Annotated in this window: 59 protein-coding genes, 1 tRNA gene and 1 pseudogene (1 of these 61 running past the window's edge); 12 read left to right on the forward strand and 49 right to left on the reverse strand. The window is 64.3% G+C overall.

What is annotated here, in order from left to right; genetic code table 11:
- The 12 genes from J1C49_RS09010 to J1C49_RS09060 all read right to left on the reverse strand — a co-directional run.
- Window positions 1-500 carry the 5' portion of a D-Ala-D-Ala carboxypeptidase family metallohydrolase gene (locus J1C49_RS09010; RefSeq protein WP_227445490.1) on the reverse strand. It extends 175 nt beyond the left edge of the window, so the window shows 500 of its 675 coding nt (coding positions 1-500); the start codon lies at window positions 498-500; its stop codon lies off the left edge, out of view.
- Window positions 501-574: 74 nt separating this feature from the next.
- Window positions 575-865 (reverse strand): DUF6127 family protein, encoded by a 291-nt coding sequence (locus J1C49_RS09015; RefSeq protein WP_227445491.1) that lies wholly within the window; start codon window positions 863-865, stop codon window positions 575-577.
- Between the two features lie 19 nt (window positions 866-884).
- The gene (locus tag J1C49_RS09020) at window positions 885-1,961 is read right to left on the reverse strand and encodes a DUF2793 domain-containing protein (protein ID WP_227445492.1); all 1,077 of its coding nucleotides are present in this window, start codon (window positions 1,959-1,961) and stop codon (window positions 885-887) included.
- A gap of 8 nt (window positions 1,962-1,969) precedes the next feature.
- The gene (locus tag J1C49_RS09025) at window positions 1,970-5,938 is read right to left on the reverse strand and encodes a glycoside hydrolase TIM-barrel-like domain-containing protein (protein WP_227445493.1); all 3,969 of its coding nucleotides are present in this window, start codon (window positions 5,936-5,938) and stop codon (window positions 1,970-1,972) included.
- Between the two features lie 9 nt (window positions 5,939-5,947).
- Complete coding sequence (locus tag J1C49_RS09030) at window positions 5,948-6,382, reverse strand: NlpC/P60 family protein (RefSeq protein ID WP_227445494.1); 435 nt, start codon at window positions 6,380-6,382, stop codon at window positions 5,948-5,950.
- Window positions 6,379-7,263, reverse strand: coding sequence for a DUF2163 domain-containing protein (locus J1C49_RS09035; RefSeq protein ID WP_227445495.1), 885 nt, complete (start codon window positions 7,261-7,263; stop codon window positions 6,379-6,381). Before J1C49_RS09035 ends, J1C49_RS09030 begins: the two co-directional genes overlap by 4 nt.
- On the reverse strand, window positions 7,260-7,886 hold the full coding sequence (locus J1C49_RS09040) for a DUF2460 domain-containing protein (RefSeq protein WP_227445496.1): 627 nt from the start codon (window positions 7,884-7,886) through the stop codon (window positions 7,260-7,262). The genes J1C49_RS09035 and J1C49_RS09040 overlap by 4 nt, the downstream gene beginning before the upstream one ends.
- Window positions 7,886-10,303, reverse strand: a complete 2,418-nt coding sequence (locus J1C49_RS09045) for a phage tail tape measure C-terminal domain-containing protein (protein WP_227445497.1) — start codon at window positions 10,301-10,303, stop codon at window positions 7,886-7,888. Before J1C49_RS09045 ends, J1C49_RS09040 begins: the two co-directional genes overlap by 1 nt.
- Window positions 10,296-10,424 carry a hypothetical protein gene (locus tag J1C49_RS21710; RefSeq protein ID WP_255670639.1) on the reverse strand — a complete coding sequence of 43 codons (129 nt, stop codon included), beginning with the start codon at window positions 10,422-10,424 and terminating at the stop codon, window positions 10,296-10,298. The genes J1C49_RS09045 and J1C49_RS21710 overlap by 8 nt, the downstream gene beginning before the upstream one ends.
- Before the next feature lie 98 nt (window positions 10,425-10,522).
- Window positions 10,523-10,960 carry a hypothetical protein gene (locus J1C49_RS09050; protein WP_227445498.1) on the reverse strand — a complete coding sequence of 146 codons (438 nt, stop codon included), beginning with the start codon at window positions 10,958-10,960 and terminating at the stop codon, window positions 10,523-10,525.
- A complete protein-coding gene (locus J1C49_RS09055) occupies window positions 10,960-11,898 on the reverse strand; it encodes a phage tail tube protein (protein WP_227445499.1) in 939 nt (312 codons plus the stop codon). Before J1C49_RS09055 ends, J1C49_RS09050 begins: the two co-directional genes overlap by 1 nt.
- Before the next feature lie 24 nt (window positions 11,899-11,922).
- On the reverse strand, window positions 11,923-12,342 hold the full coding sequence (locus J1C49_RS09060; RefSeq protein WP_227445500.1) for an acyl-CoA transferase: 420 nt from the start codon (window positions 12,340-12,342) through the stop codon (window positions 11,923-11,925).
- 254 nt (window positions 12,343-12,596) lie between these two features.
- On the opposite strand from J1C49_RS09060, the gene J1C49_RS09065 reads away from it, so the two are divergent.
- Window positions 12,597-13,298 carry a hypothetical protein gene (locus J1C49_RS09065; RefSeq protein ID WP_227445501.1) on the forward strand — a complete coding sequence of 234 codons (702 nt, stop codon included), beginning with the start codon at window positions 12,597-12,599 and terminating at the stop codon, window positions 13,296-13,298.
- A gap of 57 nt (window positions 13,299-13,355) precedes the next feature.
- Here J1C49_RS09065 and J1C49_RS09070 read toward each other — a convergent pair whose 3' ends face one another.
- The 8 genes from J1C49_RS09070 to J1C49_RS09105 form a co-directional block, all read right to left on the reverse strand.
- Entirely contained in the window at window positions 13,356-13,985 is a 630-nt protein-coding gene (locus J1C49_RS09070) for a DUF6441 family protein (RefSeq protein WP_227445502.1), read from the reverse strand.
- Entirely contained in the window at window positions 13,982-14,293 is a 312-nt protein-coding gene (locus tag J1C49_RS09075; RefSeq protein ID WP_227445503.1) for a hypothetical protein, read from the reverse strand. The genes J1C49_RS09070 and J1C49_RS09075 overlap by 4 nt, the downstream gene beginning before the upstream one ends.
- Window positions 14,293-14,628: a DUF2190 family protein gene (locus J1C49_RS09080; RefSeq protein ID WP_227445504.1), complete on the reverse strand. Its 336-nt coding sequence runs from the start codon at window positions 14,626-14,628 to the stop codon at window positions 14,293-14,295. Before J1C49_RS09080 ends, J1C49_RS09075 begins: the two co-directional genes overlap by 1 nt.
- Before the next feature lie 78 nt (window positions 14,629-14,706).
- A complete protein-coding gene (locus J1C49_RS09085; protein ID WP_227445505.1) occupies window positions 14,707-16,734 on the reverse strand; it encodes a prohead protease/major capsid protein fusion protein in 2,028 nt (675 codons plus the stop codon).
- Between the two features lie 41 nt (window positions 16,735-16,775).
- The gene (locus J1C49_RS09090) at window positions 16,776-18,332 is read right to left on the reverse strand and encodes a phage portal protein (protein WP_227445506.1); all 1,557 of its coding nucleotides are present in this window, start codon (window positions 18,330-18,332) and stop codon (window positions 16,776-16,778) included.
- Window positions 18,332-18,541, reverse strand: coding sequence for a phage head-tail joining protein (locus tag J1C49_RS09095; protein ID WP_035036272.1), 210 nt, complete (start codon window positions 18,539-18,541; stop codon window positions 18,332-18,334). The genes J1C49_RS09090 and J1C49_RS09095 overlap by 1 nt, the downstream gene beginning before the upstream one ends.
- A gap of 1 nt (window position 18,542) precedes the next feature.
- Window positions 18,543-20,546, reverse strand: a complete 2,004-nt coding sequence (locus J1C49_RS09100; RefSeq protein WP_227445507.1) for a phage terminase large subunit family protein — start codon at window positions 20,544-20,546, stop codon at window positions 18,543-18,545.
- A complete protein-coding gene (locus J1C49_RS09105) occupies window positions 20,494-21,054 on the reverse strand; it encodes a hypothetical protein (RefSeq protein WP_227445508.1) in 561 nt (186 codons plus the stop codon). The genes J1C49_RS09100 and J1C49_RS09105 overlap by 53 nt, the downstream gene beginning before the upstream one ends.
- A gap of 111 nt (window positions 21,055-21,165) precedes the next feature.
- Here J1C49_RS09105 and J1C49_RS09110 point away from each other — a divergent pair, with 111 nt between their 5' ends.
- From J1C49_RS09110 to J1C49_RS09120, 3 genes are all read left to right on the forward strand, one after another.
- A complete protein-coding gene (locus tag J1C49_RS09110; RefSeq protein WP_227445509.1) occupies window positions 21,166-21,435 on the forward strand; it encodes a hypothetical protein in 270 nt (89 codons plus the stop codon).
- A 5-nt stretch (window positions 21,436-21,440) separates the two neighbouring features.
- The gene (locus tag J1C49_RS09115) at window positions 21,441-21,659 is read left to right on the forward strand and encodes a hypothetical protein (protein ID WP_227445510.1); all 219 of its coding nucleotides are present in this window, start codon (window positions 21,441-21,443) and stop codon (window positions 21,657-21,659) included.
- 95 nt (window positions 21,660-21,754) lie between these two features.
- The gene (locus J1C49_RS09120) at window positions 21,755-22,276 is read left to right on the forward strand and encodes a DUF3489 domain-containing protein (RefSeq protein ID WP_227445511.1); all 522 of its coding nucleotides are present in this window, start codon (window positions 21,755-21,757) and stop codon (window positions 22,274-22,276) included.
- Between the two features lie 53 nt (window positions 22,277-22,329).
- On the opposite strand, the gene J1C49_RS09125 is transcribed toward J1C49_RS09120, so the two are convergent.
- From J1C49_RS09125 to J1C49_RS09210, 18 genes and pseudogenes are all read right to left on the reverse strand, one after another.
- Entirely contained in the window at window positions 22,330-22,554 is a 225-nt protein-coding gene (locus J1C49_RS09125; protein ID WP_227445512.1) for a hypothetical protein, read from the reverse strand.
- On the reverse strand, window positions 22,551-23,033 hold the full coding sequence (locus tag J1C49_RS09130) for a hypothetical protein (protein ID WP_227445547.1): 483 nt from the start codon (window positions 23,031-23,033) through the stop codon (window positions 22,551-22,553). The genes J1C49_RS09125 and J1C49_RS09130 overlap by 4 nt, the downstream gene beginning before the upstream one ends.
- 208 nt (window positions 23,034-23,241) lie before the next feature.
- Window positions 23,242-23,745: pseudogene (locus J1C49_RS09135) on the reverse strand (DNA cytosine methyltransferase); the annotation flags it as partial.
- 4 nt (window positions 23,746-23,749) lie between these two features.
- Complete coding sequence (locus tag J1C49_RS09140) at window positions 23,750-25,003, reverse strand: site-specific DNA-methyltransferase (protein ID WP_227445513.1); 1,254 nt, start codon at window positions 25,001-25,003, stop codon at window positions 23,750-23,752.
- A 411-nt stretch (window positions 25,004-25,414) separates the two neighbouring features.
- Window positions 25,415-25,843 (reverse strand): DUF6362 family protein, encoded by a 429-nt coding sequence (locus tag J1C49_RS09145; RefSeq protein WP_227445514.1) that lies wholly within the window; start codon window positions 25,841-25,843, stop codon window positions 25,415-25,417.
- A complete protein-coding gene (locus J1C49_RS09150) occupies window positions 25,840-26,037 on the reverse strand; it encodes a hypothetical protein (RefSeq protein ID WP_227445543.1) in 198 nt (65 codons plus the stop codon). The genes J1C49_RS09145 and J1C49_RS09150 overlap by 4 nt, the downstream gene beginning before the upstream one ends.
- 5 nt (window positions 26,038-26,042) lie before the next feature.
- On the reverse strand, window positions 26,043-26,552 hold the full coding sequence (locus J1C49_RS09155; RefSeq protein ID WP_227445544.1) for a crossover junction endodeoxyribonuclease RuvC: 510 nt from the start codon (window positions 26,550-26,552) through the stop codon (window positions 26,043-26,045).
- Window positions 26,553-26,964: 412 nt separating this feature from the next.
- A complete protein-coding gene (locus tag J1C49_RS09160; protein ID WP_227445515.1) occupies window positions 26,965-29,283 on the reverse strand; it encodes an AAA family ATPase in 2,319 nt (772 codons plus the stop codon).
- Between the two features lie 44 nt (window positions 29,284-29,327).
- Window positions 29,328-30,089 carry a hypothetical protein gene (locus J1C49_RS09165; protein ID WP_227445516.1) on the reverse strand — a complete coding sequence of 254 codons (762 nt, stop codon included), beginning with the start codon at window positions 30,087-30,089 and terminating at the stop codon, window positions 29,328-29,330.
- Window positions 30,086-30,292 carry a DUF6511 domain-containing protein gene (locus tag J1C49_RS09170; RefSeq protein WP_227445517.1) on the reverse strand — a complete coding sequence of 69 codons (207 nt, stop codon included), beginning with the start codon at window positions 30,290-30,292 and terminating at the stop codon, window positions 30,086-30,088. Before J1C49_RS09170 ends, J1C49_RS09165 begins: the two co-directional genes overlap by 4 nt.
- Complete coding sequence (locus tag J1C49_RS09175) at window positions 30,285-30,503, reverse strand: hypothetical protein (RefSeq protein WP_227445518.1); 219 nt, start codon at window positions 30,501-30,503, stop codon at window positions 30,285-30,287. The genes J1C49_RS09170 and J1C49_RS09175 overlap by 8 nt, the downstream gene beginning before the upstream one ends.
- Window positions 30,500-32,182, reverse strand: coding sequence for a DEAD/DEAH box helicase (locus tag J1C49_RS09180; RefSeq protein WP_227445519.1), 1,683 nt, complete (start codon window positions 32,180-32,182; stop codon window positions 30,500-30,502). The genes J1C49_RS09175 and J1C49_RS09180 overlap by 4 nt, the downstream gene beginning before the upstream one ends.
- 12 nt (window positions 32,183-32,194) lie before the next feature.
- Entirely contained in the window at window positions 32,195-32,821 is a 627-nt protein-coding gene (locus tag J1C49_RS09185) for a hypothetical protein (protein WP_227445520.1), read from the reverse strand.
- Between the two features lie 19 nt (window positions 32,822-32,840).
- Window positions 32,841-33,716: an ATP-binding protein gene (locus J1C49_RS09190; protein WP_227445521.1), complete on the reverse strand. Its 876-nt coding sequence runs from the start codon at window positions 33,714-33,716 to the stop codon at window positions 32,841-32,843.
- Window positions 33,713-34,201 carry a hypothetical protein gene (locus tag J1C49_RS09195; protein ID WP_227445522.1) on the reverse strand — a complete coding sequence of 163 codons (489 nt, stop codon included), beginning with the start codon at window positions 34,199-34,201 and terminating at the stop codon, window positions 33,713-33,715. Before J1C49_RS09195 ends, J1C49_RS09190 begins: the two co-directional genes overlap by 4 nt.
- 44 nt (window positions 34,202-34,245) lie before the next feature.
- A complete protein-coding gene (locus tag J1C49_RS09200) occupies window positions 34,246-34,602 on the reverse strand; it encodes a hypothetical protein (protein WP_227445523.1) in 357 nt (118 codons plus the stop codon).
- Entirely contained in the window at window positions 34,602-34,811 is a 210-nt protein-coding gene (locus tag J1C49_RS09205; protein WP_227445524.1) for an AlpA family transcriptional regulator, read from the reverse strand. The genes J1C49_RS09200 and J1C49_RS09205 overlap by 1 nt, the downstream gene beginning before the upstream one ends.
- Before the next feature lie 215 nt (window positions 34,812-35,026).
- A complete protein-coding gene (locus J1C49_RS09210) occupies window positions 35,027-35,710 on the reverse strand; it encodes a hypothetical protein (RefSeq protein ID WP_227445525.1) in 684 nt (227 codons plus the stop codon).
- A gap of 108 nt (window positions 35,711-35,818) precedes the next feature.
- Here J1C49_RS09210 and J1C49_RS09215 point away from each other — a divergent pair, with 108 nt between their 5' ends.
- Window positions 35,819-36,496 carry a S24 family peptidase gene (locus tag J1C49_RS09215; protein WP_227445526.1) on the forward strand — a complete coding sequence of 226 codons (678 nt, stop codon included), beginning with the start codon at window positions 35,819-35,821 and terminating at the stop codon, window positions 36,494-36,496.
- A gap of 1 nt (window position 36,497) precedes the next feature.
- Entirely contained in the window at window positions 36,498-37,226 is a 729-nt protein-coding gene (locus tag J1C49_RS09220; RefSeq protein ID WP_227445527.1) for a hypothetical protein, read from the forward strand.
- A gap of 67 nt (window positions 37,227-37,293) precedes the next feature.
- On the opposite strand, the gene J1C49_RS09225 is transcribed toward J1C49_RS09220, so the two are convergent.
- Together J1C49_RS09225 and J1C49_RS09230 are read right to left on the reverse strand one after the other, a co-directional pair.
- Entirely contained in the window at window positions 37,294-38,973 is a 1,680-nt protein-coding gene (locus J1C49_RS09225; RefSeq protein WP_227445528.1) for a CHAT domain-containing protein, read from the reverse strand.
- Entirely contained in the window at window positions 38,924-39,919 is a 996-nt protein-coding gene (locus J1C49_RS09230) for an HTH domain-containing protein (protein ID WP_227445529.1), read from the reverse strand. Before J1C49_RS09230 ends, J1C49_RS09225 begins: the two co-directional genes overlap by 50 nt.
- A 255-nt stretch (window positions 39,920-40,174) precedes the next feature.
- Between J1C49_RS09230 and J1C49_RS09235 the strand changes: the two genes are divergently transcribed.
- The 4 genes from J1C49_RS09235 to J1C49_RS09250 are packed head-to-tail and all read left to right on the forward strand — an operon-like array spanning window position 40,175 to window position 42,595.
- The gene (locus J1C49_RS09235; protein ID WP_227445530.1) at window positions 40,175-40,396 is read left to right on the forward strand and encodes a hypothetical protein; all 222 of its coding nucleotides are present in this window, start codon (window positions 40,175-40,177) and stop codon (window positions 40,394-40,396) included.
- Window positions 40,393-40,893 (forward strand): DUF2924 domain-containing protein, encoded by a 501-nt coding sequence (locus J1C49_RS09240; RefSeq protein WP_370639388.1) that lies wholly within the window; start codon window positions 40,393-40,395, stop codon window positions 40,891-40,893. Before J1C49_RS09235 ends, J1C49_RS09240 begins: the two co-directional genes overlap by 4 nt.
- On the forward strand, window positions 40,890-42,215 hold the full coding sequence (locus J1C49_RS09245; RefSeq protein ID WP_227445531.1) for a recombinase family protein: 1,326 nt from the start codon (window positions 40,890-40,892) through the stop codon (window positions 42,213-42,215). Before J1C49_RS09240 ends, J1C49_RS09245 begins: the two co-directional genes overlap by 4 nt.
- Window positions 42,215-42,595 (forward strand): hypothetical protein, encoded by a 381-nt coding sequence (locus tag J1C49_RS09250; protein WP_227445532.1) that lies wholly within the window; start codon window positions 42,215-42,217, stop codon window positions 42,593-42,595. The genes J1C49_RS09245 and J1C49_RS09250 overlap by 1 nt, the downstream gene beginning before the upstream one ends.
- A 3-nt stretch (window positions 42,596-42,598) precedes the next feature.
- On the opposite strand, the gene J1C49_RS09255 is transcribed toward J1C49_RS09250, so the two are convergent.
- The 4 genes from J1C49_RS09255 to J1C49_RS09270 form a co-directional block, all read right to left on the reverse strand.
- Window positions 42,599-43,429 (reverse strand): DUF3883 domain-containing protein, encoded by an 831-nt coding sequence (locus J1C49_RS09255; protein WP_227445533.1) that lies wholly within the window; start codon window positions 43,427-43,429, stop codon window positions 42,599-42,601.
- Window positions 43,430-43,819: 390 nt separating this feature from the next.
- Window positions 43,820-43,909: transfer RNA gene (locus J1C49_RS09260), tRNA-Ser, on the reverse strand.
- Between the two features lie 85 nt (window positions 43,910-43,994).
- On the reverse strand, window positions 43,995-45,788 hold the full coding sequence (locus tag J1C49_RS09265) for a capsule biosynthesis protein (protein ID WP_227445534.1): 1,794 nt from the start codon (window positions 45,786-45,788) through the stop codon (window positions 43,995-43,997).
- Window positions 45,766-46,425, reverse strand: a complete 660-nt coding sequence (locus tag J1C49_RS09270) for an ABC transporter ATP-binding protein (RefSeq protein ID WP_227445535.1) — start codon at window positions 46,423-46,425, stop codon at window positions 45,766-45,768. Before J1C49_RS09270 ends, J1C49_RS09265 begins: the two co-directional genes overlap by 23 nt.
- A gap of 363 nt (window positions 46,426-46,788) precedes the next feature.
- On the opposite strand from J1C49_RS09270, the gene J1C49_RS09275 reads away from it, so the two are divergent.
- Window positions 46,789-47,376 carry a uracil-DNA glycosylase family protein gene (locus J1C49_RS09275; RefSeq protein WP_227445536.1) on the forward strand — a complete coding sequence of 196 codons (588 nt, stop codon included), beginning with the start codon at window positions 46,789-46,791 and terminating at the stop codon, window positions 47,374-47,376.
- The gene (locus tag J1C49_RS09280; RefSeq protein WP_227445537.1) at window positions 47,369-48,157 is read left to right on the forward strand and encodes an SseB family protein; all 789 of its coding nucleotides are present in this window, start codon (window positions 47,369-47,371) and stop codon (window positions 48,155-48,157) included. Before J1C49_RS09275 ends, J1C49_RS09280 begins: the two co-directional genes overlap by 8 nt.
- A gap of 14 nt (window positions 48,158-48,171) precedes the next feature.
- Here J1C49_RS09280 and J1C49_RS09285 read toward each other — a convergent pair whose 3' ends face one another.
- From J1C49_RS09285 to J1C49_RS09305, 5 genes are all read right to left on the reverse strand, one after another.
- The gene (locus J1C49_RS09285; RefSeq protein WP_227445538.1) at window positions 48,172-49,182 is read right to left on the reverse strand and encodes a P1 family peptidase; all 1,011 of its coding nucleotides are present in this window, start codon (window positions 49,180-49,182) and stop codon (window positions 48,172-48,174) included.
- Between the two features lie 482 nt (window positions 49,183-49,664).
- Entirely contained in the window at window positions 49,665-50,405 is a 741-nt protein-coding gene (locus J1C49_RS09290) for an SDR family oxidoreductase (RefSeq protein ID WP_227445539.1), read from the reverse strand.
- Between the two features lie 9 nt (window positions 50,406-50,414).
- Window positions 50,415-51,074, reverse strand: coding sequence for a hypothetical protein (locus J1C49_RS09295; protein ID WP_227445540.1), 660 nt, complete (start codon window positions 51,072-51,074; stop codon window positions 50,415-50,417).
- Window positions 51,067-52,548 carry an aldehyde dehydrogenase family protein gene (locus J1C49_RS09300; protein ID WP_370639389.1) on the reverse strand — a complete coding sequence of 494 codons (1,482 nt, stop codon included), beginning with the start codon at window positions 52,546-52,548 and terminating at the stop codon, window positions 51,067-51,069. Before J1C49_RS09300 ends, J1C49_RS09295 begins: the two co-directional genes overlap by 8 nt.
- 19 nt (window positions 52,549-52,567) lie before the next feature.
- Window positions 52,568-54,280, reverse strand: a 1,713-nt coding sequence (locus tag J1C49_RS09305) for an ABC transporter ATP-binding protein (RefSeq protein ID WP_227445541.1), incomplete at its 5' end; no start/stop codon positions are given.

A 54,280-nucleotide genomic window follows, 5' to 3' on the forward strand; every position in this document is an offset into this window, starting at 1 on the left:
AGCGTCGCCACCCCGGCCGCCCCGCCACCCTTCATGGTGCGGCTGTCGGCCAGCACTTCGCGCGCAGGCGGGGTTTCAGCCGCGAAGGCCGTCGCTCGGACCGGGAAGCGCTCGCCCCATTGGCGCGGCGGGCCAAGATCGACATGGATGAAGCCCGAGCGCGGATAAAAGCCGAAACCAAGGAACCCGATCGCGCGTGCCGCGGCCTCGAATGCCACAGGATCGTGGTTCGTCATGGCGATGTCGAAGGCCGCGCCGTCCATGTGCTTCGACCGGGTTGCGCCACCGACGGCACGATTGTGCTCTGGGCTTCGATACGCCGAGCGGACGATCAGCGACTTGCCCAGCCGGTCCCGCAACGCCTGCAGCTTGTCCAGTGCAGGTTCGTTGATCAGCAGCTTGCCGGTGCCGCGGCAGGCGATTTCGGCGGGTGAGAAGTTGGGCCAGCGCCAGGTGCCTTCCGGCAGGTCGCGCCAATGGTTGTAAAAGGTCGTGGTCATGATGTCCTCCAGAAACGAAAAAACCCGCCACGTGGGCGGGTTCAGGTTGGTTCGTGAATTGTTGCGATGGGCAGCTACGGGCCGCCGCCGAAGATCTTGAGCTTGATCGCGATCCCGGCCAGCAGCGCCAACATCACACCGGTGGTGATCATGCGGACAGCGGTCTGCATTGCAGTGCGGCGCACTAGCCGGATACAATCGAGCAGCGACCGCAGATCGCGGATATCCAGTGCGGCCTCATCGCCGTCGAGGCCGACATCGGCGAGCGCCCGCTTGGCGCCTTTTTCGGCGGCCCGCGCCAGCATGGCCTCGAACTCGGCGTCGGGCATGCGCACAAAGCCCTGATCAGATCGGGGTGGCGTCATGGGATCCTCCTTCCGCCGCTCAGCCGACCTTGCAGCCCCAGAAGGACGTGTGGTCGGCCGCGAAATACCCGTCCTGCGCGCGGAAATACCCCTGCAGCTCAACGGTATCTCCCGCCGTCAGCGGCACCATGGTCTGCAGCCAGATCGCGGTGGCCAGCGAGACATGGGTGGCCGAGATCTCGCCGAAGGAGCCACGAATTTCCGCTGTCCCGTTTAGGACCAGCCGCCCGCGCATCCGCGCCGAGTTGCTGGAATTGATCTTGTAGAGCAGCGTTGCGCCGAACAAATATGTCCCATCGACCGGCGCGGTGAAGAGGCTGGTCCCAGCATCGAACGCGCCCTGATCATTGTAGTCGGTGTTGTTGAGGCCGATCTTCGTCCAGGTCCCGACGCCAACGTAGTTGTCGTAGTTCGTGTATGCCTTGAACCGCGGCAGCTGCGGCTGATCGACGATGCCGTTGGCATTGTCGACGATGAGCCCATCAAAGAAGGTGCTGCCGCCGGCGGAAACAGCGACGCGGAATTGATCGGAGCCAAAGAGGCCGACCAGCGCTTTGGTCACGAAACCGCTCTGCAGGGTCAGGCCGAGATCGTCGCCCGCAGCCTCCTTGTTCATGGTGTAGAACAGATCGCCGGTGCCGCCTTCGGCCATGGTCTTCGCCGTCCAGAGCGCGGCGTTGAGCTTGGCCGAGAACGGATTGGCGGCATCGGCGGTGGTCCCCAGCCCCAGTAGTGAGAGATTCTGCAGAGCGTCCGGGGTCGTGCCGACCCAGCCGAAACCGTCATAAACCAACAACAGAGCTTCGTCCTCGACCCATGCACGCCAGCCGGTCCGAGGCGGCAAGCGCAGCCATGCACCATCGGTGAACAACGCCACATTCAGGTCCCACCCCGCCCAGTCACCGGTGCCCCCGCTGGCCACGATGTAGCGGTCGCCATCGGCGGGACTGCCGGGTGGCGCGGTCAGGTCCTGGTCCCGGACCGAGAGTTGCACGAGCCCGTCAAGCAGTCGCAGCGCCTCATTGTGGGTGATATGCTTCTGAGCCTGCGCCGCCAAAATGTATGGGAGCAGCAGGTTGGTCGTAGTGTCGGACATAGCGGTCCTCAGAGTTGGAGCGTGACGGTTTTGGCCGCACCCCGCCCGATCAGGGCGGAGAGCTGGTAGATACGGATTGTCAGCGTGTCGCCGGGCGCGAGCAGCGCCCCCCAATCGGCCGTTTGCTGGGCGGCCGTGTAGATCGCGCTGGTCGTGGAGGCGGTCAGCACGCGCTTCACCGTGGCGCCGTCGAGGATCTCGACCTCATAGGCTTCGACCTCTTCGATCAGCGGCGCATCGACTGCGCCCCAGTTGTCTGCCGCGAGAGCCCGGGATCGCCGCGTCCAGCGGATGGTCAGATCGCCCGGCGTGCGCGGCTTGCGCCATGGCTGCTCCACATGGGCGACCGAGAATGGCCGCAAGCCCACGCCAACCGGTGTGAAGGAGGCCGCAACATAGGTCTCATCGCTGACAGACCGGCTTGCCGGGCCGATGCGCCAGTTCCACGGCAGCCCGAGATCCGCCTCTGCGATTGGCAATGAGGCCAGAGCGTCGTCCAGCACCACAACCCGCGCGCCTACCGGAGCCGGATTGGCCATGGCACCTTCGGTTCCGCGTTGTCCTCGCAGCAGACGCGTCATGCGGTACCGGCCTGGCGCGATCAGGTCTGCTGTGCCTGCCTGGACGATTTCCCAGGCACCTGACGCGCCCTCGATGGCGAGAGCGTTGGCACCTCCGAACAGCATCAGGTCCGTGACGCTTTCCAGTGTGCCAGTCAGCAGATCGACCACCAGCGCATTGCCGAGATCAAAGCGCGAGGTCGGGCCTGAATAGAAATCCGAGACCAGCGTCCCGCTCCGGGCACGGCCGCCAAATGTCGTTAGCAGCTCGAAGCCATCGGTAGAGGGACTGCGGAACACCGCCATTTCGCCCGGCCAGGGAACGGCGTGCGCTGCGGCGAAGGGCCGATGCGCGGGTTGATCCTCGGTCAGTTGTGGCAGATCCAGCAACACTGCCTCGGGTGCGCCAAACACTACGGCCTTCGAGAGCGAGGACGGTCGTGGCGATCCGGGCGGAAGGTCGTGGGCTTCCCGATCCTGGCGGACCGCTTCGATCCCGCGTGCCTCTGCGTCGGCGATGGAGACCAGCCGCAGCGGAATGTGCCTCCCGTCATGTGCCAGCTTCACGACGTCTGCTGGATCCAATGCCAGCCGCGATGGCGGCAGGCGGAATGCAGCTGTCTCCCGCCCGGTCCAGGCTTCCATCAGCGCGCGGCGGCAGCGGCGTTCGGCTTCCTCGGGCGGAACTGCCATGGGGAAGCTCTCGGAGGCAATCCGCGAGGTGTCCACGGTGATGCGGCGCGCCTCGACAAGGGCGGCGTCGTAATCCTCGTCGGCGCGCGCGACCTGCCATTTCAGGGCCTGCGGCAGTTCCGTCTCCTGGCCGCGCGTCAGCTCCAGCACGTCGCCTTCGCGGGCGGCGACCAGATCTTCGGGCGCGAGGGTGGCGACGGACGCCCGCCCGCGCATGATGAAGCGGATCACGCCCTCGGTCTCCACCGCGTCGAAGCCGAAGTGTCGCGACAACGTGGTGATCGAAGCACGCGGGCTTTCCAGCGCGCCGATCGCGTAGCCCTCGACCGCGCCCCACAGTCCGGAGACATCAATACGGTCCTCGGTCAGCCCGGCCCGCAGGCAGAGGTGCCGCACGAGCGCTGCCAGCGACACTGCGCCAAGCCGACCCGTCAGCCAGTGGCCGAGCCGCCAGTTCGCCCCGTCCGTCCAGACGTCGGTCAGCGCCGGGAAGAACGGATAGGGCCGTGCGTCCCAGGTCCAGGCCGCGCATTCGGGGACATGCACCATCCGGCCGCCGTAGACCGACGACAGCGGGTTGTTCGCGGCCTCACGCCACCACAGGTATGTCGCCTCGAGATAGGCCCGCTGGATCGCGTCGTCCCGCCAGCCCCGCGAGAAATGCGGCGTGAAGCTCTCGGACGACTTAGGGTCGAAGAACACGTTCGGCTGGTTGGTGCCGCGGTCGATGGCCGGGCAACCGAGCTCGGTGAACCAGATCGGCTTAGACTGCGGCACCCATCCCGTTGGGCTTCCGCTCTCCACTCCCCCCGGTCGATTGTAATGCGCATTCGACCACCAGGCGCGCAGATCCTTGTAACGGAACACCCACGGCTTGCTGGCGGCCCCGTCCGTGACAGGGGTGCGCACCTGAGCCGACCGGTCAGCGGCGCTGCCGTAGAACCAATCAAAACCTTCGCCACCCGCGATGTTCCCCTGCAGGTAGGCTCGGTCGTAGATCGCGGGCCAACCCTTGGCCGCGTCGGCGTGCTCGAACCCGTCCCGCCAATCCGACAACGGCATGTAGTTGTCGACCCCGACGAAATCGATCTCTGGATCGGCCCAGAGCGGATCGAGATGGAAGAACACGTCGCCGCTGCCGTCGACCGGCTGATGCCCGAAATACTCGCTCCAGTCGGCGGCATAGCCGATCTTCGTCCCCGACCCGAGGATCGAGCGTACATCTGCGAGCAGATCCCGATAGGCCTGCACCGCGGGATAAGTGGATGCGCCCGAGCGAATGGTGGTGAGCCCGGGCATCTCGGTGCCGATCAGGAAGGCATCGACCCCGCCCGCCGCCGCGCAGAGATGGGCGTAGTGCAGCACCATGCGCCGCAAACCCCAGTCGCCGGGCGATCCGGTCCAACTGACACTCTCGCCCGAGACGCTGAAATTGGCGGGTGTCGCGGCACCAAATAACGCCGTGACCTGCGTGGCGGCAGTGACGGACTTGTCCACGGTCCCGGCGAACCCCGCCGCCGGGGAACAGGTGATCCGCCCCCGCCACGGGAACGCGGGCTGGCCGGTCTCGGCGGCATTATCAGAATACGGGTTCGGCAGGGTGTTCCCGGGCGGAACATCCATCAGGATGAACGGATAGAAGGTGACCCTCAGCCCGCGCGCCTTCATCTCCTGGATCGCCTGAACGACGGCGAAGTCGGATGGCGTGCCGCCATAGACCGGGCGATCCTGATCGTCACGGCTGACGAGGAAGGCGCTGGCGCGGCTCACGCCGTTCACCGACCAGCTGGAGGGCGTGGTCGATTTCGCGGACACCTCGACGCCCGGCCGGACCTTGCAGGATCCCGCACGCAGATCGTCGCCGAACCATGCCACGACCAGTGACACGCTCTCGACCTTCGGGGCCATGGCCTGCAGCCGGTCCAGCGCCACAAACATATCGGCGGTGTCAGTCAGCGCATTGAGGTTCTCAGGCTCAGACGATCCGCTGCCGCCCTTCCGGATGCCCTGCGTGGCATAGGCGAACTCGCCCGAGGCCGGGATCATGGTGACAGCCTGAGTCAGCCCCTCTGCCGTGTCCGGATCAGCGAGCGGGCGGAACACCTCGAAACTCAGCTGTGGGATGCGGTTGCCGTAATTCCCGAGCGGCATGTCCTCGAAAACCACATAGGCGGTGCCGCGATACGCGGGCGTATTTGCCGCACCCATCTTGGCTGTGATGAACGGATCGGCCGCCTGGCTCTCATCGCCCGGATACCAGCGCCATTTAATCCCGGCGGTGTCCAGAAGCTTGCCGTCGGCCCAGATGCGGCCAATGCCGGTGATCGGCCCCTCACAGAGCGCGACCGCGAAGCTCGCGTAATAGAAATACTCGGTGGTCTTGACCTTGCCGCCACCGCCGCCGCCCTTGCCGCCACCCTGCGTGGTGGTCTTGGTCTCCTCACGGAAATCCGTCGCCCAGACGATGTTGCCACCGATCCGCATCCGGCCATAGAGGCGCGGGATCACCGCCCCTTCGGTGGCCGAGGTGATGCGCAGATTGTCCATCCGCGCGCCTTCGATCCGCTGTGTCGGTGCCAGCGACGAGATGATCCAGCTGTCGACGACCGAGCCAAGGGTGGAGCCAATGAAGCCACCGATGGTGGCGGCGCTGACGCCGAGGATCGCGCCGCCGATGCTGCCGCCAATGGCAGCACCTGCGGCACCAAGAACGAGGGTGGCCATGGGGGGATCTCAGCGTTGTGGAAATAGGAAGGCGAAGGCGATGCGCCGCCGCCAGGATGCAGTGAGCGGTTCCTCGATTACGCCGAGACGCTCGTAAGCGTGGAGGAAGGTGTCGGGACCGGTGAGGATCCCAACATGCTTGGCAATGGCGCGCGGCTTCATGCGGAACAGGACCAGCGCGCCCGGTGCGACGTCAGAGGGTGCGATTTCCGGCATCATGCGCCGAGCTCCCTCGGCCAGAACTTCGTGCGGGCCGGTCTCGCCCCAATCCCGGCTGTAGGGCGGGATCGGGAACGGCTCTGGCCCAACGACTTCGCGCCAGACGCCCCGGGCGAGACCGAGGCAGTCGCAGCCGACGCCATTGAGGCTGGCCTGGTCGTGGTATGGCGTGCCGAGCCATGACCGCGCGATGGTGATGACGCGTGCGGGATCAGCAGAGGTCAAAGCACGGACCCCTCGTGCCCGCCATCCTTGGTGGCATAGCGGAGAACCGCATCTTGGCCGGGGATGTGCGGGAAACCCCGGAAATTGGCGGTATTGGCGAACTTGGCGCTGCAGGTCTCGATACGCTTGTCGCAGCCTGCGCGAATGGTGAAAGCATCACCGCCCGCGATAGATCGCACTGGTGCTTCGAGCAGCGTCAGCACTGCGATGCCGTCAGTTAGGTCATGTGCGATGATCTCTGCCTGCCGCCCCACATTTGCGCCACCGGTCCATTCGACCGTGCCGAAGGTGAACCAGCCGGAGGTAAAACTGCCGAGCCCAGATGCGGTGAAGGCCCGGTCGCGCAGGAGATCAATGACGCCACCTATGCCCCTGAACGCGGAGTTCTCCAGATCGATGCCGCAACGGGCGTCGCCGAGTGCGGCATCGCAGGTCGCCTGGAAGGTCAGTCCCACCGTCTGCCCAAGTACGTGAGCCAATGACCGAACCTCGGCCACGAAGGCCAGTCGCCCGCGCCGGATCTGGCCGATGGCCCCGCGCCGCATCAGGACGCGCTGGCTGGTCTCGGCCCAGTTTACCCGCCAGACCTCGACCTCGGCGTTGTCCCAGCGGCCGTCGAGGATATCGGTCTCGGTGATCCGGTCGGAGGTCAGTACGCCCTCTCCGTCCTGTGCATCGACCGACAGGTCGGAGCCAGAGCGCACCTCTGACGCCGTCAACCCGCTTTCCGGCTCGAAGTTCGTGCCGTCGAACGTCAGCGTCCGGTCGTGGTCAGTGAAGCCGAAGGTGACGCCGTCGGCACGGATGATCCGCCAGCACCAGGCGAGCGTTGTTGTCCCGTCGTCCAGATGCGCTTGCAGATCGGGGTTGATGCTTTTCATCTTCGGAGTTCCATAAGTGGGATGGATGTGATCGAGCCCAGCCGCTCAAGATCGAGCGTCACGTCGAGCGCGTCGGTGTCGAAGCGGACCGGCACGTCGAACTCGAAGCCTGCGGTAATCGCGACGCTGGAACCCGGCGCGGTGTTGAAGATGATAACGCCGGTCGTAGCATCGACCGACCAGCCGGAGAGCTGCTCCACCCCACCAAGCGCGATCCGCACGGTTCCTGCCACCGGCTTCGCGATGGCGCGCGTCCAGGATTGCACGCCGGAAATGTAGCGCTTCACGAGCTGGAAGGCGGTCATCGTGCCGTCGCCAGTGCCAATCGCCTGATCGGTGGGAGATGGTGTGCCCGAGGGCAGGCAGGATTTGTGGTCGCCCCAATCCTTGAAGCGGAAACCATGCAGGCGGCCATTCCGCGCCTCGAAGAAAGCGACGACAGCTGCCAGATCGTCTGCGCGGCGGATGCCATAGGCGACGTCGTAGCGGCGGCGCGAGTTGGCCCAGCTGGCGTTGCGCTCCTCGTCGCCCGAGGCGAGCTCGACGATCTCGGTGCGGCGTTCCGGCCCGCCGCGTGCGCCCCGGCTGATATTGTCGGGAAACCGGACCTCATGAAACGCCATCACATGCCCCTTCGCCCGAGCGACACCGCGCGAGCGATGTCGGCCGCGACCTGCGTGCGGGACTGCCTGAAGCTCTCGGCGTCGCGCGCCATGATGGTGACATTCACGCCACCGGCTGCGCCGTAGCTCTGAGCTTCGCGGCGAGACAGCACGCGCTCGCCGCGTTGCAAGATGGCCGGGACTTCATCGTGGCGCAGCCCCGCCACACCGCCGGAATGCATCCGGGGCGCAGCCGCAAAGGCCATCGCCGGAACCATCCGCGAGGGGCCCGCCGAGCCGACCATGCCGCCCGCATGCAGGATGTTCGCGAAGATACCGCCCGCGCCGCCAAGCGCGCCGGAAAGCGCATTGGCGATCGGTCCCAGAATGAACCGCCGCGCAGCCAGCTTGGCGAGATCGGCGATGAGCGAGGTGACGAGATCGCGAAAGTTCAGCTTCCCAGTCTTTACGAACTCGCCCACGGCGTTTTCGGCCGACTGGAATGCGCCGACGAGGCTCTGGCCGATATCACCGCCGATGTCGCGGGCCTTTCTGGCGTAGTCAGACAGCGCGGCGGTGACCGCCTGCCAGCCGGTAACGGCCGTCTCGACGTTGGGCCCGGCCGCAGCAGTCGCAGCCCCCACGGCATCGCCGGCATCGGTCGCCGCCTGTCCGGCGCCATCGAGCGCGGTCTCGAACCGTTCCGCCGCGGTGGTGGCCTCGGTCAGCGCGTCTGCGCCACCCTCCGCGCTGCCCTGCACCGCGTCACGCAGGGCCTGCCAACTCGCGAGTGGCGCACGCGCACCTTCGGCCAAATCCCGCGTTGCACCGCGATAGGTATTTGCGGTGGCAAGCGCAGTATTGGCCGCTTGGGTGAGCCCGAGATCGGGTGCGGCGAGCGGGTTGTCCTCGAAAGCCCGGTCAAAGGCAGTCTGAGCAGCGGTCGTCGCAGCCGTCGCGGCACCCTCGAAGCGGTTCTCGATCTGGCCCAGCTCGAGATCGGGAATGATCGAGATGCGCCGCTCGGACCCGAGCGCTTCCAGCCCCTGGTTGATGCCGCCTATGAAGCCGTTGATGCGCGAGACCACGCCGTTCAGCATTGCCTCGACGCCGTCGACCAGGCTGTTGGCCGCCTGGAACGTCAGATCGCCAATCGCGGCGGGCAGCAGCCCCCAGATCGCCTTGATCGCCTCGTAGGCGCCTTCGAAGGTGTTCGCGGCGGTGTTGCCGAAACCCAAGACGCTCTCGATGGCGCTCTGCATTCCGGAGGCGGCATCGGCCTTGAGATCGAAGAACATCGCCGTGGCGGCAGCGCCCGCCGCCGCAGCTCCCATCTTGATGCGGTCCCAGACCTCGACAGCAAGGTCCTTCAGGAGCGACATCGCCTCACCAAAGCCCCCCGCGCCCGACACGAGGCGGGTGAACTGATAGACGAGCTCGCCCGCGCCAACGATCAATGCCCCGATGCCGGTGCGGATCAGCGCCCCGCGGAGGAGGACAAGCGCGGTGGCGAGACCGCGCACGGAGAGCGCTGCGACAGCCATCCCGGCGACCCAACGCCCTGCAAGAAAGGCCACAAATGTTGCGGCAAAGGTGGTCAGTCGGCCGATATTGTCGAAGAGGCCCCGGATCGCGATGCCGAGCGGCCCGGTGCGACTGGCCACGGCCGCCATGGCGTTGGCGACTGCTTCCAGCGCGGGTGCGGCGGCCACGGCCAGCTGGTTCGACAGCCCCCGCCAGATCAGGCCGAGCCGAGAGATCGCATCGTTCGTCCGCTCGATCTGCTCGGCATCCTGCTCGGAAACGACCACCCCGAACGCGAGGACGTCCTCGGTCGCCTGGCGAAGCGTCGCGGTGTCGATCCGCGACATGGCGATGGAGCCTTCCTCGCCGAAAAGTTGACCGGCGACGGCCGCGCGTTCGGCGGCGGGCACAAATTCCTCGATGGCCGCGTTGATCGCACCCACACGCTGGTCCAGCGGCAGCGCGATCAGATCATTGGCCGATAGCCCCAGCCGGTCCAGTGCATCGGCAGCGGGACCAGTCCCGGCGGCTGCCTGGCTGAGACGGCGCGTGAGGTCCTTCGTCGCCTGCTCGATGCCCGACATCGACACGCCCGCCAGCTCGCCCGCGCGCTCCAGCGTCTGGATCGAGGCGACCGTGGTGCCGAGGGACTGTGCCAGCTTGGCCTGCGCATCCACCGTCTGCAGGCCGGAGCGCACCATGGCGACGCCAGCAGCAGCGGCGGCGGCCACTGCAGCGGCAGCGGCAATCCGAACCCGTCGCGAGAACGCCGCAAGCCGGGTGTTGGCTGCTTCCATTTCCCGGCTGAGCCGTCCGAAGCCGCGTGCTCCAGCCTCGCCGACACCTTCCAGTTCGGCGCGCACCTGTCGACCGCCCACCGCAGCAAGGCGGACAGAAACGCGCTTTTCAGCCATTGGAGTGTTCCATCTGTTCGTTGAGTTTGGCGACCATCACCGCCTCGACGACGGGCAGCAGTTCGGCCATGGCCAGCGGCGGCACGCCGAGCGCGTCACCGAGCGCCAGCGCGGCGGACATGTCCCAGCCGATCACCGCGCCCGGCAGAACGCGGAGCTGGCCGCCGAGACGGCCGACCAGGTCCCAGACCTGCCAACCCTCATGCGTAAGGGGCCGGTTCAGCCGCGCCGGGCAGTCTTTGCACGCTTCCGCGCAGGCTTGGCAGTATCGGTCGCCCCCGCCGAAGGACCACTCGGCAAGGACGCGGAGACGTTTTTTTCCTGTTCCAGCAGCAGGCCTTTGGAGACGTAGGTCAGCTGGAAGGCCTCGAAGATTGGCCAAACATCGAGCAGCGCGTCGATGGACTCGGGGCTCGGCTCGATTGGTTTCCCGTCGGCGTCCCCGATGCCATCCCAAGCGAGCACAGCCCGTCGCGCCAGCGCTTTGGCGAAGGCGACCGCGCGCTCCTCGTCCGAGGCCTCCTCGGGCACCGCTTCAACGGCGGGATCGCTGCGCGTCGCTACCATCAGGGCGGTCGTCAGCGGGCGGAGTTGCACCCGCACACCGGGCACCAGGTCATGCCAGCGGGGCGCGTTCGTCAGATCGAGAGTGAGCATCAATAGGTCTCCACATCGTTCAATAGGGTCGCGGTGCACATCCGGCCGACCGTACTGTCGCGCGCGGCTTGCCAGTCGAACGTGGCCTGCACGCCCTCCGGCCCGGAAATCTCGATGCGCGGACGCGGTAGATAGACGGCATGCACGGTGAAGGTGAAGCTCTCGCCAGAGGGCAGCACATAGGCGAACTCAAGCTCGCAGGGATCGCCGTTGATCGCCTGCGTCACCAGCGTCTGGTCCGCGAAACGCACTTCGATGGAGCCAGTCAGCGCGGCGATGGACGGGTCAGCACCATCGATGCGGCCGTCCGAGCGGATGGTCTCGATCCGGTCGAGGTTGTTGGCGTAGGTGATGTCGGCTGAAACCACATTGCCGAGGGCGGAGCCATTCCGCGCGATCGCCCCGTTGAAATGGCCGAAGCGCTTCAACTCGAGCGCGGCGGGTGTCCCGGCGCTAGTCGTCGTGCCGACAGTCTCGCCCTGCGCCACCAGTCGGGCCGTTGCGGTCAGCAGACCAGATCGCTGCATCTGCCAATTGATCTGGTCGAGCACGCATCCGGAATACATCGCGTAGCGCGGCACCTCGGGCATGCCTGTCTCGATGGACATGCTGGGCAGCGTCCAAGAACCCGACTGAAATTCATGGGTCCATGGACCGGTGCCGGTCGTGGTCGGGTCACCAAAGGCCGCCTTCAACCAGAACCCGAAGGCCTCGGCGTCCAGTGGCAAGACAACATCGCCGTCCGCCGTAACCGCGTCCTTGATTGGTGCTAGCGGATCACGGCCGTAACCCAGCAGTTCCGAATTGAGCAACGGCTGCTCTGCACCGAGCGAGGTGCTGGCAAAGGGCATTTTTGTGAAGCCACCCACCGGCGGCGTTCCATAGGTCGTTTCGAACGCAAGCGCCATCTGCGCCCGCGCCCCTTGGGCTCGTGCCATTGTGTTCTCCTCGGGTTGTCGGGGTCAGCTGAGTGGATCGGCCGTTGAGTAATGCAGCACCACCGGAATGACGGCGGCCTTCAGGCTGGCCGCGCCCTCGACGGGTAGATCGACCGGGCGCGGCGCTTCCGCCTCGACCCAGTCGCAGAGCCCGCCCAGAGTCCGGTCGGCGGCGAGCGCCGTGCCGATGGTGGCGCAGAGCGTGTCGAAGGCGTCGTCACGGTCAGTGCCCTGCACGACAGCCTCGATCTCGGCGCTATGCTGATAGTGGTAGCGCAACGGCGACAGCGTTACCTCGGGCTCGCCCGGTTCGCCGTCGCGCAGGATCAACAGCCCCTCGGCCGGGATGCGCTCGGGCAAAACCTCGCCGCGCAAAGCGGTGGCGGGCAGCGCCGAAAGCCGCACGTGCAGCGCGGCGAGGATGGTTTCGCGAGGGGTGGGCATACTTCACGCCGTTGTGCAGTTAGAAAAGTGTGGGCCTAAAGCCATCGGATAGTGGGCCTGACAGGATGCACCGGTTTATCGCGTTGCGCAGAACGTGGACCATGCCCAGTATGCTATAAGAGCATGCCAAAGTGCCACCAAGTGCAATGAGAAGGAATTGAGAAGTGCGTCGATCTATTCAGATCAATAAGTCTATTCATCCACGAAGCTCGTCGCGCTGCGCAATCGCTCCACATCGGAATGGGTGGTGAGCTATGGCGACCGAAGCGCTCCAACCCTTAACCGAATTTTTCCAAGACCTAAGCCCCCTCAGTTCCGCAATTGCATCCAATGTTGTTGTGATCGGCATTTTTGGGTGGCTTGCGCAACGCTGGGCAGCAAAACGCCTAGAAGCCATGAGGCTTCAGAATTCGCAGCAACTTGAAAAGACCAAGTCGGAATTGGCTGCGATGAGAGAGGAACTCAAATCAAATATCGACAAGAGAATGATGGTTTTTCAGACTCATTTTGAGCTTGAGTTCAGCCATTTCAAACGCCTCTGGGAGATGTGTGACGAAGCGTTGGATTACGCCGCATCGGTTCCGCATCTATACGAGGTTACTTGGTTAGATGAAGAAACAAAGCAGTCAGAGAAGGAACGATCCGTTACCATGTATGATTGTTGCAGGGTTCATCTCAATGATGCACGAAAAATGCGGCCGTTCGTTCCATCGGAAGTATCGGACGCTTCGAAGGAGATGCTGCGAATCTGCGTGGAGATCACTCAAGAATACATGAGTGTATACAAGTTCATGCATGAGGATCGCAAGGATGGCGGATACTGGGACCGGAAGCCAGCACGAGAGAAGGCCCAAGAGGATTTCAGAAACGCCCAGCGGAAATATGACGAAGTAGCATCGCTCATTTCGAATAGGATCTCATCTTTATACGCGCTCAATCCCGATGAAGGTCGTTAGCGGGTCGGCCACACCTGAGTGCGAAGCAATCGTCGTAGCAAAGCGGCAAGCTCTTCGTCAGAGCATTTTCTCCACCCAGTTCGCCACGATGAGCCCCGGCACGCTGTCCAACGCCCGGTCTGCATCCCGCGCCAGGTCCAGCCGCTTCGGCAGTTTCACCTGCGGCACCAGCAGGAAAACCGGCGCGGTGACCTTTCCTCGCCCGGTCTTCGAGCGCGACACCACCGCCTGACCCTTGGTGTTCAACCGCCCCTCCGCAACCAGCAGGCTCGGTCCGTTCCGGAGATAGACGAAGCGCAGACGCAGCCCGCGCCGTCGCTCCCATTCGCCGGGGGTGATCCGGCCGCCGCGTGTCGATCTGCCTGCGGCGGGCAGCGGGATTGCCAGCCAGAAGCCGTCCTTCGAGCGGATCAATGGACCAGTGTCATGCGCGCCGACGATAACCGGAGCCTTGGACCAAACCAATGCTGCCGCGTCCAGGCTCTCGCCCGACCTCGGGAAGTTCTGCTTGCGAATCGAGTTCGCAAGCCGTCGCCCGAGACCTGCGCCAGTAATCTGCATGCGCCACGAGGACTTCAACCCGGTCCCGGCCTCGCGCATGGCGGCTGTCACCGCGCGCTCTCCGGCCGCGACCTCTGCTGCCATCATAGCCACGATGTCCGGATCGATGTCGAGTTTGAGCTTCACGCGGGCCTCAGATCCACGGTCCAGACGAGCCGCTCACGGTCGCGGACGGGTTCGCTCTGGATAAGGAAGGCGTCGCCGTCGATCTCGATGCGGTCGCCGGGTCGTGGGGACGGAACCTCCGCGACGCGCAGGTCGATCCGGGTCGTTTCCGACCAGAGCCGGGCATCGCCAAAGTCGGTGATCGCATCAGCCTGCCGCGAGACGATGCGCACTAGCACAGGCGCGCCGCCCTCGGAGGTGTAGATCGCCTCTCGCCCGATATTGGGATCCGCGAACAGCGCATCCAGAATGGCGGCAAAGGCCGTCATCAGAAACTCGCGTTCAGGCGCACCCGGCCGATGGTGTCACCAGCCCCGCCCGCCACGGCTTCGGTGGCCACGCCGATCAGCGTGTTCGCCGTGGCGGTCTTGGTAGCTTCCTTGTTGGTGTTGTCCCAATAGACCTTGTCACCTGCGGACCAGGCCTGACTTGCGACCTTTTTCAGATCGAAGATGCCGACGAGTGCTGCCTCAACGGTTTCGGCATTGGCGGCATCCCCGGCGGCCACGCCGAAGATGGAGCCGACAAGCAGGCCGTTGCCTGAGGTCACGGCGTAGGGCGCGGTCAGGGTGATGGTGTTGCCGGGTTGGACGTAGTTTTTCATTGCGGGATCCTTTGCAAACAGGAACGGGCGGCCCGATTGGACCGCCCGTCAGAGGTGAGATTTCAGCGATGGCCCGGTTTATGCGCCCGGGTTCTTGTAGAGGCCGCGCCAATCGATGGCCTTGGCGCCAAAGTCGAGGCGGCACTTGATTTCGACGCCGTCGACGTCGAAGCCATTGCGGGTTTCGATGTAGGCGCCCTGCTGGCCTTCGAGATAGGCGTATTCGATGGTGTCGATCTGGTTCGGGCTGGCCGCCAGATACCAGGCGGTTTCGCTGGCGGCATCGAGCCGTGGCTCGCTGATCGGCGCGAGCGTGCGGATCGATTGCGGTACGACGTTGGAGGTCGCGGCGGGCACGAGGTTCTGCGCGACCATCTGCTCGGCCTTCAGTTCCAGCGATGCAGGCACGATCAGGAAGGCAGGCCGCACGTTGAGCACCGTCTTCTTGTCGAGGCCGGTCTGCTTGGCCATCGCCGCCCGCGCCGCGCCCACGGCATCGACCGCCAACGCCGCACCGGTGCCCGCGAGGTTCTTGTGGCTGGTGTGGAACAGCGCATTGCCGTCGGCCATCGCCGGGTTGGCGGTGATGATGCCCCAGACCACGTCCGACTCCAGCTGGGCGATGGAGTTGCCGTACATCGCCGGGATCCGGGTGAAGGCGTCGAGGTCGTCGTTGATCAGCGTCTGGCGGGTGATCGCGACCACCCGGCCATAGGTCTTGACCTTGTAGCTCTCCTTGCTCTCTCCGAGCGTGCCACGCTTGAACTCGCCGCTCTCGCCTACTTCCAGCAGCTGCGGGGCCTCGCCGAGCTGCACCCGGTGCATCGCCTTGAAGTCGGTGGCGAGCACTTGGCGGCAGAACAGCATGAATGTGCGGGGATAGGCGTCGTAGGCCTGCCGCAGGGTCTTGTTGGTCACCGCCGACAGGATCTCGGGGAAGTCGGAGGTCGAATGCAGGGCCCGCGTTGCCACCTCGTCGCGCGACAGGCCGCGGGTATTGACCCCGGCATTGCCGAGGCTCTCGCGGGCCAGTTCCATGAGCGTCATGCCGCGATACTGGCGGGCGGCATCTTCCAGCTGGAACAGTGTCGGGCTGTAGCGGTGCAGCAGCGCATTCGCCACGGCGTCGCGGCGGGTGATCTGCTCGTCGCGGCCGCCCAGCGGGATCGAAACCTGGCTGAAGGTGCGGGTTTCTTCGGATTTGGCGGCGACCTGATCGAGGATCAGACGGCGGGCTTCGCCGATATCGGTCCCGCGCTTGACTAAATCCTCGGCAAAGCTGCGTTCGAGGTTCAGACGTCCTGCCAGATCATAGATCGTGGAGACGCGGTCGCGTTCGGTCTCGCGGGCCCGGGTCGCGACAGCTTCGGTATCGGGTGCGGCGGCAGTATTGGCCTTCTGCGGTTTCGGCTGCGCGCGGGTCTGGGCGGCAGCGTCCTTCGGCTCGCTCACAGGTGTCTTCGGTTCGGTCACGGTGGTGTCCTCGGTTTTGACCGGTTCGGTCGGCTGGGTGGCTTGGGTTTCGGCGTCGCTCGCCGGATCGTTGGATTTGTCCGTCATCGGGATGGCTCCTGTGTTGGTGGGTGGGACGTCCCGGCGATGAAGGACGCAATCGTGAAGGGGGGATTGGGCGCGGAAGCCCGCAGCGGGATCCGCGCCAACGGGCACGGCGGACACCTCGAAGGGCGTCCAGTCCACCGCGCGCCAAAGCTCGCGGGCGGCTTCGGGTTTGGAGACCTCAAAGCGGTGGACCTGGTAGCCGATGGAGACGGCGCGGATATGGCCCGCCTGGATGTCGCGCCAGATCGGCTCAACATCGGCGCGCTCAGAAATCCTGACCTGAGCAATGCCACGACCGTTTTCGATACGGGCGGACCCCGGGACGACAGAACCGATCACGGCATCCAGCGTGTCGATCTCGTGCACCTTCAGAAACGGCGCGCCGGCGTTCAGACGATCCAGCCGCACATGGGCCGGATCGAGGCTCAGCTCTTCCTCATAGGGCTCGCCGAACAGGGTGGACCGGCGGACCCGGGCCCCAGCCGACCAGATCACCTCGACGGTGCGGGCGTCGGTGTCCGCTGAGTTCGGCGCAAGCTCCGCCATCCGGCGCAAGGCCGGGATTTCGATCATTGTGTCCATGTTGGTTAGTCCTGTTGGTCGGCCTGCGCCGGATCGGTTTCCGCGTCAGCGGTGGGCTCGTCGTCGGCCGGTTCGTCGGCATCCGGATCGGTGGCCGGGTCGCTGGTCTGCGCGATGCCGGTCTTGGTGACGCGGCGCGGGTCGCTGTCGAGCACGAGCCCCAGCGCGTCTAGCTTGGCGTTGGTCGCGGCGATCTCGGAAAGCACCGCATCGGGGTTGCGGCCCTGTCGGGCGATCACCTCGGCCAGCGTCATGGTGCCCGAGCGGATCGACAGCAGGTTGGCCATCGCGTCCTTTTGCGGATCGACCGCCTCGAACTTCGGCGGCGACCATTCGACCGGCACGTCCGGTGTCGGGATCTGCCCCGCCGCCCAAGCAGCCTCGGTGAACCAGCGCCAGACCGGCGCGCAGAACATCGGGATGAACAATTGCCACTGCACCGCGTCGATCTGGCGGCGAAACTCCACCAGCCCCGCCCGGATCGAGGAATAGTTGACCTGGCTGAGATCGCCGGTCAGCAATTCATAGGGCACCCGGAACCCGGCCGAGATGGTATGGAGGCTGGCCCGCTTGTATTCGCCGTAGCCGCCGGTGGCCGAGGGCTGGTTGAAGCGGATGTCCTTTCCGCCGCGCGCATAGGCGATGAGCCCCGGTTCGAACTGCTCGACCCGGTTGCCATCCGCGTCGACGACGGAGGGCGCGATGCCCTGCTGCGCTTCGTCGTCGCCAAAGACGATAGCGGTGACGCAGGCCTCCGTCTTCTTGCGGACGAGTTCGGCGACCTCGTAATCATCGAGATCGCGCAAGCTGCGGATCACAGGCGCGCCCCAGGGAACGCCGCGGGCCTGCGTGCGCTGCTTCTCGTACACATGGGCGATCTCGCTGGCCGGCACCGGGCGGCTCTGCAACCCGTTCTGCAATGCGCCATAGGCATCGCCCGGATGCTCGGCATGCAGCCAATATGCCCGGCGCTTGCCGACCGGGTCGAACTCGATCCCTTGCACTATACGTCCTGTGCCGAGCGCGCTGGATTTCGTCGCGTCGAGAAAGTCGGCCTCGAGCACCTGTACTTGCAGCGGCACTGCAAGGCCGTCTGAAGATCGGCGAAGACGCCGGCGTACGAGTACCTCGCCTGCCTCGACCATCTCACGGCAGATCAGTGTCTGCAGGCCATAGAAGTCGAGCTGGCCATCGGCGTCGGCCGTGTCAGACCATAGCGCGAAGAGCGCATCTACCTTGCGGTCCAGCTTGTCATTGCCGCTGGCGGCGCGCGGCATGATGCCCGCGCCCACGATGTTGTTCACCAGAACCGCCACGGCCTTTGCCGCGTGCGGATTGTTGCGGACCAGATCGCGCATCCGGTCCCGCAAGAGCGCCCCCGCCACGGCAACCTCGGTATCAGCGGAAGTTCCTGGCGCCCGCCAACCTTCGGTGCGCCGCCCCTTGGCTGCGCCATCATAGCCACGCGTCAGGGTTTCGAACGCCTGCCTGGCGAGGACACGGCGCGCTGCCGTTCTCGGAGCTACCGAGGCAATCGCATGATCAAACCAGTTCACGGACATCAGCGATCACCGCGCGAGAAGCTCGCGAGCCCGGCGACAGGCAATGGCCGGGTTGTCCCCGCGATGGCCCGCTCAATCGTGCGAATACGCGCCAGCAGATCCTCGGCCGAGCCGTAGTCGACTGATTTACCGTCGTAGCTGACCCGGGTCGTGCCGCTGGCATAGGCCCGGCGTAGCGCCGAAAGCTCGGTTTCCGTCCAGTCGGTCATGTCAAAACCATCCTCCACGCCGACCGAGCCAGTCGGATCTGCGTTTCCCCTGCGTTGCCTGCGCCTGTCGATTGATCTGTCCCGCGGGATCCGCAGAGGTATCGGCAACTCCAAGCTGATCCTCGAGATCGCGCCATTTCTCGTCCGTCCAGCGATCCGCGCCCGCAATCCAGGCGGCCGCCCGGGCATAGATCCGACAATCCAGCGCCTCGTTACGTTCCCGAAGCTTTTGCCATTCCAGCCGGGCGAAGCCGCGCTTCGTGCGGACCGTCACCAGTTGCTCGGCCACGAACTGCTTCAGCCATTCGTTCTCGACCCAATGCGGCAGATGCACCGTGCCGGGTGGGAACACTGCGCCGTCAGCACGTTCTTCGTCGGTTGGCCGTTCCAGCCGCAGAAACCGATAGGTATCGGCCTTGAAGGTCGATACCGCCACGGTCCAGAGCCGCGCCCCGCGCCGCAGCCGCTTGCCGCCTTCAGTCGCGTCCACATAGGTTGGGCCCGACACCGGGCTTGCCCGGTTGAACCCTTCGACGCCCTTGACTGGTGCGACTTGCGCGAACCCTTGCGCCCGTGACCAACCATAGACCGCGGGGGCCTCATACCCTGTATCGATGGCAAGCCGCGCGATCTTCAGATGCGCACCACGCTCATGCGACCACGTCCGGCCAAGCAATTCGGTCAGGTCGCCCCAGGCCTCATGCCGGTTGGGCCCGCCTTCGATCACGATGTGATCGACCAGCCAACTCTCGAGGCCACGGCCCCAAGCCCAGACATCCACCTCGATCCGGTCTTTCTGAACGTCGGCTCCAGCGGTCAGGAACAGCCCGCCCGCAGGGACGATGCCCGGTTTCCAGCGTTCCCGCCGGTCGTAGAGCCGCTGCCAATCCGGCGCTTCGCCGGTTTCGACCCAGGTCTCGCCGAGGATCGTGTTGCGGAAGGCCTTGATCGCTTCGTCCGATCCTTGGGCCGCATCCCACGCTCGCACAATCCGCTCCCAGCTCAGCCAGCCAATCGGCGAATAGAGCGCCGAGAGGTGATATCCGACCGTGGTCGGATCGGCGGTTGTGGCGGTCGCCCGCCATTCGCCGCCCTCCAGCATCGCGGTCTTGTGGTGTTCGGCGATTGCCGCGTCGCAGCCCTCGCAGTGATATTCTGCCGTCTCCGGCTTGCCCTTCTGCCAGCGCAGCCGTTCGAACTTCAGCCATTGCATTTGCTGACAATGCGGGCACGGCACGAAGAACCGGCGCTGGTCGCTGGCCTCGTATTCCCGCTCGATCCGGCTCAGCCCCCGGATTGTCGGCGTCGAGACCAGGAACACCTTGCGCCGATGGGCGAAGGTCAGCGACCGCGCCTCGGCCAGCGTGACCGGGTCGCCTTCCTCGTCGGCCGAGGCGGGATAAGCGTCAACCTCGTCGAGGAAGATGTACCGCGCCGGTGTGGACCGCAGCCCGACGGCCGAGTTGGCCCCGGTCATGATCAGAATGCCGCCCGCGAATTCCTTCGACAGCATGGTGTTTCCCGCGTCGCGAGAGCGCGCCGGTTTGACCCGCTCCCGCAGTTCCGGGCTTTCATCGATCAGCGGGTCGATCCGCTGCCGCGAGTTGCGTTTCGCCAGTTCCACCGTCGGCTGGACGGCGAGCATCGGACCCGGTGCCTGGTGGATCGCAAAGCCGATCCAGTTGTTGCCCGCTTCGGTTGCGCCGACCTGTGCGGCCTTCATGAAGACGATCCGCTGTGTCGGATCGCCGGGTGAGAGCCGATCCATAATTTCGCCCATGTAAGGCGTGCGCGCGGTGCGGTACCGCCCGGGTTCGGCCGATGCGCGGCCGGAAAGCATTCGGTGCCGATCTGCCCATTCCGATACCGTCAGGTCCGGGTCAGGCGTGAGGCCCGCACCCCAGGCGCGCAGGATCTCTGCCGCGCCGTCGAAATCCGGCATATCGTCGGCATCACCGGAGATCGGGTTTGACCTCGGCGAGATCGTCGAGCTGGGCACGGACATGTTTCTCCAGAACCTTTTGCATCGCGGCGGGCTCAACGCCCAGATCGGCCGCCATCAGCGCCGCCGCTCGCGACGGCCAGTTGACCCATACGTCGCGCTCCTGCCGCGCCAGCCGGAAAACCAGCGACAGAGCGCGGGCGCGGTCGATCAGCTCACCTTTGAGCTTCTGCAGTCGTAGGCGGCGCTCTTGTGCTTTCAAAACTTCGTTGGCCGTCTTGGCCTGCAGGAACGTGGTGCCGCTGCCCACCGACGGTGTCGCCATTCCCTGTTCGCGCAGGGTCTCGCCCACAGCGGACACCGCAGCCTCGGGTACGGGCTTGAGTTTCGGCTGGGGCGCTTTGCGGGTCTTCGACGGATCGGTCGCCTGCGCGCGCAAAGCATCGCTGGCCTCTGCGTCAATGCTGCCATCCCCGTGCAGCACGAGCCGTCCCGTCGCCTTGGCCTTCTGGATTGCCCCGCGCGAGAGGCAAACGCGGGCAGCGTATTGGCGCTCGCTCAGACCCTCCATTGCGCGCTCCGATTATCATTCAAAATCATGTGCTTATGTAGTTGATAAGCCTCCGCACCAGAGCGAACGTGATCCTACGAAAACGATGCAACTCACCAAGGAGCCGCCACGATGACCTGCCTGAACCCGCAGACAACGCCCCGCCACCAGCTTCGTGCCGAGAAGGCCCGGCGCAACAAAGAGGCGGCTTTGAACGCTTTCATCGGCAAGAAGGCCGAGATCGACGAAATGCTGGCGCGCTTAACAAGCCTCAGCGACGACCACTTCAACGCTCACCCCGACGAGATCAATTGGGGCCATGTCGGCACCCTTGAGCATTACGCCAGCCTCCTGAAGCGCATCACCGACAGCGCTTTCAGCGAACGCGAGCACGCGGAGTGAGCCCCATGGAAACCAGCACCATCCGCATCGCCATACGGGGCCTCAACGAGCCTTGGGATACCAGCCGCATCCCGGCCGTTCTCGACGAAATCGAAGCATCGCTCAGAGAGGAAGCCAACGTTTCGGCGCGCCTTACCGCCGACAGCATGACAATCGCAATCGACGTCGCCACCGACCGACTGCCCGACGCCGCAGCGCTCCTGCGAGACCTTGGCCTGATCTGACCTCGGGCAGACGCCCGAACTCCGGCCGCGCGCCCTGCGCGGCTTGGGGTCGTAGAAGACCGCGACGGTCGCGGTCCGAGAACGGAGACGACCCCATGACCAAGCTTTCCGACACCCAGACAATCATCCTGTCCCGCGCGGCCCAAAACGGGGACCGCGTTGCCATGCCGCTGCCCGACAGCCTGCGCGGTGGAGCCGCCAACAAGGTGGTCAGCGCGATGCTCGCCAAGGGCTTCCTCAAAGAAGTCGACGCCGACTTGCGCAACGGCGAGCCTGTTTGGCGCGAAACCGGCGACGGCCACGGCGTCACGCTGATAGCAACCGACGCTGGCCTCGCCGCCATTGGCATTGAGACTGACAGCGCGGAAACCAAGCCGACCGAGGATGCAGCCCCCAAGACCCGCACGCCGCGCGAGGGCACCAAGCAGGCCACCCTCATCGCCATGTTGCGCGCGCCAGACGGCGCGACCATCGCGGAAATCATGACCGCGACCGGCTGGCAGTCGCATACGGTGCGCGGCGCGATGTCGGGCGCGCTCAAGAAAAAGCTCGGGCTCGAAGTGACCTCGGTGAAGATCGAGGATCGGGGGCGCGTGTACAAACTCCCTGCCGCCTGACGCACCGGACACCAACAATTTGCTGGCCGCCGTCCCTCTGGGGCGGCGGTTGCTCATTTGGCGCTTCGCATTCGGATCGCTTCGAACACCCGCCGCAGGGCGAAGGATCGCGCGATGCTCACCACAGTGAAGATCGCCCCCATTTTCAGGTTCTGCGCCAGCGTCGTATGCAGGCCGAAGATCGGAAAGATCAGGATCTGCGTGACGACCGCTACACCGTAGCCGATGAGCACATTGGCGACGGCCTCGATCAGCGACATGAAGCGCGACTGCTTCATGCCACCACCTCATCCATCGGCCAACAATTGAGCAGCGAGAGTTCGTAGCGCATGCGCGGCAACCAGTGGGACCACGCCGTTGCCGCAGAGCCGAAGGCGGTCCACCCGGTGGGCCAGCCCATCAGCGCCTCGACGAATGCTGGGTTCAACGTCCGGCGCGGCTCGCAGGTATCGCTCCCAGCCGTCGGCGTCGCCAGGACCTGGCGGCCAAGCAGGCCGTTCACCGGCGTGTTCGCCAATGTCGTCGCCCCATCCTTGTGATCCCGCGCGGTCGGCGTCATCCACATGCGGCTGGCGCTGGTCAGGTCGGCCGATTTGCGGTTGCCCGCGCTCGGTTTGTTCCCGTCCGTCGCCATCGGCGTCGGCCAGTCCCGGGCCATCCCGTCCAGCCCCTTCTCGTGCTTTCGGTCTCCGCCCCGGCTCCGGAAGCTGTCGGTCTGCGGCGTCGGCCACATCGCGGCACTCGTTGCAAGGTTCATCCCATGCTTGCCTGCTTCTTGCGAGGGCGTCGGTTTCGTCTGCCGGTTCTCGTTCGCACTTGCCCGTGGCGTTGGCCAGAGGCGCAGCATCTCTGTCCGGTTCCCGCCCATCGACCGGGTTCCAGAGCAGGCGCGCGGGGTCGGCCAGTTGGTCGTGCTCGCGGATGGCGAGGATGAAGAGCCGCTCGCGCTTGTGCGGCGCGCCGACTTCCGCCGCTGTAAAGAGGCCCGCCGCAAGGCGGTAGCCCATGCCGACCAATCCGCTGGCGACTTCGGGGAATCCGAGGCGGAGATGATGGGCGACATTCTCGAGGAAGACGAAGGGCGGCTCGATCTCGCCGATGATGCGGGCAACGTGCGGCCAGATATGCCGTGGGTCATCCGCGCCCTGTCGCTTGCCCGCCACGGAGAACGGCTGGCACGGATATCCCGCAGTAACGATGTCCACTGCGCCGCGCCATGGGCGGCCGTCGAAGCTGGCAACATCGTCCCAGACAGGTGCCGGATCCAGGGCCGGCTCTTCCATCCGTGCCACGAGAATGGCCGCGGCGTAGGTTTCCCGTTCGACATGGCCCACAGTTCGATATCCGGGCATAGCGATGGTGAGCCCGAGGTCGAGCCCGCCCGCGCCGGAGCAGAGGGAGAGGCCGAAGAGGCACGCGTCTGTGGCTCCGGAAGCGTGTCCGGAGGGATGTAAAGCCAGGTCATGCATCGCCTCAGCGCGGGTTGGCCGTCAGATCGGCGAAGCTTTGTTCGGTCCCGTCCAGCACGGCCTCCTGGCCGGTGAACTGCTGCCACCGCTCCACGGCGACATCGACGTAAGCCGGATTGAGTTCGATCCCGAGGCACACGCGGCCTGTCGTTTCGGCCGCGATCAAAGTCGTCCCAGATCCCATGAATGGCTCGTAGACAGCTTGGCCTGGGCTGGAATTGTTCAGGATCGGACGGCGCATGCATTCGACGGGCTTCTGGGTCCCGTGAACCGTCTCCGCGTCCTGATCCTTGTTGGCGATCTGCCAGAGCGTGGTTTGCTTGCGGTCACCCGCCCAATGGCCCTTGCCGGATTTCTTTACGGCATAGAGGCAGGGTTCGTGCTGCCAGTGATAGTCGCCGCGGCTCAGCACCAGACGATCCTTGGCCCAGATGATCTGAGACCGGATGTTGAAGCCGGAGGCCTCGAGGCTGTCGGCAACCGTGGTCGCATGCAGCGCACCGTGCCAGACATAGGCTACATCGCCCGGGAATAGCGCCCAGGCCTCACGCCAGTCGGCACGGTCATCATTCAGCACCTTGCCGGTGCGCTTGGTGGCGGCAGCCCCTGCCTTGTTGCGCCAGCCGGGATCGTATTCGACGCCATAGGGCGGATCGGTCACCATCAGCCGCGGCTTCACGTCACCCAGCAGGCGTTTCACGTCGGTGGCCACTGTCGCATCACCGCAGAGCAACCTATGCTTGCCGAGCACCCAGAGATCGCCGGGACGGCTGATCGGGGTCTCGGGAGCCTCCGGAACGTCGTCCTCGCCCTCGCGGGATGCGGTTTCAGGGTCGACATCTCCGGCCAACAGCGCTTCGAGTTCAGCGTCATCGAACCCGACCAAGGACAGGTCGTAGTCCTCGGCCAGCAGATCGTTCAGCTCGGCCGACAGCAACGCTTCATCCCAGGTCCCGAGTTCCGTCAGCTTGTTGTCCGCGATCCGGTAGGCCCGGCGCTGCGCCTCGGTCAGATGACCCAGCACGATCACCGGTGCGTCGGTTAGCCCGAGCTGCGTGGCGGCCAGGACCCGGCCATGGCCCGCGATCAGCTCGCCGTCGTCAGCAACGAGGCACGGCACCGTCCAACCGAACTCGGCCATGCTGGCGGCGATCTTCGCAACCTGGTCCGCGCCATGCGCCTTTGCGTTCTTGGCATAAGGCTGGAGCTTAGCCAGCGGCCAGGTCTCAATCGCGTCCGGGGCAAAGCTCAGGGTCATGCGGATCGGTTCGCCTCAATCGGGTGGACTCCGGACACCGGCAGCCAGCGTGGACTCCACGAGGGATCCAGCGGCCACCAGGCGTGTCCGGGGCCAAAGGTTTGTTTTGTTGTGGTTTTCAGCAGATCGCGGGTGGATGCCCGCGCGGGTGGCTTCCCAAAAAACCGGCCCTGTCGCTAGCGATATTGCGCGCTTCGCCCGCCCGTATACGTTTGCGGCCAGGAAGGACCCGTAAAGTCAGTTGGTTAGCCTCTTGGACCCCGGCTGGATCCCTTTCTGGACCCCGGGGTCCAGCGGCGCGGGCCGTCCCGCGCGCGCCTCTCCCGAGTATATCCCTTTTCTAACCCCCAGCCGGGCTTTCTGTCTCATCGAAAACTGTCCGCCGGACACTTTCCTAGTGGTTGCGGGCGCTTACGCGCCAGCGGCCAGTTCGATCACGCGGCGCTTCGACATGTTGCGGTTGAACCGACGCCTGTTGAGGGTGAGCGCTATAACGGAAATCCCGAATTGCCAGTGCTGGTGGGCGGCAGAGCGCTGCAAACCGACCGCCCAGCAGATCTCCTTCCAGCGTTCGCCATGCGCCTTCATCCAGACGATCTTGCCGTCGATGGGCTCGAGGCAGGCGGTCCAGGTAAGCGTCTCCTCCATCCGGCTGATCGCCTGCGGCGAGGGCAGCACGCGCATGGGCTTGGGCTCCTGGCCCACCTTGTCGGCAAAGCTGTAGACCATCTCGGGCCACGTGCTGAAATATCCCTGCCTGCGCGGCTCAGGCAGGCGCTTCAAGACGAAGGCGGCCTCGGCCAGCCGCTCTTCGACCAACTCGGGTGTCCAGTCTGTCATTGCGACACCTCCCGATCTCGCGGGCATTGCCCGTACAGCTTCTCGCCGAGTTGCCGGACCAACTCTCGTTCCGGCCAGGTCAGGCGGTGATCGTCGATGGCCACGGCCAGCAGGCCTTGCTCCTGCCAGCCATCGCGCTTCACATCGTCAGGGCTGCGGCGGTGCCCGCCATAGCCCTTGGGCACGAACCTCATTCCGGTCATTGCATGCCCCCCTTGGTCTCCAGCGCCCAGAACAGGATCGCGATGGCGTCGGCCTCGTTGTCGTCAGCCGGACTGAACCCACGCGCCCGGGCGGATGCGATCATGGCCTCCTTGTTGGCATTGCCCTTGCCGGTGGCGAAGCGTTTGATGGTGCCGACGGGAACGCCCTCGTATGGCACGCCGCGCATCTCGGCCCATGCGGTCAGGGTGGCCATCAGGCCCCCGTAGACGTGGGCTGCGTCGGTGCCCGCGTGGCGGCGGACTTCCTCGAACCAGATGGCGGCGATGGGTCCGGAAAGCCGGTCCAACTCGCCTAGCCAATTGCTGAAGCGCAGGTAGCGCATGCCGCCACCGTCAAAGCGGCTGGGACGGAAGGACACGGTGCCGCTGGTGATCAGCCCGTCTGCGCCATGCAGGGCCCAACCTGTGGTCGTGCCGAGATCGAGCGCGAGCAAGGTGCGGTCAGCGCGGAAGGCAGGCGGCAGATCGGGGATTGCCTCCTGCATCCTGGTGGTCAGAGTCGCTTCAGCCATCGTGGTCTCCTTTTCGGGTTGGCTGCGGGGGTGGAAGACGACGGCGGTCATGTGCTTGGCGGTACGGGCCGCCGTCGTCGGATCGGAATGTGCAGGGAGCGTCGGAGCCCGCGCGCGCGGATACCCCTCGACGTATGGGAGGAGAGGCCAAACCTGCCGGTTGGCCTCCCCATACGTAGTATGGGGGCTTTCATTGTTCGTCCTCCAATCAACGTAAGATGCTGAATTCATTTGGGTTTCGAGGACGTACAGAGGACGTACAAGAGGACGAACATGTTCGACCTCCTCTTGCTCCAAGTGATTGATTTCGTTGGATTGAGGTCGAACAGCGGCCGAGGTCGAACATATTTGTCCTGGGGTCGAACAGAGGACGTACAAGCCAAAATCAGGCATTTTCATCCTCCCGGATCGACCAATCGGAAGGGTTCGCGAGGTCCATGCACTGTCCGTTGGAGGGCGATTTGTAGTGGCTCGGGACGACCGGAATGACGCTGTCCAGGACCTCTCCGGTCTCGGGATCGATCCGGCCCTTGTGGCCGAACACCATGCCTTCGGCGCAGAGGTAGCCGAAGCGCGACCGGACCACGGAGTGGCCGAATGTCGTGCCGTCGCGCAGGAAGCGGATGTCGCCTTTGGTAGCCAGCACGTTGATGCGGTCGCGGATGGTGAACTGGCTGCCAAGACCGCGCTGGTTCTCGAACGCCTCGCGAAACTGGGTCGAGGTGTAGAGTTTGCCCTCCGCTGCCTCGTCGATCAGGATCGATAGGATGACATCGCGCTTGCGGTCTCGCTCGGCATCATGCTTCGCACCCACCTCCTGGCGGACGAGGCGTTCGTTCATTGGGTTGATCTCGACCCATTGGCCATCGACCTTGTCGATCACCTTGGGCGGCAGCGCGGGTCCATTGCGCAGCTCGATCTCCAGCTTTCGTTGCGAGCAATCCTCGTCGGGCCGATGCAGGATCAGGCCGGAGGTGTAGAACCCGCGAAGTGCGCTGGCGCCCGAAAGCGCGAGGAACGGATCCTCCTTCACCTGATGCTTGCTGAGCTTCTTGGTGTGATGGATCAGGATAACCCCGCAGTCGCGGTCGATATGATCACGCAGCACCTCCACCCGTTCCTTGAGGAAGAACATCATGGCGGTGTTGTCGTTCTCGCCGCCGCCATCGGGCCCGCCGTCAAAGAGGTTCCGGATCGGGTCGACGCAGAGGATGTCGGGCGGCGCATCCGGGAACGCTGTTTGAACGGCGCGAGCCACCCGCACGCTGCCCTCGTTGTCGAGCAGCATCTTGAGTTTCGGCGTGGCGACAAATGTGTCGCGCGCAGCGGCCAACACTTCTGGTGGCAGAGCGATCTGCTTCAGGCGTTCGCGCAGATAGTGATACTGGATCTCGGCCTGCAGATAGAAGATCCGCAGCGGCCGCGGCGGGGTGAAGCCGAGGAACGGCACGCCTGCCGCCATGTGCACGAGCCAGGAAATCAGCAGGTCGCTTTTGCCAACCTTGGGCGCGCCACCCAGCACCAGCAGCCCGCCCGGCGTCAGAACGCGCGGTGCGATGATGTCCTCTGGCATGGGGCTCTGGTCGTCCAGCAGCGCGCCGAGCGTGAAGGCAGGCATCTCCAGCGGCCCCGGTGCGCCGGAGTCCAACCGGATCAACGGCGGCCCGTACTTCTCGACATGCCGGTCCCAGAGCCGCTCGGACTCGCGCTTGAGCCGTTCGACTGGCCACTGGGGTCGAAGCATTGCAGCGTTGTAGCCGCAGATCCCTTCCCAGCCTTCGTCTTTTGTCATCCGGCCCTCGTGGACCATACGGATGAAGTGCCCGATCGCGGCCGACGCACCCTCGAATCGGGACCAATCGTCCTGCGCCCCCTCGCGCACCGGGGTCACCAGGACCTCGTCCATGGCGGGCTTGTCGGGATGGGTGAACTCGGGTTGCAGCGACACCCCCGGGGCGGGCGGCATGTCGGTCACGGCCTCGATGAACTCGGCCAGATCACGCTCGCGGTCGACGTTCAGCTCGACGATCCGAACCTGCGTTTTCAGGCTGTTCTTGTAATAGACCGAACCCGCCACACGGATCGGTTGATGCGCTGAGCGGAAGTGCATGTCGCCGTCTACCTTGGCGGCAATGTCGCCGCGCAGACGGCATACACGTCGAATGTCATCCCCCTCGGCGGGCTCGGTCAGCGCCCACCAGACGTGGCACTTCCGCTGGCCCTCCGGCGTCACACCACCGCTTTCCACCACCATCGTCGGCGCGCCGAGATGGCGCTCCAGATGGGCGCGCTTGGCAGCGATATCGCCGGTGTCGAGATCGACCACGACGGTCTGCATCTGCAGGATTTCTGCTGCCTTGGCCTGGCCGGGCGCGGCCACAGTGCCGGGGATCACATAGACGGCTGCGCCCTCGCGTGAGGCCCATGTTGCGAAGGTCGCCATCTTTTCGGGCGCGGCCTGATCCGCCTCGAGCCAGATGTTGTGCGGGCGGCCATCGATGCCCTGACCCTTGTCGATGAAACTGCGGACCGGGATCAGCCCGTCGCAATAGCCGAAGACGACTTGCATGAACTGCGCGATCTGCTCGGGATCGGGCTCATCGCCGAACACGTCGATTTGCGGGGCGGCATCGTTGAAATCGCGCCACGGGTTGAAATGGACGATGTTTTCTTTGGGGGTGGCTGGCGTCGTGTCGTCGCGCATGCCTGTGTCCTGGTCGGGATCTGATGGATCGGTGGGGTCGTCGGTCACGCAGCCAGCCCCCAACACCGCTCGGCATGGGCGCAGAACCGGCATTCGAAGAAATCCCGGTTGGCGGCGATACGGGGCAGCAACTCGCCCGCGTCAGTGGCCTGCAGGATCCGCACGGCGCGATCGGACATGCGCTGCGCCAGGTCGGCATCGAAGGGCACCAGCTCGTGGTACAGCTCGGCCGTGTCCTTGTTGATCGCCGTGAACAGCGCCGGTGCCGTCGATATCCCCGGCACCGAAGGTTCCATGTAGGCCTGATAGATTGCGATCTGGGCGGCGTAGACAGGCTTGGAGACCGTCACGCCATCCTTGACGCAGGCGCGCCAGTTCTTCGCGTTCATCGTCTTGCATTCCCAGAGTGCCGGAGCGCGCATGCCAAGCGCTGCTGGGGCATCAGCGATGATCCCGTCGACGTGGCCCCGGATACGACCGCCCGCGACAGAGAAGCCGAACTGGCCGCCATCGCGTTTTTGGGTGACCAGATCGATACCAGCGGCCCGCAGCCAGCGGATCGCCAGATCCTCGAGCTGGTGGCCTATGGCGAATATCCGCAGCGTCTGGCCGCTGAAATCGGCGCCGTCATCCTTCGGCGCACCGGCGAACTCAAACTGCAGCGCGCGTTCGCAGGCATGACCCAAGCGGGACGCGCCGAGATAGGTCCGGGGCGGCGTGGCCTCGCGCTCGGCGATGAGGGCCGCGTCGACCAGTGTGTTGATCCGCTCGGCCACGGAGGGGCGTGGGTTGAAGTCCAATGTCAAAACGGGATCTCCGGCGCGTTTGATTTGGCAATGTCGGCCATGGCCTCGCGAAAACCTTCAACGGCCTCCTCGATCAGGGCGCGCACCTGTGCTTCGGTCAGATCGGCGAATGCGGTTTGCCAACCGATCTCATCCATAAGCAGCGCGACGCGTTTCATGGTGGCGGTGACGGCGGCGCGCTCTTCTTCGGTCAGATCAACCATGGCAAAACGCTCCCGCGCCAAACGCGTCCAGGAGTCTTGGCAGGGCATCGAGCAGAACCAGACCGATGGCCGGGGCCGCTTCGACCGGACCGGATCGCGCCAGCCAAAACCACGCGTGGGTTGCCGACAGACAGCACAGAGCGTTCCACGCGGATGCCAGAGACGCCGCCGCTCCTCGGTCGTGATGGGGGTTGAATAGGTCATGGATCATGCCGCCCTCCGTTCAGGACCAGCCACCGCATTTACCGCTGCCTGGATGGCGCGCTTGTTGAAGCCGAACGTCATCAGCGCCGAGGCGCGATAGCGCGTCAGGCCGAAGTCGTGACGGCACTCCGGCGGCAGGTATTTCAGCTGCTTGTCGGTCGGTGGCTGGCGCAGCCATCCGCGTGTCTTGAAGGCGCTTTCATCACTCTCGTGGGTGTTCAGCCAGTCATCAGCCTGCGCGAGGCAGACGGTGCGTTCGCCGACGCCCAACAAGCGTGGCCGCTCGCCCTTAGCCCCGCCGATGGCGTACCAGACCCCGTCCATCCAGAAGATGCCGCCCCAGGCCGTAAAGCCCGTGGCCATCAGCGCATCGTCCGTCCCGAAGAGATCGACCCATGCGAAACTGGACCGTTTCAGCAGATCGATCTCGGTCATGACAAAGCCCGAGAGCGGCACTGCGTCCGCGCCGGTTTCGCCCTCATCCTGCAGCAATACCTCGCCGCAGAGCGGGCATTCGGTGGCTGCGAGCGGGATCTCCGCTGCGCAGGCCGGGCAAGTTTTCGTCGGGGCCTCGCCGGTGCCGGTCTTGCCATCCAGATCGACATCCTGTTCCAGCGTGCCGTGGATCAGGCTCGACGTCCCGAAATCCAGTACGACACAGTCGGTCTTGACGATGCCGGGGTGCTCCTCGGGATCGACCGTGCGCAACCCGCGCCCGATCATCTGGATCATGGTGGATTTGTAGGAACTGGGCCGCAGCAACACGACACAAGACGTCGGCGGATGATCCCAACCCTCCGTGAGCACGGCCACGTTGACGACCACGCGGGTGATGCCTGCCGCGTAGTCGGCGAGAATGGCCTTGCGGGTCTCTGCCGCCAGATCGCCATGGATCAGCCCGGCCGTGATCCCCGCGGCACGGAATGCCTCGGTCACATGGTCAGCGTGAGCGACGGTCGAGCAGAAGACAACGGTCTGCCGGTCGCCGGCCTTCTCACGCCAGTGGCGGATCACCTCGTCGGTGACCGGCGCGCGGTCCATGATGTCCGCCACCTCAGTCATGTCGAAATCCGCGCTGGTCTTGCGGATCGATTTCAATTCCTCCTGCACGCCCACATCGATCACGAAGGTGCGTGGCGGCACGAGGTGACCCGAGGCGATCAACTCGCTCAACCGCACCTGGTCGGCGACATTGTCGAAGACCTCGCGCAGACCCTTGCGGTCGCCCCGGGTCGGCGTTGCCGTCACCCCGAACACCCTCGCGTCGGGATTTGCATCGCGCACCCGGTCGATGATGCGGCGATAGCTGTCCGCCACCGCGTGATGCGCCTCGTCGATCACCAGCAGATCGAGGCGTGGCATGTCGGCCAGGTTCGACATTCGTGCCAGCGTCGGCACCATTGCGAAGGCGACCTGGCCGCCCCAGCATTTCTCGGTTGCATCGATCACCGAAGTCGACACGTCCGGCGCCACGCGCTGGAACTTGGCGCGGTTCTGCGCCGTGAGCTCGTCGCGATGGGCCAGAACACAGGCTTTGGCACCGTCGCCGATCATCTCGCCGGTGACCGCCGAGAGCATGATGGTTTTTCCCGCGCCGGTGGGTGCCACGCCGAGCGTGTTGCCGCGGGAGGCGAGCGCAGCAACACTGCGCTCGACAAAGGTTTTCTGGCGGGGGCGAAGGCGCATGACCGATCCCCCTTACTGTGCCCAGCTCGGCCGCCCGGGGGCACCGGGGTTGGCTGCTGGCGGATTGGACGAGGACGTTGGGGCGGCAGCATTCTGCTGCGGAGTGGCCCCCGGCCCGGCGTTACCACTGAACTGCAGGGGTGCAGTTCCCATGACCTGCGCATAATCGCGATGGTCAGGCGTGACCGCGCTGCGGATCTCGTTCTTGTCGTCACCGCTTGCATCGGTGCCGATATCGATGCGGGCGATGAACTCGATCCCGTCCAGATCGGCAAAGCCGCTAATGCGCCGCGCCGCCTGCGCCTCCGCCGACATGTCCTTGTCGGAAATGCCGCGCGCCGAGTTCAGCATGCCGCGCACCAGGCTGCGGCCCATGTTGGTCCAGTCCGGACCCTTGGGGCTGTAAAGCCCGATCAGCGTGAAGACCTTGCGCCGGGCATAGGGACCCTCGGTCACGGTGAACTCGCCATTGAGATAGACAGCACCCGTCGAGCCGCGCGTGGCATAGCCGCCGGTCCAGCCCTGCGAGGCATCGTCGAAACCGCCGGGACGGATGGTCAGGCGCACCTTTGCCAGCGTGCCCTTTGGGATGAGGTTGGTGTTGCTCTGCGCGTCGTTGAAATCGTTCCAGGAACCCATGGGGAACCTCCTTTTCTGATCAGGATTGCGGTTGGGATTGGTCGTCACCGGCCGGATCGGCGGGTGGCGGGGTGTAGGTCAGCCGGTCGGATGCCGGGGCTGCGGGCGTCCGGATCTTCGCCATCAGGCGGCCGAGATGAGGTTCTTCGACTTGGTCCAGGCGACCGGATCGATCTTTCGCCGGAAAGCCCCAGGGGTTGATCGTCTGGCAGACAAAGGCGCGATACGGATCGCCGCCGTCGGCCTTCAGCTCCGCCATGGTGATCACCTCATCGACGATCCCCGGAAGCTCGAGCCCGGTCTTGGACCCGTCGATTTGCGGCTGGAACACCTTGCGATTGAAGTCGTCGAGCTTCTCGTCGAGGATCCCGACGAACCAGACATTCTTGGCCCGCGTGTGCTGCAGGTGGGTCAACCAGCCGATCATCTCGCGGCCGTGCAGACCGTAGGCACCGCGCACATCCGGCTTGCCGGTCTTCTCCGACAGCGCCTCGGGCTGGCCCTTGCACCAACCGAAGCACAGCCGCCCCGCCACGGTGATCGAGTCCACGAAGATCGTGTCGTAGCGATCGAGTTCTGCCGGATCACCAAAGCGCTCGCACACGGCGGCATAATGCGCCGGGCTATAGGGCTGCTCATCCCGCAAAGCCGGGTTGGGCCCGCCAATGAACACCGCGAAATCCCGGCATTCGGTCCAGGTGCGCGGCCGGATGCTGTCGCCCGTCCAGCCTTCGATGGCCAGATCCCCCGCTTCGAGATCCATGAACAGCGTGCGTTCAGGGTCGAGGGTCCAGAGCAGCGACGTTTTCCCAATGCCGGATTTGCCGAAGATGCAGCCCTTGATCCCGCGCGGCTCGGCCAATCGCTGGTCGGCGCTGATGATGGGGAGGCTCACTGGTCTGCCCCCTGCGCGAGGATCTCGACCTTCAGCGTGCCGGGCCGGACTGTGCGTGCGGGCTCGAAACCCTGCCGGATTGCCTCGGGCCAGGCCGCGTATTTGCGCTCAGGAACTTTGAAAGCGAGATCGACATATTCGGCCGGATCGTCCCCGGCATCGCGGATCCGCGCGACCATGTCGGCCAGCCGGTCCTGATCCCAATCCACCCGCTTCGGCAGATCCGCAACCACGGTGAAATCGCCGTCATCGAAACGAACCGTTCCAGTGTCCTTGCTTGCGGCCTGGCGTTCTTCGGCGGCCCGGGTGGCGTAGCGAACGGCCAGTCCGGCATCGAAGCGTGTCTTGGCGGCCTTGTCGCGTTTCAGGTGTTCGTCGATCTCGCGCTGCAGGATTGCCAGAAGCTCAACCGGCAGGGCCGCGATTTCGGCTGCGCTGAGGGACGGCAGATCGTCGGGCGTGGGGGTGTTCTCGGGGAAAGGCATGAAATGGTCTCCGTGATCGGTGAAAAAGGATTGGAAAGCGGGCATCACGCGGCCTCGAGCAGGCGGACTGACAAGGCGGCACCGCTGGATCGGGGTTTGGGCCGGGCGACGGCGATGTAGGCGAAGTGGTCGGGGCCGATCCGCGCCTGCACGAGATGGACAAGGTTCTGCTCAGCCGCGCGAAGGGCGGCTGCCGCGACCTGGCGCAAGGCGCGCTGACGGTCGGCAGGAAGTTTCGACAGGACGGCGGTGGCATCGACCGCGAGAAACCCGCGGTGATAGATCAGCGTCTCGCCGGGTTCGGCCTGCGCGATCCAGGCGCAGAGTCCGACCTCGTCCAGACCGTTAGCGGCGCAAAACGGCACCACCCGATCGACCGCGAAATCATCGAGCCGGACCATCATGCGGCACCGACATGCGCATCAGCGCCGGTGCTGTGGCGCAGCTGGTCCTGCTCGAATGCGGTGATATCCTCCATGCGGTAAACCACACGGCCGCCCAGCTTCATGAACTGCGGGCCTTCTCCGGCCCACCGCCACCGCTCCAACGTGCGGTGTGAGATGTTCCACCGTCGGGCCAGTTCTTTCTGATTGAGGTGTTTGAGCTGCATCTTCGTCTCCTGTCGCTCGCTGCGTTGGGAGGAAGATGCAAAATCCTGCTGTGGGATGTCGTCAGGATCGAAGCGGGATGCGGAGGGGGATCAGTTTGAGCCTTGCAACTCAACGGCGAACGCCGTGGCGGGGGATGGTGATCCCACTCTCATCCCCTTGCGCATCCCACTGTGGAGCCGGAGGGACGCGCGCACCCGAAGGAGTCAGACCGGAATCAGCCGCAGTTCAGACGGTAGTTGCCGCGACCATTCGATTCGATCAGCGACCGCCACTGCTTCTGGGATTTGAACACGTCGGACATCTTCAGGCTCTTCGAGCCCGCTGCCGACAGGATCGCCTTGCCGCTCTGCCAAGGCTCACCGCGGCGCGCAGCCTCATGCAGCGCACGGACAACCTGCGCTTGGATGGGGCCAAGGCGGAACTGATGCCCGCCGCAGCGCACCTCATGATAGTCGGACGACGCGCTGAAGACAGGCAGCTGCGGTCCGGTCTCTGCGCCGGAGAACCCGGTCTCCGCTTCAAAACGATCACGTTCCTCGCGCCTTAGCAGCAGATCTCCGATCATCACGAAGATCGGCTCAGCTTCGCCATAGAGCGTTGCATAGGACGCGCGCGGCGTACGAAAATCGCTGAGATGAGCCTCGCTGCACCGGAAAAGTTGGAAGACGTCCTGCGCATAGAGATCCAGCAGTCCGCTATAGCGGCTCTGCTCCCACGGAACGCGGAACCGCTCCCCGTTGCCGGTATCCTCGTAATCACCCAGCTCAAGCGGAATGCCGAAGACGCGCACCGACAGCCGCAGCTTGTCGTTCTCCGCCAGATAGATCAGGTCGGCCTCGGAGATGGACCAGCGATCAAGGATCTCCGGCAGAGTAAAATACGCCTTCTCGATCTCCATCTGACCCCCGATTCCTGCCATTGAGTGTTTAGGGTTTGTTCTAAATCCTTGACGGCCTCCGATCAATCCTGTTTTATCCTATTTGATCCACAGCTCTCTGGGGAAAACATGACCGAGCATCACACGCTCTCCGACCGCCTTCGCGCCCGCGCCCAGCAACTCGGGCTCAGCCCTGCTCATGTCGCAGAGATGGCCGGGGTCAATCGCTCCTTCGTCTACGACATCCTGCGCGGCCGCTCTGCACGCCCCGGCATCGACAAGTTGGCGGAGGTCGCCCGCGTGCTGAAGGTCGAGAGAGAGTGGCTTATCCACGGCATCGGCGAGGTGGAGGGCGCGCCGCCCTTCATCGAGAACCCGGATGAAACCTTCGTCGCGATCGCGCATGCCAGCCCGCGCCCGTCAATGGGAGGCGGCGCTGTTGTGACAGAGGATCACGACACACCGGGGCGCGCCTATCACTTCCGCCGCTCCTGGATAAAGGGCAGCCTCAAGGCCAGCCCGTCGCAGCTTCGCATCATGCATGTCGAGGGCGACAGCATGGCGCCAACGCTCTTGGACGGCGACGCCGTGCTGGTTGACATGACCCGCCGCGCACCCAACCCGCCCGGGATCTTCGTGCTGGACGATGGCATGGGGCTGGTCGCCAAGCGGCTCGAGCATGTGCCAAACAGCGATCCGCCCGCTGTGCGGGTGATTTCGGACAACGGCTTCTACAGTCCATATGAGCGCAGCGCCGAAGAAATCCACATCATCGGCCGCATCCGCTGGTTTGCGCGGGAGATTTGAGATGATCGAGTTCCGCCAGATTGACGATGCTGATCCCGTGCTGGCGCACTCACCGATGGTGCGGGCGCTGGAAAAGACTTTCTCCTACATCGCCGATCATGGCGGGATCGGGCTGACGCCGTCGAAGGCCTTCAAGCGCGTGTTCGTGCATTGGGCAGCGCGGGAGTTCGACTGGCCCGGCTATTCCGAGGAAAACCTCTTCGCCATCAACAAGGTGCTGAACGAAATCGACTTTGGCCCGCTGATGGATCTGCACGACGTGATGATCGCGTTGAAGATCGGACGGCACTACAAGGGGCAGTTCAAATTGACCAAGGCGGGCCAGGAACTGGTCGAGCATCCTGGTCGGGCCTTCGGTATCGTCACCCCCTTCTACCTGTTCGAGGTCAATCACGCCCGCTTCTCGCGCTTTGACAACGAGCCGATCCTGGGCAATTGGGACGTGTTCCTGAACGTGTTGAACGTCGAGACCGAGGACGTCGCGACTGGTGCTGACCTGCGACGGGTGCTGTTCGGAGAGCCGGATCCCGCCGGGGGCTTCGACGATGTGCTAAGCAGCCTCTATATCCAGGTGCTTCGGCCCCTTTGCTGGACAGGGTTGCTGCAAGAAACCCGCGCCCTAGACCTGCCTCGGACAAGAGAGAGCATGTTCGCCAAAACGCCGCTATGGAGAGCGGCGCTGCGGCTGGAGACGGATGGGATGGGGCGGGGTACAACAACTAAGCATTAAGGAACCCGTACGTTGCTTTTCGAAAACACCTCCACGCCCCAGGCAAAAAACTTAACCATTGGCTCTGTTACTTGAGAATCTTGTATTTCTCCGATTCTTTACGGTCCACAGTAGCCACTTCGTTTTTTCCCATTCGAAAGGCGTTTTCATAGTCTCTGCCATTGGCCAACGCTTGATAAAATGCGTAGGTGAACTTTGGAGCTGTTAAATCATTTATTGTATCCGTCGAGCCTACCACTACCGGTACGTACCTCGCGCAGGCCTGAGCCACCTCTTCTGTGAAACATGCGTGCAATATCACGCATTCAAGTTTGCCGTATGTGTCTAGAATATCAGCTAAAACGTCGCCATCCAATACAGCGGTAGACCCATCATGTGTCTCAAATACCAGAATGCCACGATCACCATGCCCGCTGAAGTGCAGAATTTTTGGCTCGTGATTCAAAAGGTGTTCTTGAACTTGGTCAAGGCGAACAGCAAACCTTTGCACAACGTTCAAATCACGCCGCCGGTTTGTCAGTTTTCTTAGTTGTTCCTCTAAGAGGGCGGCCTCTTTGTCAGCACGTAACCGGCCTTGGTCATCCGGTGTGGCGTTAAGCACGAGTACCGTTGTTGCATTCTGCATCTTCACCGCCATCAAAATTTTACTGTGTGCTTCATCTGTCGACGCACCAAAGAGCTCGAAAGATGAAGCAGCTTCCCTTGCTTTGATTTCACCGTATAGCGGCATGCGTTCCGCACCAAGCAGAACCCGCTCACGAAATTCGCCACTTCGATCATGAAGACTGAGCGCCATGTCTCTGTAACTTGGAACCGCATCCGAATATCTGGCAAAGTGCTCTGCCAACAAGAGTTGGACACGAGGGCTTTCCTCAGTTTCAAACCAAGACAGGGTGACATCTTGCAGCCCATCATAGAAGCTGTTCAGCAGACCTTTGGACAATCCTTCGCGCGCATCGGCAGAGGGGAGATTGCTGCCCCTAATTATTAGATCCTGTCGCTTCGAAAAGTCACTGAATCTTGATGCTCCAAGCTGTAGCAATTTGGATTGCACGTTTGGAGGTTCAAGCTCAAGCGTATCGAACGATGTACCGAGGTGATCTAACGTCAAGCGTTTATTTTCGATAACCGCCCAAACACTATACTGTCGAACAATATGGTCGTCATGCTGCCCAAGCGCTCTAACAATCTCACCATTTTCGTAGTGCGGATGAAGAAGATGTTGAATGTCACGGTTGATACCAACAACAATAAGCGCAAGTTTCAGAATTTCTTCGTTTGCTGAATCAATATCTATGGACAGCTCCACTTTATCAAGCATCGTTGGAGCAACCGTTTGCATTGCCGCTAGCATTCGTACGGCAGGCAGGATGTTGTTCATTCCTTCCAGAGCTGGGATCTGGCCCTTGTAGAGAAAGCCAAGAGCCGAGATGGCCGCGGCAACGATCTCCGGCTTGTCCTCGTGACGTTTGAGCGCATACTCAACGCTCTGAGCCGTATTCCCCATTGTACCTAGGCGAGCGATTGTGTTCAGCCCCCACCGCACGACCTTCTCATCTCTGCTATTTACAGTGATGCCGGCGATCGCCTGCTCAAACGCGAGACGTGCTTCAGGGGAAAACCGAAGGCCCAAACGATACAGACGGCAAATATCCTGAAGGGCAGTTTTCTGCCTTCGCGGATCACCGCTATCTAGTTCAAACCGAAGAAATGCCGCCTGTTGTGCGGTAAGTATCTGCGTCGCCAACCGAGCCTCGTTTTTTCAAATCTGCGAATCGAGACAATATTCGCCTGCTCCAGGGCTCGAAATCGTCAATATTGTTGTACTGCTCAGCTGCTATCAGCCAATGCGGTTCGTTTATCGACAATCGGCGTGTTGTTGGCTCAAACCAATCCGGGCATTGCCATGTGACGACAATAATTACATCAAGATCGTCGGAATCAGTCTCGACGGCGACCACGCAGTCAATCGTAGGACGAACGGCGCCATCGTTGTCAAATGTAGCAAAGGAGAGGTCCAAGTCTTGGACCAGCACTGATACGGCGCAGTCCTTGACCCCTAGAGGATCATCCGAAAAGAGAGATGCGTCCTCTGAGGCAAGTGCTCCTGGGAAGCCAATAGACCTTTTGTTTGCGAATGCATCACGGTCGTCTCGATATCTTCCAACTCGGTAGGCCAAAAAGCTTTCATGCCGAACCGCGATCGAAAATGTCCAGGCCGAACAATATCCACGCTTCGCCATTTCGTCTGGATGCATATAGGCCAAGGCACCCTCAGCATCTGCCGATTTAAAGAAATCATCGAATTCTTCTACATAATTCTTAAAGCGATCAACAAAGGAACGCCGCACGGCCAAAGCATCTCCCCGCTTTAAATCCCGTGTTCTTCTGCGTGCCGGGAACCTCGTCTTCCACTCTTCGGGAATTTTCGGATCATTAAGGAACTCTACTAGCGCAAACTGGCCCGGTTCTGTTCTGTAGAAAGAAGACGTCTCCCGATGGTGAAGGATATCCTCACTTAGCCGCGCCTGAAGTGTTTTCTGTTGAGTTCGGCCATGGAGATGAGATGGGACAACGCCTGCCTGGTAAGCCATATCAAGAATGGCCCGTGCGCTCATCGGGCGACGGGTAGACTTCAAGACTGCTTCTGCGATTTGTAGATATGAGTCCAAAAGTTCCTCCGCCCTCAGCATGTACCATCACCCGCGCAGTTTCAACGTAAACAGACTTTTCCCAAGGCACGTGCATGCAGCGGACATCTGTTCCTTCGAATTGAGTGATGCTGCCAAGTGGTGGAAGGATCAAGATTCTCGATCCGTAGCCAAGCACGTCACGTACTATCTGACGCCTAGAATTTCGCGCCACTTCGTCAACCTATTGTTTTACCTTGAAATTCCATCCTCATAGCGGCCACCACAGGACAAAACAGCTCCTGAGGTTCGCCCACCATGCCCGACACCAGCGTCATTTTCGCCCCTCCGCCCGAAACGCTCACCACCGATGAGCGGTTGGCTGAACTCGCCCGGATCCTCGCCACGGCCGTGGATCGAACCAACCCACCGACAATAAACGAGAATTCTGCGAACGAGGCAGACAGTTCGCTGGACATCCTCGCCCTTGTTCGCCGTCGTCGTCACCAGCTGCGAACCCGAGTTGGAGAGGACGAATGACAAAAACCAAAACGAAATCAGTAGGAAAGAGAACGGGCCTTGGCCCTGCGCAGGGCCACGCTGTCCTGGCGGACCTGGTCGCGATGAAGGCCATGACCGTGCCGGAACTGCGTGAGAAATGGGCGGCGATCTTTGACGCCCCCGCGCCGAACACCAGCCGTCAGAACCTCGAGCTCCGGCTTGGCTACCGCATCCAGGAACTGGCCCTGGGCGGCATCAACCGCGACGCGCTGCGGACGCTGAACGCTCTGGCGGCCGAGGTGGCTTCCGGCGAACCTGGACAGATGGTGTCCGACCCGCGCCGCCCGATGCCGGGCACCAAGCTCGTCCGCGAATGGAATGGCGTCGAGCACACCGTCACCGTCTTGGCGAAGGGCTTTGAGTGGCAGGGCCGCCGGTACAAATCGCTGTCCGGCGCAGCCCGGGCCATCACCGGCGCAAACTGGAATGGCTGGAAGTTCTTCGGCTTCACCCCGCGCCCGAGGATCAGCAAATGACGCGCCAAACACAGCCGCAACCGCCCCGCCGCCTGCGCTGCGCGATCTACACCCGCAAGTCGAGCGAGGAAGGGCTCGATATGGAGTTCAACAGTCTCGATGCTCAGCGGGAAGCCTGCGAGGCCTATATCGCCAGCCAGAAGGCAGAGGGTTGGGTCTGCCTGCGCGACAAATACAATGACGGTGGCTTCTCCGGCGGCACGCTGGAAAGGCCCGCGCTTAAGGATCTGATCGCGGACATCGAGGACGGGCTGATCGACATCGTCGTCGTCTACAAGATCGACCGGCTCAGCCGCGCGCTGATGGATTTCTCCAAGCTGGTCGAGATCTTCGACAAGCACGGCGTCACCTTCGTCTCCGTCACCCAGTCCTTCAACACCACGACGTCGATGGGGCGGCTGACGCTGAACATCCTGCTCAGCTTTGCCCAATTCGAGCGCGAGGTCATCGGCGAGCGGATCCGCGACAAGGTCGCTGCGTCGCGCAAGAAGGGCATCTGGATGGGCGGGCCGGTGCCGCTTGGGTACAACGTGAAGGACCGCAAGCTGATCGTGGACCCGGCCGAGGCCGAAACCGTGCGGACGATCTTCACCCTCTACGCCCGGTCGAGCTCCACGGCGCAGGTGATCCGCGAGTTGGACGCGCGCGCGATCCTGACCAAGACCGGCAGGCCCTACGACAAGACCTCGCTTCTCAAGACCCTGCACAACAAGGTCTATCGCGGCCTCGCTGTGCACAAGGGCACGGCCTATCCCGGCGAGCACGACGCGATCATCGACGAGCCACTATGGGACGAGGTGCACGATGTGATCGCGAACAACCGCGTCAAGCGGGTTGCCGTTGCCAAGGAACCTTCACCGGCTCTGCTGCGCGGGCTGATCTTCACCGAAACCGGCGTCGCGATGACCCCGCACCACACCAAGAAAGGCACGCGGCGCTATCGCTACTATGTGTCGATGGACGCGATCAAGAAACGGCCCAAGGCCGAGATCCGCGGGCCACAACGGCTGCCCGGCGGCATGGTCGAGGACGCCGTGATCGGCGAAATCCGCCGCCTGCTGCGCACCCCCGAGGTTGCCGCGCGGGTGTCAAGGACCCTGCGCAAGGACCGGCCAGACCTTGGCGAGGAAGCGATCAGCGCGTCGTTGACCCAGTTCGACGAGATGTGGAAGGCGCTGATCCCGGCCGAGCAGGCGCGCGTGGTCAGGCTTCTGGTGGCGCGGATCACCGCCAGCGATGCCGGGCTGGCGGTTGATCTCCGCCATGAGGGCTTGGGCGCGATTGCCGCTCTGATGGCCCCGGCCAAGCCGGAGGTGGCGTGATGGCAGAGCCCGAAACGCTCCGCGTCCACATACCACTCACCATGCGCAATCGCGGCGGCCGCCCTCGCATTCTGCCTCCCAAGGAGATCGAGGTGGCCATGGAACGCGGCCAGGATGCTCGCCTTCTGCGCGCCATCGGCCGAGCATGGGACTGGCGGCGCAGGCTTGAGCGCGGCGACGTCACCACCATTGCCGATCTCGCCAGAGAGGAAGGCATCTCCGACCGCTATGTCAGCCGCGTGATCCGACTGGCATGGCTCTCGCCATCAGTGCTGGAACGGTTGGTCCTGCGGCGCGAGCCCACGGTGCTGTCGATCTTCGACCTTTGCGGCGTGGCGGAGCTGCCATGGGTTGAGCAGCCGGGGCGCGTGTTTGACTGAGGGTCAGTGAAAGCTGGCCTGAAAACTCGTGGCGGTCAGCGACACGTGGGCGTCCAGCGGCGGGCGCAGTTCGAACGCCTTCGGCTCGCGTGCAAAGTGATAGAGCCGCATGAGGCACCAGTCCGCCCGCCGTTCGTCGGCAACAGCCAGCTCGTTCCGCGAAATATGGAATGGTGTGCGTTCCCAGCCGTTGGTCGTCTTCACTTCGATCAGACGGGGCCGACCATCCGGCGCATAACTGGCGATATCATACCCCGCGCCATCGCCATCCTCCTCCGAGACCCATCGCACCTTTGACGCAAGATCAGAGCGCCCGGAGCCAGCCAGCACCGCTTTTTCATGCGCCAGCGCGCGTTCCTCTCCCGCCCGGCCAAGCGCGCGGTTGCGCTCGTCACGCTCCGCCACATCGAATTTGCGGGCGGTGGCGATGGTTTGCTCAAGTTCAGCCGGAGGCGGTTGGTTGCTGAGCGTCGGGGGCGGTCCAATCCAAAGTTGAGCCGCCTCGCGGAGGCCCATCGCGGGCCGGTCCGGAATGCGGGACAGCCAGCCGGGGTTGAGTTCCAGCCAACGCGCCACCGCCTCTTCTAGTGTGCCCTGGTAGTTTTGCGCGGGCTTGTAGCCGGGGATCCAGTCCTCTCCGAGTGCCCGGAGAACCGCGCTGATGTTCTGGTGCTTGAATTCAATCGAACTGCGGTTGCGGTCGATCTGGCTCTGAAGACCGCGATTGTGCGCGGCCTTGTTATAGGACTGGCCAGCAAAGTCCGCAGCCAGCATCGCGAAGTAGTCCGCGACGATCAGGTCGTTCTCTGCATCTGTCCAGGCCCCGTTCGACATGCGGCCAGGCTAGACGCGGGAAAATCATTTGTCATCAGCGGTTTCGGTTGGAGGTTTGGGATGCAAACCCACCCAAGAAATCCGCCGGTTTACGCTGGCATCCCGAGCAACGCGCCTACTGCGTGTTCCGTCTATGTTGCCATCGATATCGTTCGGAACGCGCGTTTGGGTTTTGGCGGGGTTTGGCAGCAAAGCATTGAAAGGTAATAATAAAAGCGGACCGAACCGGAACGGGCGAGGTTCGCCCAAACTGAGACTGAGGGCCATTCTGAGCCCAGCTTCGGCCAGGCGGCGCGGCTAAGAGGTTCGGTCGGTTCCCGCAAGCCCCTTTGACAACACGGAAAAATCCGTGCCCATCAGGGCGGTGTCACTGGTTCGCAATGGGGATAATGGCGGAGAGGAAGGGATTCGAACCCTCGAGACGGTTTCCCGCCTACACACTTTCCAGGCGTGCGCCTTCGACCACTCGGCCACCTCTCCGCCGACCCCTTTAGCGTGACTGGCAGGGGAGCTTCAAGGGGGGCAATGCAGAAAACAGTCGATGATCGGGCCGTGACTTCGGAGATCAGCTTGAGACCTGCTCTCGCAAGATCGACGCGGTTAACGAGACCATGAGATAAATGCCTGCAAAAATCAAAAATGCCAGCACCGTATTCTCGAAGGCTCTCGGATAGCTCGGATCTTCAGACCGAAGCGGCTCGACAGAGGTTGTCAGGTAGCGCGCCTGGCTGTCCGCGTCGCGCCGTGCCTGATCAAGCCGCTCAAGCGCGGTGGACAGCATCATGTCGCGCGTCGCGAGGTCGCCTTCCGCAAGCCGGATCTGAATCGCGATCTCGGCAAGCGAGTCGCCACCCGTCGTCGCGCTTGTCATCTGGCCATTGAGATCTTCAAGCAGCGTTTCAAGCCGCCGGATATCACCCTGCACCCCGTCGACCCGCGATGCGTTGGGGCGCCGATTGTCGAGCAGGGCCTGCAATTGTAGCTGCTTTTCCTGCAATTGCAGTTCAAAGGTATTGATCTGGCTGCGCAGCGCCGCGATGCGTCCCTCGGGATCGATCATCGCGCCTTCCTGTTGCAGTCGAACGACGCGCTCCTGGGCCTCCCGTCGGGCGTCTTCCGCATCGCGCAGACCTTGTTCCGCATCCTCAACCGCGTTTGCGCGTTTGCGCAGGGAGAGATTGTCCACCCGCTCCTCGGCGTAGCCGATCAGCGCGCGGCTGAAATCCGCCGCAGTGTCGGGATCCGCGGCCATGACCTCCATGCGGATTACGCCTTCTGTCGGATCGTAGCCGATTTCGACGTGTCGCTGATACAGGTCGTACGCGGCCTCGTTGGACGGGTTCTCTTCCAGTCGCTGTATCGGGTCGATCCAGTCCTGCGTGAAATGGCTCTTGAAGCCGACATCCGCATCGAGCCGGAGCATCGCGTCCTTGGAGGTGAGGTAGCTCTGTACCGCGATGGCGTCCTGATTGGTGGCGAACTGCGTGCCGGAGAGCAGCCCAAGCCCGCCGCCACCACTGCTTTCTGCCTTGAGAATGAGGAATTCGGACTTGGTGGCATACATCGGGGTTGCCACCGCAAAGAAATAATACCCGGCCAGAATAGTGGGCAGACAGACAAAGACCATAAGCCGCGCGAGCAACAACAGCGACTTGCGCCGCCGCCGTTGGGCCAGCTCCTGCTGGATCTTGCGGATCTCCGCGTTGCGTCGCTCGGCCGGGCTGAGCGTTTCGGTAGAGGGCAGCGTCTCTTTTTGATCCGGTGAAACCGTTTGCGGCAGCTCCGCCTTGGCATTCTTTTTGGCGGGGACGGGCGTTTTGCCCGATGCCTCCTGTGCGGCGACGATTTCGAGCATGTTGGCGCGTTGAAACGGGTCCACACCACGCAGGCGCAACAGGCGCACCGCGTCATAATCCGAGCTTGGTTCCAGACCGTGTTTCTGAGCAACGCGCCGCGCCATGCGAAGCTGACGGCCGGACAGCCCCTCCTGGCGGATCGCGGCGATGTCCGTGGCGGACGCGTCGGGCCGGGGCGGCGCCGGTTTGGCGGCGGGGGTCGGCGCTTTCTGCACAGGCGCGCGGGGCGTTGCCGCGGACTGAGTTTGGGGCGCGGGACGGGCGGTGCCTTGCCCGGCGGGATGGACCGGCGCCCGCTGTTGAGGGGGTGCGGCTTCCGGTGCGGCAGCAGGCGGCGCGGTGCCGGCGCGGGACGCAGCGGCACGCGGCTGTGCGACAGGCTCCGCCGGAGCGGGCGTCACCGGAGGGACGGGGGCCGCAGGGGGCCTCGTTGCCGTCCCCGCGGGAGCGGCGGGATCCGCGCTCCGGATGCGGAATCTCCTAGCTCTGGGTTTCGTAGTCATACAGCGCTTTCGCTTCTTCCAGAGTGTCGAACATGTTGAGCCTTCCGTCCATCAGGACAGCTGCCTTGCGTGCAAATTTCTCAAGGATCTGCGGTTGGTGCGACACGATGATGATCGTGGTCGTGCGAAGGCGATCCGCGAGAATGTCGCCCGCCTTGCGGTTGAATTCCACATCGGTGGAATTCGGCATGCCCTCGTCGATGAGATACATGTCGAAGTCGAGCGCCAGCATCAGCGAAAACGTAAACCGCGCCCGCATGCCGGAAGAATAGGTGCCGATTGGCTGGTCGAAATACTCTTCCAGCCCGCACAGCCATCGACAAAAACTTTCCACATAGTCGGGGTCGAGCCCGTAGAGGCGCGCGATATAGCGCGCATTCTCGCGTGCGGAAATCTTGGAGACGACCCCGCCCATATAGCCAAGTGGAAAGGAAATCTTGCAGCCCCGGCGCACTTCGCCCTCGTCGGGTTTCTCCAACCCGGCCATCATCTTGATGAGGGTGGTCTTGCCGGTTCCATTCGGGGCCAGAATGCCGAGCGACTCGCCAAGCTCCACGCGGAACGACACGCGATCAAGGATGACCTTGCGCTGCACGCCTGTCCAGAAGGACTTGCTGACCATGTCGAACTCAAGCATCGCTCATGCCTTGGCTGCTTTCGTCGGCACCGAACCGGGATGGATCGGGCCCCGTTTCACGGGGTATGCGGCCTGCCTAACGGCTGATCTGGGCCACATTATGACCCCGGTTCGAATCAAAAACAACGCGGGCCGTGCCGGGAAGGCCCGCGGGGAGGTTGGATGGCGAGGCCGTGTATTATGGCGCGCAAAAGGTTTAGAATTCGTTTGGGCAGCCATGGCGTGCCAGCGCTCCGGTCGTGTCGCGGCGCCGCCCCATGCTCCGGGTGACTGGCGGCCGGCGTGGGACGGATCGCGATCCGGGGTGAAAAATGCACGGTTCTTGACTGCCCAAACCGCATGGGCGCGCTACACCCATCAGGGATGGAGAAACTGAAACAGGACTTGCGCGGTTGCCGGATCTGCGCGGAACGCTTCGCGGCCACGGCGACGCGGCACCACCCGCGACCGGTGGTCTGGTTCCGGCCCGGCGTGCGGCTCATCATTGCCAGCCAGGCACCGGGCCTGCGCGCACATCACGCAAAGGAGCCGTTTCGTGACCCGTCCGGGACCCGTTTGCGGGACTGGATGGGCGTGAGCGAAGAACAATTCTATGACCAGACGCGCATTGGGATCGTGCCGATGGGCTTTTGCTTTCCCGGCTATGACGCGCAGGGGGCCGACCTGCCGCCGCCTGCGGTCTGTCGCAACACGTGGCATGCACAGATCTTTGATGCCATGGGCGCGGTGCCGCTCAAGCTCGTGATCGGCGGGTACGCACAGCGCTATCACCTTGGCACGCGTGCCGGCGTGACCGAGACGGTGCAAGCGTGGCGCGACCATCTGCCGGGGGCAATCCCCTTGCCCCATCCATCCTGGCGCAATACGGCTTGGCTCAAACGCAATCCGTGGTTCGAGAATGAGCTTCTGCCCGTTCTCAAGACCCGGGTGAGAGAGGTGCTCGATGGCTGAAACGCCCCTTGATGCCGCCCATGCGGCAATGGACGCCAACCCCGGCGACGATGCGGCACGGCTGCGCTTTTACGAGCGTCTGGCAGAATCCGAACTGGTGCTGATGCTGTCCGAGGAACCAAAGGGAGATGCGCTGTCGCCGGAGATCTTCGATCTCGGAGATGCGCGCTTCGTGCTGGTTTTCGACCGCGAGGAACGGCTGGCGCAATTCGCCGGGAAACCGGTGCCATACGCGGCCCTGTCGGGGCGGGCGCTGGCGCGCTTGGCCGCGGAGCAGGCGATCGGGCTTGCGGTCAATCCGGAGGTCGCGCCGTCCTCGATCCTGTTGCCGCCGGAGGCGCTTGCATGGCTTGTGAGCACGCTGGAACAGGATCCCCAGGAAGCCGATGTCCGCGTCGAGACGCTCGGCGCGCCGGGCGATTTGCCCGATACGCTTCTGGGCGCTCTGGACCGCAAGCTGGCTGCGATGGCCGGGCTTGCGCGCAAGGCCTATCTGGCGAGCGTGACCTATTCCGACGGGACGCGCGGGCATCTGCTTGGGATTACGGGCGCGGTGGACGGCGCGGAACCGGCGCTGGCGCGGGCCATCCAGGAAGCGCTGGTGTTTTCCGGGCTTGAGGCGGGCGCACTGGACGTGACCTTTCTGGGCGATGCGGATCCGCGCGCCGCGGAGCTTGCGCGGGTCGCCTTGCGTTTTGATCTGCCGGAGCCGCCGAAGGTGGCGCGGCAGGTCATGCAGCCTCCGGGATCGGATCCGGAAAAGCCGCCCATTCTGAAGTAGAGGGTGCGCGGGGTCTATGGGATGAGGCCAAGCTCCGCGCGCAACGTCGGCAGGGTGTCTGCCGGTGCGGGTGTGGCCTCCCAGACGGCACGGGCGATGGCGCGTGCGAGGCACAGGCTGGCCGCATGACCGATCCAGGCCAGTTCGAGATCCGGCGCGGACAGGGGTTTCTCGCCGGTTGCGGCAGCAAAGACGAGGTCGCCATCCATCGGCGTGTGGGCAGGCTGGATGGCGCGGGCGATGCCGTCATGGGCTGCAACCGCCATACGGTGGCACTGGGCCTTGTCGAGCGACGCATCGGTGGCGACGATGGCAATTGTCGTGTTGCCCTGCCGGGCCATCGCGGCGGCCTTGCGGCTTGCCGGTAGCGGTTGGAAACCGCGCGCGGGATCAGGGCCAAGATCGCCGAATTCGCCATGGAATTCCGCGTTCTGTGCCCAGAAATGCCGGCCCGAGGGGGTGGTGACGGAGCCCAGAGGATTGGGGGCGACGAGCGCGCCCACGGTGATCCCGCCTTCGAGCACAAGCGAGGCCGACCCAAGTCCGCCCTTGTGCATGGCCGTCTGTGCTCCGGTGCCGGCGCCGACGGTCCCGAGCGCGAAGTCCCGCGCGGCACTGCCGTAGGCGGTGCGGCCAAGGGCGGGGTAGGGATTCAGCTCCCAGTTCTTGTCGCCGCCATTCAGCAGATCAAACAGGATCGCGGCCGAGACCAGCGGCACCCGCGCGGCATGCACGGCAAAGCCGCGGCCATCCTCGTGCAGCGCATCCATGACACCCTGGGCCGCGGCGAGGCCAAAGGCGCTGCCGCCGGACAGAACCAGCGCATCGACGCCCGGCGCAGTCTTGTCGGGCGCGAGCAGGTCGGTTTCCCGCGTGCCGGGCGCACCGCCCTGAACCGCGACGGAGGCGGTAAAGGGCGCGTCGGCGGTGAGCACGGTCACACCGGATTTGAGGGCGGCGTCGGCGGCATTGCCGACGCGCAGGCCGGCGATGTCGGTGATCAGGTTGCGGGGTCCGGGGATCATGGAAACAGGCTGTTTTGAAGGATGCACATGCCATGCACAATCCATGCACATTCCATGCGCATCAAGTGCGGAGACGCCGCAGCCGCGCGCATCGCGTCAATGGCGGTTTCGAGCGGAGGGGCGGAGACCTTGGGGGGCGCTGCCCCCAGCCCTCGCAGGCGAGGGCTTCCCCCGGAGTATTTCGGGACAGAAGAAAGGGGGCGCGGCTGCGGTGGAGAAGATGGGCCGGGGGCGGCTGTGGCGCGGTGTTGGGGGCGCTGCCCCCAGCCCTCGCAGGCGAGGGCTTCCCCCGGAGTATTTCGGGACAGAAGAAGGAGGGGCGTGGCTGCGGCGCAGAGGATGGGCCGAGGGCGGCTGTGGTGCGGTATTGGGGGCGCTGCCCCCGTCACAGCAAAGCTGTGCCTCCCCCGGAGTATTTCCGGACAGAAGAAGGGAGGATGGGGCGCTGTTGAAGAGGCGCGCCGGAGCCGCCGTGTCGGAGTTCAGATGCAGCGGCCGCCGTCGACCTCCATGCAGACGCCGGTGACCATGCTCGCTTCGTCCGAGCACAGATAGAGCGCGGCATTGGCCAGGTCTTCCGGCGTCGAGAAACGGCCGAGCGGGATGGTTGCAAGGAATTTTGCGCGGATTTCAGGCGTGTCCTCACCCATGAAGCTTTTGAGCAGCGGTGTTTCTCCGGCCACGGGGTTGAGCGCGTTGACCCGGATCCCGTCCGGGGCAAGCTCCACCGCCATGGCGCGGGTGGCCGTGATCATCCAGCCCTTGGAGGCGTTGTACCAGTTGAGACGCGGGCGCGGCGACACGCCGGCGGTTGACGCGATGTTGAGAATCGCGCCCGTCTTGCGGGCCTTGAGATGCGGCACCAATGCCTGCGCGGTCAGGTAGACCGATTTGCAGTTCACCGCAAAAACCCGGTCGAAATCCTCCTCGGTCACGGTTTCCAGCGGGGCGGGCAGATGGGTGACCCCGGCATTGTTCACCAGGATGTCCACATGGCCCATGGTCTCGATGGCGCGCGCGACCATCGCCGTGACATCGGCACGGTCCGAGACATCGGCGGCATGCGGCACGCCGCCGATCGCGGCGCTGGCGGCCTTCACGGCGTCAGCGTTGACATCGACCAGAAGCACCTCGGCGCCCTCGGCACAAAAGCGGGTGGCGATGCCGCGACCGAAGCCGCTTGCGGCGCCGGTGACGATGGCGGTCTTGCCGGAAAGGCGCATGGAGGATCCTCAGGTGTCGGTTGGGCCGCGGGTCTCATCGGGAAGCGGCGCGTCGGAAGGGGTGGTGGTGTTTGGTGCGGCGCCCGCGGCGGGCATGGCGGCGGTTGGCACGGCGGCGGGGGACCCCGACTGGCGGGCGCGCAGGGCGCGCAGCGTCACCACCCGCGCGCGCCACACCGTCGCCAATGCGAAGGCAACACCGATGATGGCGCCGAGGAAGGCGCCCTCGTGCATCAGCGCCGCGCGCAGGAAACCGTCCGTGTCGCTGATGCCCTCGGGGATCGGCAGATGGCTGGCATAGCCCGGCGCGATCATGCCGAGCACCAGCCCGATCATCGCGCCGCCCAAAGCCCAGAGCAGCGTCACGGCCCCGGCGAAGACCCCCACCGGCACCAGGCTGCGCCGGGGCAGCAGCAGCGCCGCGGCGCCAAAGACCGGCACCCCCATCAGCGCGCCCATCCACCAGCCGGACCGCCAGCCCACGAGGGCGGCGGCAAGCCGCTCGTTGGTGTCGGCAGAGATGCCGGAACGCGGAAAGGCGACATCATGGAAATAGCTTGCCCCGACCGAAAAGCTGAGCTGGTTGTGCGCGGCCCCGAGCAAACCGGTGATCACCGCGCCTGCTGCTACCAGCAGACCGAAGAGCACCGGTTTGGAGAATTTAGCCATGATGGGTTGCCACCGTTTTGAGACTCGTCATGCCGTAGAGCGCCTCGAAGCCCTTTTCGCGCCCGTGCCCGGAGAGGCCGCGCCCCCCAAAGGGCAATTCCACGCCGCCGCCCGCCCCGTAATTGTTCACGAAAACCTGCCCGGTTGACAGCTTTTTCGCCAAACGCATCTGGCGCCCCCCGTTTTCCGTCCACAGCGCCGCTACCAGACCATAGCGCGTGGCGTTGGCGATGGCGATGGCCTCGTCCTCGTCGTGGAACGGGATCAGGCATTGCACGGGTCCAAATATCTCGTCTTGTGCAAGCCGATGCGTGGAGGGCACGGGGCCAAGCAGGGTGGGCGCGCTGTAATATCCGCCGGGCGGCAGGTCCTTTGGCACAGGCGTTTGCGCCAGAACCGGCAGGGCATCGCCGTCGTGCAGGAAGGCCGCGACCCGATCACGCTGGCGGGCATTGATGAGCGGGCCGATATCGGGGTCGGTTTCGGCGGGACCGATGGTCTTGGCGCGATAGGCTTCGGCCATGCGGTCTGCGACCGTGTCGAAGATCGTGTCGTGGATCAGGATGCGGGACGCCGCGGAGCAGGTCTGGCCTGCGTTCTGCAGCCCGGCATTGACGAGAAAGGGCAGGGCGCGGTCGAGATCGGCATCGTCGAACACGAGCTGCGGGGACTTGCCGCCCAGCTCCAGCGTCACGGGCACGACATTGGCGGCGGCAGCGGCCTGAACGGCGGCACCGGTGGCGACAGAGCCGGTGAAGCTGATGTGATGAATGCCGGGATGGGCGGCGAGCGCAGCGCCGGCTTCCGCACCGAGCCCGGGCACCACGTTGAGCGCACCGGGGGGAAGGCCGGCTTCCTGCGCGAGATGGGCAAAGAGCAGCGCGGTCAGACAGGCATCCTCTGCGGGCTTGAGCACGCAGGCATTGCCCGCCGCAAGGGCCGCGCCAACCGAGCGGCCGATGATCTGCATCGGGTAGTTCCACGGCACGATATGGCCGGTCACCCCATGGGGTTCGCGCAAGGTGTAGACGGTGTACCCGCTTTGATAGGGGATGGTCTCGCCCATCAGCTTGTCGGCGGCGCCGCCGTAGAATTCGCAATAGCGCGCAAGCGCGATGGCATCGGCGCGCGCCTGCGTGCGGGGTTTGCCCACATCGCGGGCCTCGAGCGTGGTGAGCAGGTCCGCATGCGCGAGCACAAGCGCACCAAGGCGGGAAAGAATGCGGCCGCGCTCCAGTGCCGTCATCGCGCCCCAGGGGCCCTGCATGGCGGCGGTGGCGGCCTCTACCGCGGCGTCGATCTCCGGCGCGCCACCGCGGGCGATCCTGCCGATCGTGGCCCCGGTTGACGGGTCATTGAGCGGCAATGTGTCCGGCGCGGCCTGCCAGTGCCCGGCAATCAGCATCCGGGCCGGGTCGAAGGGCAAGGGGGGCAGGGGGTCTTGCCCATGCGCGGCGGTGTTCGGGGAAGACATGAGCGGCTCCGTGATGAGGTCAGGGGGAGGAGGGGGCGGGGCCGGACGGGTCGGCGTGAGGGCTGTCTGCCCGGCGTTGGCCATCGGACGCATCGGATCCGTTTTGCGGGTCCGGGGTTGCTGGCGCGGTCGTCTCCGGGGGCAGTGTCGGGGCGGCGGCGATAAGCGCGCGGGTATAGGGGTGCTGCGGGTTGGTGAAAACGGTTTCGGTATCGCCGGATTCCACGATTGTCCCGGCGCGCATCACCAGCACGCGGTCGGTGATCGAGCGCACCACGCTGAGATCGTGTGAGATGAAGAGATAGGTCAGGCCGCGGCTGCGGCTGAGAGCGGCCATCAGGTCGAGGATCTGAGCGCGCACGCGCACGTCCAGCGCCGAGACCGCCTCGTCGAACAGGATCAGGTCGGGCTCGATGATCAGCGCGCGGGCGATGGCGATGCGCTGGCGCTGTCCGCCGGAGAAGGCGTGGATGTATTTGCCCGCGTCCTCGGGTTTGAGGCCAACGGCGGTGAGGGCCTCAGCGATGCGCGCCGCGCGTTCCGGTGGCGTGGGTTTCGTTTCGAGCAGGTGGAACGGCTCCGAGATCAGCCGGTCGACGCGGTGGCGCGGGTTGAAGCTGGCATAGGGATCCTGGAACACGACCTGCATGCGGCGGCGCACGGCGAGATTGGGATGCCCGTCGGTCCAGACCGGCGCGCCGCCGAGGGTGATCGTGCCGGCCTGAACCGGTTCGAGCCCGAGGATCGCGCGGGTCAGGGTGGATTTGCCGCACCCGCTTTCCCCGACGAGTCCGACCCGTTCGCCCGCGTGGATGGTGAAGCTGACATCGGCAACCGCGCGGAAACTGGCGCGCGGGGCAAAGAGCCTTGTGCGCGGCAACAGGTAGTCGCGGCTGACGTTTTCGAGGGTCAGAAGCGGGGAGCCCGGTGTGACGGCGGGCAGGTCGGCGCGGTGGCGCGAGGCGTCGAACAGCGCGCGGGTATAGGGGTGTTTGCGGTGTGCGAAGAGCGTCCGGGTGGGCCCGGTTTCGACGATTTCGCCCTTGTTCATGACCGCGATCCGGTCGGCCATGTCGGAGACCACGGCGAGGTCGTGGGTGATCATCATCAGCCCCATGCCCTCTTCGCGCACCAAGGCCTTGAGCAGGTCGAGGATCTGGGCCTGCGTGGTCACGTCGAGCGCGGTGGTGGGTTCATCGGCGATCAGCAATGCGGGGCGCAGGGCGATGGCCATGGCGATCACCACCCGCTGGCGCTGCCCGCCGGAGAGCTCATGCGGGTAGCGGTCCGGCGGCACGCGGTCGGGCGGCAGGCCGACGCGCGCGAGCACCTCGGCGGCCCGCTCCTCCGCCCGGACGGGCGGCGTCGCTCCGGGCGCGCCGGTCCGGGCATGGATCTCGATGGTTTCGGCCACCTGCCGTCCGATGGTCTGGACCGGGTTCAGCGCGGTCATCGGTTCCTGAAAGATCATGCCGATGGCGCGGCCGCGGATGTCGCAGAGGCGGTTTTCCGAGAGCTGCAGGATGTCAGTCTCGCCGAGCAGGATGCGGCCAGTCGTTTCCGTGCCGTCCGGGGTCAGCCCGATGGTGGCAAACGCGGTCATGGACTTGCCGGAGCCGCTTTCGCCGGTCAGGGCGAGGATTTCGCCCGGACCGATGGACAGGGACACATCGCGCAGGATCGGCTTGCCCCGGATGGACAGTGACAGCGCGTCGATGGTGAGAAGCGGGGG

Source organism: Cognatishimia sp. F0-27 (genome assembly GCF_020667845.1).
Taxonomy (GTDB): domain Bacteria; phylum Pseudomonadota; class Alphaproteobacteria; order Rhodobacterales; family Rhodobacteraceae; genus JAFMPQ01.

Excerpts from the sequence above, each read along its gene's own strand:
- J1C49_RS09015 (WP_227445491.1), bottom strand. The coding sequence starts at position 865 with ATGACGCCACCCCGATCTGATCAGGGCTTTGTGCGCATGCCCGACGCC.
- J1C49_RS09020 (WP_227445492.1), bottom strand. The coding sequence starts at position 1,961 with ATGTCCGACACTACGACCAACCTGCTGCTCCCATACATTTTGGCGGCG.
- J1C49_RS09025 (WP_227445493.1), bottom strand. The coding sequence starts at position 5,938 with ATGGCCACCCTCGTTCTTGGTGCCGCAGGTGCTGCCATTGGCGGCAGC.
- J1C49_RS09035 (WP_227445495.1), bottom strand. The coding sequence starts at position 7,263 with ATGAAAAGCATCAACCCCGATCTGCAAGCGCATCTGGACGACGGGACA.
- J1C49_RS09040 (WP_227445496.1), bottom strand. The coding sequence starts at position 7,886 with ATGGCGTTTCATGAGGTCCGGTTTCCCGACAATATCAGCCGGGGCGCA.
- J1C49_RS09045 (WP_227445497.1), bottom strand. The coding sequence starts at position 10,303 with ATGGCTGAAAAGCGCGTTTCTGTCCGCCTTGCTGCGGTGGGCGGTCGA.
- J1C49_RS21710 (WP_255670639.1), bottom strand. The coding sequence starts at position 10,424 with ATGTCCGCCGCGCTGGCGCTCGGTGACGCGCTCGGCGTGCCGCCGCTG.
- J1C49_RS09050 (WP_227445498.1), bottom strand. The coding sequence starts at position 10,960 with ATGCTCACTCTCGATCTGACGAACGCGCCCCGCTGGCATGACCTGGTG.
- J1C49_RS09055 (WP_227445499.1), bottom strand. The coding sequence starts at position 11,898 with ATGGCACGAGCCCAAGGGGCGCGGGCGCAGATGGCGCTTGCGTTCGAA.
- J1C49_RS09060 (WP_227445500.1), bottom strand. The coding sequence starts at position 12,342 with ATGCCCACCCCTCGCGAAACCATCCTCGCCGCGCTGCACGTGCGGCTT.
- J1C49_RS09065 (WP_227445501.1), top strand. The coding sequence starts at position 12,597 with ATGGCGACCGAAGCGCTCCAACCCTTAACCGAATTTTTCCAAGACCTA.
- J1C49_RS09075 (WP_227445503.1), bottom strand. The coding sequence starts at position 14,293 with ATGACGGCCTTTGCCGCCATTCTGGATGCGCTGTTCGCGGATCCCAAT.
- J1C49_RS09080 (WP_227445504.1), bottom strand. The coding sequence starts at position 14,628 with ATGAAAAACTACGTCCAACCCGGCAACACCATCACCCTGACCGCGCCC.
- J1C49_RS09085 (WP_227445505.1), bottom strand. The coding sequence starts at position 16,734 with ATGGCGGAGCTTGCGCCGAACTCAGCGGACACCGACGCCCGCACCGTC.
- J1C49_RS09090 (WP_227445506.1), bottom strand. The coding sequence starts at position 18,332 with ATGTCCGTGAACTGGTTTGATCATGCGATTGCCTCGGTAGCTCCGAGA.
- J1C49_RS09095 (WP_035036272.1), bottom strand. The coding sequence starts at position 18,541 with ATGACCGACTGGACGGAAACCGAGCTTTCGGCGCTACGCCGGGCCTAT.
- J1C49_RS09100 (WP_227445507.1), bottom strand. The coding sequence starts at position 20,546 with ATGTCCGTGCCCAGCTCGACGATCTCGCCGAGGTCAAACCCGATCTCC.
- J1C49_RS09105 (WP_227445508.1), bottom strand. The coding sequence starts at position 21,054 with ATGGAGGGTCTGAGCGAGCGCCAATACGCTGCCCGCGTTTGCCTCTCG.
- J1C49_RS09110 (WP_227445509.1), top strand. The coding sequence starts at position 21,166 with ATGACCTGCCTGAACCCGCAGACAACGCCCCGCCACCAGCTTCGTGCC.
- J1C49_RS09115 (WP_227445510.1), top strand. The coding sequence starts at position 21,441 with ATGGAAACCAGCACCATCCGCATCGCCATACGGGGCCTCAACGAGCCT.
- J1C49_RS09120 (WP_227445511.1), top strand. The coding sequence starts at position 21,755 with ATGACCAAGCTTTCCGACACCCAGACAATCATCCTGTCCCGCGCGGCC.
- J1C49_RS09125 (WP_227445512.1), bottom strand. The coding sequence starts at position 22,554 with ATGAAGCAGTCGCGCTTCATGTCGCTGATCGAGGCCGTCGCCAATGTG.
- J1C49_RS09130 (WP_227445547.1), bottom strand. The coding sequence starts at position 23,033 with ATGAACCTTGCAACGAGTGCCGCGATGTGGCCGACGCCGCAGACCGAC.
- J1C49_RS09140 (WP_227445513.1), bottom strand. The coding sequence starts at position 25,003 with ATGACCCTGAGCTTTGCCCCGGACGCGATTGAGACCTGGCCGCTGGCT.
- J1C49_RS09145 (WP_227445514.1), bottom strand. The coding sequence starts at position 25,843 with ATGACAGACTGGACACCCGAGTTGGTCGAAGAGCGGCTGGCCGAGGCC.
- J1C49_RS09150 (WP_227445543.1), bottom strand. The coding sequence starts at position 26,037 with ATGAGGTTCGTGCCCAAGGGCTATGGCGGGCACCGCCGCAGCCCTGAC.
- J1C49_RS09155 (WP_227445544.1), bottom strand. The coding sequence starts at position 26,552 with ATGCAGGAGGCAATCCCCGATCTGCCGCCTGCCTTCCGCGCTGACCGC.
- J1C49_RS09160 (WP_227445515.1), bottom strand. The coding sequence starts at position 29,283 with ATGCGCGACGACACGACGCCAGCCACCCCCAAAGAAAACATCGTCCAT.
- J1C49_RS09170 (WP_227445517.1), bottom strand. The coding sequence starts at position 30,292 with ATGGTTGATCTGACCGAAGAAGAGCGCGCCGCCGTCACCGCCACCATG.
- J1C49_RS09175 (WP_227445518.1), bottom strand. The coding sequence starts at position 30,503 with ATGATCCATGACCTATTCAACCCCCATCACGACCGAGGAGCGGCGGCG.
- J1C49_RS09180 (WP_227445519.1), bottom strand. The coding sequence starts at position 32,182 with ATGCGCCTTCGCCCCCGCCAGAAAACCTTTGTCGAGCGCAGTGTTGCT.
- J1C49_RS09185 (WP_227445520.1), bottom strand. The coding sequence starts at position 32,821 with ATGGGTTCCTGGAACGATTTCAACGACGCGCAGAGCAACACCAACCTC.
- J1C49_RS09195 (WP_227445522.1), bottom strand. The coding sequence starts at position 34,201 with ATGCCTTTCCCCGAGAACACCCCCACGCCCGACGATCTGCCGTCCCTC.
- J1C49_RS09200 (WP_227445523.1), bottom strand. The coding sequence starts at position 34,602 with ATGGTCCGGCTCGATGATTTCGCGGTCGATCGGGTGGTGCCGTTTTGC.
- J1C49_RS09205 (WP_227445524.1), bottom strand. The coding sequence starts at position 34,811 with ATGCAGCTCAAACACCTCAATCAGAAAGAACTGGCCCGACGGTGGAAC.
- J1C49_RS09210 (WP_227445525.1), bottom strand. The coding sequence starts at position 35,710 with ATGGAGATCGAGAAGGCGTATTTTACTCTGCCGGAGATCCTTGATCGC.
- J1C49_RS09215 (WP_227445526.1), top strand. The coding sequence starts at position 35,819 with ATGACCGAGCATCACACGCTCTCCGACCGCCTTCGCGCCCGCGCCCAG.
- J1C49_RS09220 (WP_227445527.1), top strand. The coding sequence starts at position 36,498 with ATGATCGAGTTCCGCCAGATTGACGATGCTGATCCCGTGCTGGCGCAC.
- J1C49_RS09230 (WP_227445529.1), bottom strand. The coding sequence starts at position 39,919 with ATGCTGAGGGCGGAGGAACTTTTGGACTCATATCTACAAATCGCAGAA.
- J1C49_RS09235 (WP_227445530.1), top strand. The coding sequence starts at position 40,175 with ATGCCCGACACCAGCGTCATTTTCGCCCCTCCGCCCGAAACGCTCACC.
- J1C49_RS09240 (WP_370639388.1), top strand. The coding sequence starts at position 40,393 with ATGACAAAAACCAAAACGAAATCAGTAGGAAAGAGAACGGGCCTTGGC.
- J1C49_RS09245 (WP_227445531.1), top strand. The coding sequence starts at position 40,890 with ATGACGCGCCAAACACAGCCGCAACCGCCCCGCCGCCTGCGCTGCGCG.
- J1C49_RS09250 (WP_227445532.1), top strand. The coding sequence starts at position 42,215 with ATGGCAGAGCCCGAAACGCTCCGCGTCCACATACCACTCACCATGCGC.
- J1C49_RS09255 (WP_227445533.1), bottom strand. The coding sequence starts at position 43,429 with ATGTCGAACGGGGCCTGGACAGATGCAGAGAACGACCTGATCGTCGCG.
- J1C49_RS09265 (WP_227445534.1), bottom strand. The coding sequence starts at position 45,788 with ATGACTACGAAACCCAGAGCTAGGAGATTCCGCATCCGGAGCGCGGAT.
- J1C49_RS09270 (WP_227445535.1), bottom strand. The coding sequence starts at position 46,425 with ATGCTTGAGTTCGACATGGTCAGCAAGTCCTTCTGGACAGGCGTGCAG.
- J1C49_RS09275 (WP_227445536.1), top strand. The coding sequence starts at position 46,789 with ATGGAGAAACTGAAACAGGACTTGCGCGGTTGCCGGATCTGCGCGGAA.
- J1C49_RS09280 (WP_227445537.1), top strand. The coding sequence starts at position 47,369 with ATGGCTGAAACGCCCCTTGATGCCGCCCATGCGGCAATGGACGCCAAC.
- J1C49_RS09285 (WP_227445538.1), bottom strand. The coding sequence starts at position 49,182 with ATGATCCCCGGACCCCGCAACCTGATCACCGACATCGCCGGCCTGCGC.
- J1C49_RS09290 (WP_227445539.1), bottom strand. The coding sequence starts at position 50,405 with ATGCGCCTTTCCGGCAAGACCGCCATCGTCACCGGCGCCGCAAGCGGC.
- J1C49_RS09295 (WP_227445540.1), bottom strand. The coding sequence starts at position 51,074 with ATGGCTAAATTCTCCAAACCGGTGCTCTTCGGTCTGCTGGTAGCAGCA.
- J1C49_RS09300 (WP_370639389.1), bottom strand. The coding sequence starts at position 52,548 with ATGTCTTCCCCGAACACCGCCGCGCATGGGCAAGACCCCCTGCCCCCC.